Source organism: Rhodococcus globerulus NBRC 14531, from assembly GCF_001894805.1.
Taxonomy (GTDB): domain Bacteria; phylum Actinomycetota; class Actinomycetes; order Mycobacteriales; family Mycobacteriaceae; genus Rhodococcus_F; species Rhodococcus_F globerula.
The window spans coordinates 401,802-452,625 of record NZ_BCWX01000005.1; the positions used below are offsets into that span (position 1 = coordinate 401,802).

Consider the following 50,824-nt stretch of genomic DNA (forward strand, 5'->3'; position numbering starts at 1 on the left):
CGGCGGTCGGTTCGTCCGATCAGTGCAGCACACAGGCGTTCGGGCGGGCCGCCCCAGCCGTCGACGACCAATCCGCCCGCCGAAGTTTCGCGGACTGTACGCATCGGGGATCGTTCAGGATTGCCGACGGCAGGACGACGCCGCGAGTTGCGGCGGCTCCTGTTCGTTCGTTCGGCACCTGACACCCCATCGATACTAGTTGGCATCGTCTGGTTGGCCGGTAACCCGCGCAAACCGGGTGCTCGCGTTGATATGCGCGTTCTGCTATTTGCGCACCTTAAGTAAGCTCAATCGACGTGACTGCCCCTACCCCCGATGCCGATCGCCGTGCACGGCTCCTTGCCGACGCTTCCGACACATTGCGCACGCTCTCCGATGTGTTGACCCCGCTGGGTGAGCGCTTCGCAGCGGCCGGCCACGAGCTGTACCTGGTAGGTGGCAGCGTGCGCGACACAATCCTTGGCCGGTTCAGCGGTGATCTGGATTTCACGACGGACGCGCGTCCCGAGAAGGTGCAGGCTCTGCTCAAGGGCTGGGTCGACAAGCAGTGGGATACCGGGATCGATTTCGGCACGATCAGCGCCATCAAGGACGGCCAGGAGATCGAGATCACGACGTTCCGGGCCGATGCCTACGATCGTGTGTCGCGTAATCCGGTAGTCCAGTACGGCGAGAATCTTGCCGACGATCTGGTGCGTCGTGATTTCACGGTCAACGCGATGGCCATGGCGATAGGCGCCGACGGTTCGTTCACGTTTGTCGATCCGCTGAACGGCATGGACGCTCTGCTCGCCGGGGAACTCGATACGCCGTCGGCTCCCGAGAACTCGTTCAACGACGATCCGCTGCGGATGCTGCGCGCGGCACGGTTCGTATCTCAGCTTGGTTTCACGTTGAACAATCGCGTTTTCGACGCCATCAAGGACATGGCTTCGCAGATCGAGCGGATCACGGCCGAACGTGTGCAGACCGAACTCAACAAGCTCATGCTCGGCATGTACCCGTTGGACGGCATCAACGTCATGGTCGATTCCGGTTTGGCGGATTACGTGCTGCCCGAGATCCCGCAGATGAAGCTCGAGATCGACGAGCATCACCAGCACAAGGACGTCTACCAGCACTCTCTGACGGTGCTTCAGCAGGCCATCGACCTCGAGGATGGCGACCCGGACCTCGTATTACGTTGGGCTGCACTGCTTCACGACATCGGTAAGCCGGACACCAAGCGCAACGAGCCCGGCGGCGGCGTCAGCTTCCATCACCACGAGGTTGTCGGTGCCAAGCTCGTGCGCAAGCGTTTGCGTGCCCTCAAGTTCTCCAAGCAGATGGTGGACGACATCTCGCAGCTCGTGTTCCTGCACTTGCGTTTTCACGGTTACGGCAAGGGGCAGTGGACGGACTCTGCCGTGCGGCGGTACGTCACAGATGCCGGTGAACTACTCCCCCGCTTGCACAAGTTGGTGCGCGCCGACTGCACCACCCGCAACAAGCGTCGGGCCGCGCAGTTGCAGGCCACCTACGACGATATCGAAGAGCGGATCGCCCGTATCGCCGAGCAGGAAGACCTCGCTCGGGTGCGTCCGGACCTCGACGGCAACGCCATCATGGAATTGTTGAACATTCCTGCCGGTCCCCAGGTGGGTAAGGCGTGGACCTTCCTCAAGGAGTTGCGTCTCGATCGTGGTCCCCTCGACCGCGACGAGGCCGAGGCCGAACTGTTGAAGTGGTGGGCTGCCCAGCAGTCCTAGCCTTCTCGCTTTTTGCGGTTGATCAACACCGCCGACAATCCGGCGGCGTAGACGCCCGCACCGGCAAGGGCTAATCCGACGCTCTTACCGTCGGGTGCGATCACCGTCGACGCGGCGGCGATCGCACCGATGAACGCGACGTTGAACACGGTGTCCTGCAAGGAGAAAACCTGGCCACGACGGTTGTCGTCGATGTCGATCTGCATCGCCGCGTCGCCGGCCAGTTTCACGGTTTGACCGGCAACGCCGAGAAGGAACGCGGCGATCAGGAGTGATCCCTGCGTCAGTGTGGTGACAAAAACGAGTTGGATGATCACCGCGGCCGTCAGTGCGGAGGTGACGGTTCGCGAGCGACCGAGCCGCGGAATCACAAACGGAGTGATCAGTGCGGCGATCAGCATGCCGATGGCCGTAGCGCCAACGGCAACACCGAATCCCGCCATCCCACCAGGGAGCGCCGAGCCGTTGGACGTGTCCCGAAGCACCAGCACCATGATCAGTGTGTTGATGCCGAAACAGATTCTGTGCGCGCCGATTCCGATCATCGTGGTAGTGACGCCGGGAGCCTCCCAGACGGCAGTGGCTCCGGTCTTCAGGCCCGTCAGAACGGAATGAAGAGCGCCCGTGTTGGTTCTTTCCGAGGAGGTGGGGCCAAGTGATCTGGCGGTGAACCGTGCTGCCGCCACAGCCGCGACGGCCGATCCGACAGCAGCGCACGCAACGGCGATTGCGGACGCCCGATCACCGGCACCCACAATCCCGATAATGCTCACCGCCGCGGTTGCGCCCAGGGCCGACACCACTGAACCTGCGGTTGTGAGAACGGAATTGGTGGCCACCAACCAGGATTGCCGAACCACTTTCGGTAGTGCAGCCGAGACTCCGGCGCCAACAAATCGGCTGACCCCGATAGCCGCCAATGCGCACAACAGCAGCGGCGTGTCCCCTCCCCCGCTGGCGAGCAGAACAGCGGTCGTGAGGATCAGCAGACCGCGCAGAACACTTGCCCACAGCAGGACGAGGCGCCGGTCGAGGCGATCGAGTAGCGCACCCGCAAAGGGTCCGATGATCGAATAGGGCAGCAGCAGTACGGCAAACCCCGCCGCAATCGCCACGGGATCTGTCTCGCGTTCCGGGTTGAACAGGATCGCGCCGCCCAGCGCGGCCTGAAACAACCCGTCGCCGAACTGGCTCGAGAAGCGGACAAGCGCCAACCGTCCGAGGCCCGGGGATTCCCGCACGGTGTGGAGCGTCCTGGACCAGGCCTCGCGCCGGTTCGAGGCTGGGGTCATGTAGTGAAACTCTAGCGGGAACCGAACTATCGACCGTCGAACCGGTCCCGCAATGCATCGAGGCCAACCAGGTACACGTTGTCGCCGAAGGCGTTCTCCACGACGGGGATGATCTCGTCGCCTCCGTCGTAAGTGGCGGTCCACCTGACTTCACAGCCGTCAGGCGTCGGAACTACTTCGATGCGCGCAATGTAGTTCTTGACCGGAAGCGGTTGGTCGAGTACCTCGTAGCTGTAGGTTCGGCCGCTGTTGTCATGCTCGATCAACTCTTCACGTGCTACGACATTGCCGTCGACGATGAATCGGCGTACAGCACCTGGCGTGGTCGGGTCTGCGCTTTCTTCCATTTCGGAAGGGGGGACGCGCGGGTGCCACGAGGCGAGTTCGTCGAATCCTTTGATCACAGACCAGATCTGGTCCGGCTCGACGGGCAGAGTGGTTGTTCGTAGAAGCGTGGGCATAAGTACCTCTCTAGTGCTTCGCTCGGTGTGACGTGGACACTAGGGAGCTCGTGGGCCGGGTGGGAACGCAAATCCCATTCATTGGAAAGGTGCGTGCTCTTCAGGCTGCCGCGGTGCGGGCCTGTTCTGCTCGCCACCAGCCGACAGTTTCGCGCGCTGCCTGATCGAGTGGCGTCGGCGACAGCCCGAGGAGGGCTTCGCTGGCAGTCGAATCCATCACGAAGGGCTTGGTGAACTGGTAGTTCATCTCTGCGAGTTCGCGGGTATCGGTGTGTACCTTGCCGACGGTATCGAGAACCCAGGCCGGGAGTACGCCCACCTTGGCGGCGGGGGCTCCTGCGGCGTCGGCAAACGCCTCGGCAATGGTGCGTTGGGTGAGCGCGGGTCCGGTGGGTGCGTGCAGGACGGAGTTCCACAGTTCCGGGTTGTGTGCCGCGGCGATCATCGCTGCCGCAAGATCGGGTACGTACGTGAAGGAGTGTGGCTGATCTGCCGATCCGATTACCCGAATCTTCTTTCCTGCCATCACTTTCGGAGCCATGCGTTCGCCGGCGTGAGCTGTGCGCACGTAGGGGCCGAAGAAGTCCGACGCCACCACGCTGACGGTGGGTGTGGCAGAGGCTTCGCGGGCGCGCAGTAGCATCGCGCGCACTCCGCGCTTACCGCCGGTGACGTTGCGGGGGTCGGATTCCGTCATCACGGTGTCGGAGTTGTAGGCGTAGAGGCTTTCGGGGAACACCACAACGGCATTCAACGAGGCTGCGACGTCGAGGATGACTTTTTCTGCCGCGGGGAGTTCACGTTCCCAGTCCGCGGCGTTGTAGGCGGCATGAATGCAGTGGTAGATCGCGGTGGCGCCGTCGGCGGCGGCGCGCAGTGCGTCTCGATCCGACACATCGACGCGTCGACGCTCGATCCGTGGGTGCTGCGGTCCGCTTCCGGATCTGGTCAGGAGGCGGACGTCGATCCCCTGTTCGGCGAGTTGTAGCGCCACGGTGGATCCGACTGGTCCTGCGCCGGTGACGATTTCGAGGTTCGACATGGTGTCTCCTACCTGAGGTTCGTGGTTTAGAGAGCACTGCTCTCGATTTCTAGGATGCGCCACGTGGATGGCTATGTCAAGAGCACTGCTCTCTTTTATCGACACTGCTCTCGTTTGTTGGCTCTGCTCTCGGAATTGAGGCAAGCTGTTCCCATGGCCGGTACCCCCCGCGAGCGCGCGCGTGAACAGACCTTGCAAGACATCACCCGGATCGGCCGCGAGCATCTGGCAGCGGTCGGCGCTGCGGCTCTGTCGCTACGCGCGGTGGCGCGAGATCTGGGCGTCGTATCCTCGGCGGTCTACCGGTATGTGGCCAGCCGCGACGAACTGCTCACCCTTCTTGTCGTGGATGCTTACACCGAGCTGGGCGCCGAAGTGGATGCTGCAGTGGATGCTGTTGCGGCAGAAGATTATCGGGGGCAGTTTTTGGCGTTGGGCCGAGCCGTGCGGGCCTGGGCGATACGCGAACCCGCTAGATACGGACTGCTGTTCGGCAGTCCGGTGCCCGGCTACAACGCACCGGGTGAGCAAACCACCGGGCCGGGCACGCGGGTGGTCACCAGGCTGATCGCAATAGTCGACAGCGCGCATCGGGCGGGTGCCCTCACATCGTTCCCCGACGCAGCAGTCGGTGAACCCTTGAAGGCGGATCTGGAACGTGTGCGCGCGGAGATGGGCGTCGAATTGCGGCCCGAGGCAATCACCCGCGGAACCTTGGTGTGGGTGTCGCTGTTCGGTTCTGTGAACTTCGAGGTGTTCGGGCAGTATGGATCGGACACCTTCACCGAACCGGCCGAGCTTTTCGAGCGGCACCTCGCCTTGTTCGCGGGAATGGCGGGCTTGGAGTGAGATGATGTAGGTGTGTCGCACGCAGAAGAACCCGAAGACCGTATGGCCTGGATCGAACCCGAGGTTGGGCCAGGCAGCTTGTTGGTGTCGTCCACCGACCTCGTTGAACCTGCGTTCCGCCGCACCGTCATCTACATGATCGAACACAACGACGCGGGAAGTCTTGGGGTCGTGATCAATCGGCCGAGCGAGACGACTGTGCAGAACGTCCTTCCGCAGTGGGCGCCACTGGCCGCCAATCCGTCGGCCCTCTACGTCGGCGGGCCGGTGAAACGCGATTCCGCACTGTGTCTCGGCACCGCGCGCAACGGGGCAATCATCGACGGTGTCGCGGGTTTGCGGCGCGTCGACGGCAAGGTGGTGATGGTGGATCTGGATTCCGATCCCAACGTGATTGCTCCGCTGGTCGAGGGAATTCGTATCTTCGCCGGGTATTCGGGTTGGACTGTTGGGCAGCTTGATTCGGAACTCGAGCGCGACGACTGGATGGTGACCGCTTCCTTGCCGTCGGACGTTGTGACGCCGTCGCGTATCGATGTGTGGGCCCGGGTGCTACGACGCCAACCCTTGCCGCTGGCCATGTTGGCCACTCATCCCATCGAGGTTGAGCGGAACTGATCTAACCAACTCTGATGGGATCCCGGTTCGCGAAGCGTTGCGCCAGCGCGGCACACACGATCAGCTGGATTTGATGGAAGATCATCAGCGGCAACACGATCAGGCCGACAGGTTGACCCGCGAACAGGACAGCCGCCATCGGCAGGCCCGTCGCCAAGGATTTCTTCGATCCGCAGAAGATGATGACGATCTGATCGGCTAGATCGAAGCCGAGCCTGCGCCCCGCGAAGGTTGTCACCGCAAGCACCACCGCGAGGATCACGCAGCACACCGCCACCAGGATCAGGATCTGCCAGATCGTGATGGTGCTCCAGATGCCTTCCTTCATGCTCTCACTGAAGGCGGCAAAGACAACCAGAAGGATGGACCCGCGGTCGACGAACTTTGTTGGCTCTGCGTACTTTTGAAGCCAGCCGATTACCAGTGGCCGGATCAGCTGGCCAATGATGAACGGGATCAGCAACTGCACGACGATGTCGAGGATCGCCGAGAAATCGACGGTTGCCTCGCCGGTGGTATTCATCAGGAGAACCACCAACAGCGGGGTGATGAAGACGCCGATCAGGTTGGAGAACGACGCACTGACGATCGCGCCCGCAACGTTTCCCTTGGCAATTGACGTGAAGGCGATCGACGACTGAACCGTCGACGGAACCAGGCACATGTAGAGGATGCCGGTGTACAGCTCGTCGCTGATCAGCGTCGGCGACAGGAATCGCAGTGCCAGGCCGATCAAGGGGAACAAGATAAACGTCGACGCCAACACGACGCTGTGCAGCCGCCAGTGTTTGACGCCCTTCCAGGCTTCCTGCGGCGAGAGGCGGGCGCCGTAGAGCAGGAACAGGAAGCCGATGGCGATCTTGGTGGCCCAGTCGAGCACTGTCTCAGCGGTGCCCGATACCGGGAACACACTTCCGAGCACTGCGGCGATGATGATGCCGAGGATGAACCCGTCGATGTAGAACCTGCTGAGAAACTTCACCTGGCTAAGGATAACGACGTGCTGCGCGGGCGTTGAAGGTCATCATGACCAGGCACAAGACTGCTCCGATGATCGACAGTTCGATTATCGCGGTCTGCATCCCTTGGACGGTGATGGCGATGCCCGCGAGAATGGACGGTATCGCCAACCCCGCGTAACTGACGGTAAAGAACGCCGCGAGAATCGCGCCGTGGCTTTCGCGGGCGTGTGCTCGCGCCGCGGCGTTGACTCGTTTCATGCCGCCGGCAAACACCAATCCGTGCCCGGCGCCGACCACAATGGTGACAACGCTCAGCAGTGCGAGGCTCGGAACGATATCGACGACAAGCAACCCGATCATCCCGAGAGCCAGAATTCCGAGACCGACGATCGTGGACGTGCGGGGGTCCATCCGGCTGCCACCGAGTTGAGCGATCACGGAGCAGATCATGACCAGTGCGGCAGCGCCGCCGGCAAGTAGAAGATTGTTGATCCCGAGCAAGCTGGTCATCCAGGACGGGACTACGGATTGGAACAGGCCGACCGCTCCCCAGGAGAGTGCGACAGCAAGTGAACTGAGCCAGAACGTTTGCTGGATTACCGCGGGAACGCGGGGAATCTGGAACAGGCTCTTCGGGCGAGCGGTCCTTGTGCCGCGCGGTAGCAGCAACAGAACGATGAGGGCGGGAACAAACGCGACAAGGAAAATCAGGTACGGCAGGCGCAGCGGTTGGGGCAGGTATTGCGCAATTGCGCCCGAGACCAGCGGTCCCAGCGCGCCCCCGAGCGCACCCGTCACAGTGGAGACGAGAGCTGCGCGACGGTGATCGAACGTCGGCTCCTGTTCAACGAGCGCAGCGCTACCGGCGGCGCTGACTGCGCCCACCGCAATTCCTTGTGCGATCCGACCGAGAAACAGCCAGACGGTGGCGTCGGCAAAAGCGAGGACAAGCGTTCCGGCGACGCTCAAAGCCAGTGACATCAGGAGCACGGCGCGTCGGCCGAGAAAGTCGGAGAGTGGGCCGAAGAACAGCAGCGCCGGCACCAACCCAGCGACGTAGACGCCGTAGATGAGCGTCTGGATTGTGGGCGTGAATCCGAACTCGCTGCGGTAGAGCCCGTAGACGGAGGTGGGCATGTTCGCGCCGAGCAGGATCACGGTGAGGACATAGCCGACACCGTAGAAGTGTCGATTGGTCCGGCGGGTTGCGGTTTGCGCGGCGAGTGCTGTCGTGGACGTGGGAAACCCCCTCCTCAAATACATGGGTCGTCCTACGTATCGTAAGGGAGTGGAACGAATGGCGCGAACGGCGCGAATGCTGTGAGGATGGTCAGATGACTGTGGTTCGCAAGGAATCGGCGTACGAACAATCCCTCGAGTGGATGCGTGCGCAGATCGCGGACGGTTCGTGGACCGTCGGTAATCGCATCCCGACGGAGCCGGAACTGATGAGTGTCCTGGGCGTCGGGCGGAACACTGTCCGAGAGGCAATCAAGACCCTGACATCCACCGGGGTGCTCGAGATCAGGCGGGGATCGGGCACCTTTGTCCGGGCGCGGACGGATATCGGCGGTCTGCTGGGCCGCCACGCCGCGGTCGAAGAGATGACGTACGTCTTCGAGGTGCGTCGGGCGCTCGAGGTCGAGGCGGTCCGATTGGCGTGCGAGCGGCGCACGGACGAGGACGTCCGGATTCTGCATGAGCTGGCGGAGAAGCGAGACCACGCCGGGGACGATTTTGTCGAGGTCGATCTCGGCTTCCACATCGCGGTTGTCGAGGCCGCACACAATCCGGTTCTGAAGGAATTGTTTGCCGGCATCCTCGAAACCGTTCGAGCCACCTACAACGTGACGGAAGGTGTGCACCCGCCGTCATTGACGTCGCTGCATCACCGAGGAGTCGCGGCAGCCATCGCGGACCGAGATGTCAACAGAGCCCGCAGCGCCGCGTGTGGCTATCTCGAGAAGACGAAGGAAGCGATCGGGTCGAGCGCGATCGATTAACTGCTCCGGGCGTCGGCGAGGCTGTTCAATGCGCCGGCGATGTCGTCGGCTTTCGGGGTGGTGACGGTGAGCTTGTCGCCGCCCGCAAAAGTAATGACGACCGCGGGGCCGGTGCGTGTGACGATGCCGTAGTTGCGACGCCCCTTGCTCTTGAGTCCCCAGCCGCCGAAATCCGCAAATGGTTTGATCTCCGCGACCTTGGCACCGACAACCTCGTCGACGCCGTAAGTCATCGCAGGCATGCCCATGTTGAACACCTTGATCTCGGTGGTGTCGACAACAACGCGGAAGCGAACGAGGGTCACGCAGAACACGGCAAGCACGAGGAACAGTGCCAAGAACCAGACGGAGCTGACCAAGCCGAGGATGATTCCGGGCGCCGCCATGATCAGTCCGAAGATCACGGAACCCTTGGTGGAGAACCCGACGTCGTCGGTGATGGGCAGTGCAGCGTCGCTACGGGGCAGAGCGCGGTTCGGAGCTTCCGTCGCCGCGGTGCGCTGGCGATAGTCGCGTAGCAACGACGCTCCGAGCAGGCCGACGACGCATCCTCCGAGCGCTCCGGCCGCGAGGGCTCCGATGGGCGCGGGAACGGCCGACGGGTCGACCACGTCGAGTTGAGCGTGGAGCGATGCGACCTGGCCACCGGTGATGATGCCCACCACGATCAGGCCGAGGACGATCATGAATCGACGCATCATCAGCATCGCGGGCGCGAGAGCTGCGATTGCCGAGAGTCCGGCGCCGAACAGAATGGTCAGCAGAGCAAATGTCCACGCGCTGGTCGTGGGTGTCGCAAAGCCGTCGGCCGATGTCATGGACCAGTGCGTGGCGATCTTGTCGGGGAGCCGGGGGTCCCACAGTGTTGTGAGTACAACGCCGCCGAGCGCGCACAGCACGGGGACAAGGAGACCGAAGAATGCCCCGGCGGGATCGATTACACGATGTTTCACGTGAATCAATGAGTCGGCTGGCAAGCATCCTTGAGCGAACAGGCACCGCAGGAGCCGGTGCCGCAGTCGGCGGCATTTGCCTTGGTTTCGGGGGTTTCGGCCGCGGGTTCTTCGGTGTGTCCGCAGTTGCAGTCGTTGCCGCAACCGCTCTGCTCGGGCAGGGCTGCGGCCGCTCGGGCGCCGATGCTGCCGCCGAAACCAGCGGTGAACACTGCGCCCACCACGGCGACAAGAGCGATGCCGAGGCCCATGGCGGTGCTCATCGTCAACGCGCCGATGCCACCGAGAACGAGGAGGCCTGCCGCAGCGGCCATCGTCGGGCCTGCCACCTTGTTGGCGAGCGCAAACGATTCTTCGCTTCGCAACGTATCCGGGGTCCGGATACCCGCCCAGCGGTTACGCGGAAGCTTGCCGATCAGTCCGGCAACAGCGACTCCACCAACGGCAAGAGCGAGCACGAACAGCACTACAGCAACAACGATCACCCATACAGGATAGGCGCGAGTGGAGTTGATGGTATGCCCGGGTGGCGCAGGCTCTACCCTGGTTAACGGTATTCAACGGCAGCCAAGTAGATAGCGACCACAGTGACCGAGTCTCCGCAGTCCCCCGATTCACCAGTCGACGCCACCCCGCAACACCGCTACACCGCGGAGCTTGCCGGCCAGATCGAGCAGCGCTGGCAGGACCGCTGGAGCGAGGAGGGCACGTTCAACGCGCCCAATCCGGTCGGTCCGCTCTCCTCCCCCGACGGCGTGCCCGCCGACAAGCTGTTCGTTCAGGACATGTTCCCGTACCCCTCGGGTTCGGGTCTGCACGTCGGCCACCCGCTCGGCTACATCGCCACCGACGTCTTTGCGCGCTTCCATCGCATGCACGGCCGCAACGTCCTGCACACCCTCGGCTACGACGCCTTCGGTCTGCCGGCCGAGCAGTACGCCGTGCAGACGGGTACCCACCCGCGCACGACCACCGAAGCGAACATCGCCAACATGAAGCGTCAGCTCCGACGCCTGGGCCTGGGCCATGACGAGCGTCGTAGCCTGGCGACGACGGATGTCGACTTCTATCACTGGACGCAGTGGATCTTCCTGCAGATCCACGGCGCGTGGTACGACAAGGCGGCCGGCAAGGCCCGTCGTATCTCGGAGCTGGAAGCCGAGTTCGAGTCCGGTGAGCGCGCTGTCGACGACGGCCGCGACTGGGCTTCTCTGACCGTGGCCGAGAAGGCCAAGGTTGTGGACTCGTACCGCCTTGTCTACCAGTCCGATTCGATGGTGAACTGGTGCCCCGGTCTGGGTACCGTTCTGGCCAACGAAGAGGTCACTGCCGACGGTCGTAGCGACCGCGGCAACTTCCCCGTCTTCCGCAAGCACCTCCAGCAGTGGATGATGCGCATCACCGCGTACTCCGACCGCCTGGTCGACGATCTCGAATACCTGGATTGGCCGGACAAGGTCAAGGCCATGCAGCGCAACTGGATCGGCCGCTCGTACGGCGCCGAAGTTACCTTTGCGGCAGGTGAATACGGCATCGACGTGTTCACGACGCGTCCCGACACGTTGTTCGGTGCCACGTACGTGACGCTGGCTCCCGAGCACGATCTCGTCGACAAGCTTGTTGCCGACGAATGGCCGGAAGGCGTCGACGCACGCTGGACCGGTGGCGCCACCACTCCTGCGGAAGCTGTTGCGGCATACCGTAAGTCGATCGCTGCCAAGACGGACCTGGAGCGTCAGGAAAACAAGGAGAAGACCGGCGTCTTCCTCGGTTCCTACGCGATCAACCCCGTCAACGGCCACAAGGTTCCGGTCTTCATCGCCGATTACGTTCTGACCGGCTACGGTACCGGCGCGATCATGGCTGTTCCGGGACACGATCACCGTGACTGGGAGTTCGCCAACGCTTTCGGTCTCGATATTCTCGAAGTTATTGCCGGCGGCGATGTTTCGGAGGCCGCGTACTCCGGTGACGGCGCTCTGGTGAATTCCGACTACCTTGACGGTCTGGACGTGGCTGAGGCCAAGGCCACCGTCATCAGCAAGCTCGAGGAGTCCGGTCACGGCAAGGGCACCATCCAGTACAAGCTGCGCGACTGGCTCTTCGCGCGTCAGCGTTACTGGGGCGAGCCTTTCCCGATCGTGTACGACGCTGCCGGAAACGCGCATGCTCTACCGGATTCGGCTCTGCCGGTGGTTCTTCCGGAGGTCGAGGACTACGCACCCGTGTCCTTCGATCCGGACGACGCCAACTCAGAGCCCTCTCCCCCGCTGAACAAGGCAACCGACTGGGTCAACGTCGAACTCGACCTCGGCGACGGCCTGCAGACCTACCACCGCGACACCAACGTCATGCCGCAGTGGGCCGGTAGCTCGTGGTACCAGCTGCGCTACATCGACCCCACCAACCAGGACACATTCTGCGATCCGCAGAACGAGGCCTACTGGACGGGCCCGCGTCCGGAGCTGCACGGCCCCAACGATCCCGGTGGAGTCGACCTCTACGTCGGCGGCGTCGAGCACGCGGTGCTGCACCTGCTGTACTCGCGGTTCTGGCACAAGGTGCTCTTCGACCTGGGCTATGTGTCCTCGAGCGAGCCGTACCGTCGCCTGTACAACCAGGGCTACATCCAGGCCTTCGCGTACACCGATGCCCGTGGCGTCTACGTGCCCGCCGAAGAGGTCGTCGAGAAGGACGGCAAGTACTTCTACGACGGCGCCGAGGTCAACCGTGAGTACGGCAAGATGGGCAAGAGCCTGAAGAATGCCGTTGCGCCGGACGAGATTTGCGCCGAATTCGGTGCGGACACGCTCCGTGTGTACGAGATGTCGATGGGTCCGCTGGACACCTCGCGTCCCTGGGCGACCAAGGACGTCGTCGGTGCTGCACGCTTCCTGCAGCGCGTGTGGCGCGTTGTCATCGACGAGGAGACCGGAAAGCCCCGCGTCACCGACGAGGCCCCGGGTGAAGAGACGCTTCGTGCACTCAACAAGGCAATCGCCGGTGTCAGCGAGGATTACACCGCGCTGCGCGACAACACTGCGGCCGCCAAGCTGATCGAGTACAACAACCACCTCACCAAGGCCTTCCCCGGCGGCGCTCCGCGCTCCGCCGTCGAACCGCTGGTGCTGATGCTCGCTCCCCTGGCACCGCACCTGGCAGAAGAGCTGTGGTCACGCCTCGGTCACACGGAATCCCTTGCGCACGGGCCCTTCCCGGCTGTCGAGGAGAAGTGGCTCGTCGAGGACACCGTCGAGTACCCGATCCAGGTCAACGGCAAGGTGCGTAGCCGCATCAGCGTCCCGGCGGATGCCGATCGCAAGGCTGTCGAGGAGATCGCCCTGGCCGACGAGAAGATCGTTGCCCTGCTCGAGGGCAATGCGCCCCGCAAGGTGATCGTCGTGCCCGGCAAGATGGTGAACATCGTCCTCTAGGGCCTTCGGCCCCGTGCGCCCTTTTGGTAGTTCCGGCTACCAGAAGGGCGCACTTTTTTGTCTTGAATCCGACGACACGATCGGGATGGCCGCTGAGCGTCATCGTCAAGTACTGGGTGGTCGGTATTCCATTAGCCAAGACCGCCGAATACTTCGGCATCCAGTTCGACCTGGAAATCGTTGCCTTGGCTCACAATTCAGTCACTGCCAGGCTCGCGATTGAGGCTGCCGTTCAGTCGTTGTCCTGATTGTCCCGCTCCGCGGAACATGACGTAGCGCGCGTTCGACGCGAGGGCTGTGATGCAGGTAACACGTTACCGAGATCGGTAGCTGTCGTTCACCGCACTTCCCAGCAAGGCCCCCGGTTGGCTGTATTCGACAGGGGGTCAATCGAATTCGCAGATTTCCCGAAAGGATCTCCAGCCATGGCGTCTGATGTCCACAGCTCCGGTTCGTCTCCCAGTCTGTCCGAACCGACATCGATACCGGAGCGGTGGACTCCGCGACTGGTGTTCTCGCTGGCGTCAATCGTTCTACTCCTGGAAATGCTCGCAGTGAGCTACATGATGATTTCCACGGCGTTGCCCGCAATTTCGGTGCACTATCAAACGACGCAGGGAGCCTGGCTGCTGACGTCTTTCCTGCTGCTGGGTGCGGTTGCGTCGCCACTGCTCGGCAAGCTGGCAGACATGTACGGCAAGCGAAAAATCCTGCTCCTTGCGGTTGCGGGTGCAGCAGTCGGATCCTTCATCTCGGCGATCGCGCCGAGCTATGCCGTCCTGATTCTGGGCCGGGCGCTGACGGGTCTGCTCGTTCCGTGCTTGTTCTTGAGCTACTCCCTTATTCGAGATGTGTTTCCGCCGAAAACTGTTGCGCTGGCAGTCAGTATCGCAACTTCCGGTATGGGTCTGATCGCTATTCCGGCGCCGTTCCTCACGGGTTGGTTGATCGACAACCACGGTTTCCGGAGCATCTTCTGGTTCTTCTTCGTCGGGTTGATCATCCTTGGCGGCATGATCTTCGCTTCGACGGCGGAATCTGCTGTGCGACTACGCTCGTCGGTCGATCTGATCGGTGCGGCGCTCCTCGGATCGGGTATCGCAGGAATTCTGATCGGCGTCAGCTTCGGTCCGACCTGGGGCTGGAAGAGTGGTTCGACGCTGGCTTATCTGATCGGCGGCGTCGCGCTACTGATCGCGTGGGTGGCCTCTGCTCGCGCCATCCGTGAGCCGCTGATCGACCTGCGCTACTTCGGTAAGCGTTCGGTGATGCTCACTGCCGTCGGCGCAGGGTTCTGCTACGGCGCTTCGGGCGTATTCACGATTCTGCTACCGATGATGGTGATGACCCCAGCAGTCCTCGGGTTGGGATACGGATTCGGCGTCACGGCAGAAGGATTCGCGATCTTCCAGGCGCCTCTGGGCGGCATGGTAGTGGTCGGTGGCTTGATCGTCGGCTTCCTCGTTGGCCGCAACATCCGACCTCGTCTGCTGATGATCATCGGCATGACCCTCATGGCGGTCGGGTTCACCTTGACAGCGACCATCCACGACAACAAGCCGCTGCTCATCATCTTTGCCGGAATCTTCGGCGTCGGTATGGGTATGGGCTATGCATCGATTCCGAACCTGCTCATCGAAGCAGTGCCGCCGCAGTTGCAGGCAAGCACGGCGAGCATGGTCGCGGTCTTCCAGAGCATCTTCCCCGCGGTCCTTCCCGTCATCGCCTTCACGGTCTTGAACTCGCACATCGCGATGGCGATGGAGGGCGCTGTGTTCTACACCGACGAGGGCATGCGTATCGCGTTCCTGATCGGCGCTGCTGCAGCAGTTCTCGGCGCGATCGCAGCTGTGTTCCTGCCGCGAAACATCGTCCAGATCGGCGCAGAAGACGGCGCGGCGCAGGAGACGTCCCTCCTCCCTGCTCACTGAGCGGACACGCTGCGCGTGTAGATCCGGGCTGACAGGATTGGGTGTACCGACGAAAGGACTCCCATGACGTTCGCGGATCTGGACGGCGATGAACTGTGGAGTTATCTGCAGGAGCGTTCAGGATTGCCCGGCCCGCGCGCGAACCTCGCGCTCATGCTCGAGTTCGCGCGCGGCGCCGACAGCGACGACATCCTGCAGGCGGTGGAGTCCGAAGACGAATACATCCGCTGCTGTGGGATCGTCGGGCTCGGATTCATCCTTGTTCGTTCGCGCGACGAGGCTGTCCTGGACAGTCTGACGGAGGCAACCACCAGTGCTTCGTGGCGTGCACGTGAAGGCGCCGCGATGGCTGTTCAGGCGATAGGTGACACGGATCCGGAATTGTTGCGGGCGATCATCGAGCAGTGGGCACGTTCCGCCCATCCATTGACGCTGCGCGCAGCGGCTGCCGGGATCTGCGAGCCGCGGCTGCTGAAGGACAAGACCAACACTGTGCTGGCCGTCCGGGTGTGCCGAGACGCTACCGAGTGGATCGTCTCGCAACCAGCTGATTCCCGTCGTGACGCCGACACACGTACTCTCCGGCAGGCGCTCGGATAATGCTGGAGCGTCGCGGTCGCGGCGGATCCGGAGAACGCCCTGCCGGCATTCGTCTCCCTGGAGGCGTCGGACGACACCGATGTCGTCTGGATCGTCCGGGAGAACCGGAAGAAGGCTCGCCTGCGCAAGGTGCTCGAAACCTGACCCGTGGATCAGAGACGTAGGTTATCCTCAGAATTAGAACCTGTTCTAACTACGAGGGGTAGACCATGGCACCGTCCGCAGAGGTAATCCGCAAGACCGTCGACGCCTACATCGAGACAGTCGCCACGGGCACTGCCGCCCAGGTTGTGGCCCTGTATGCCGAGGGTGCAACGGTCGAAGACCCGGTTGGTTCCGACGTGCGCACCACCCGCGAGTCCATTCTCGAGTTCTACTCCGTGATCGAGAACTTCGACCAGGAAGCTCACCTGCACACCCTCCGCATTGCCGGAAACGAAGCGGCCTTCCACTTCTCGCTGATCACCAAGCTCGGTGAGCAGACGCTGACCATCGCGCCCATCGACGTCATGACCTTCGACGACGACGGAAAGATCCTGTCGATGCGCGCATTCTGGAACCAGGAAGACATGATCAGCGCCTGACATGACGGTGAAGACGATCGATGTCGACGGATTCCGTTGGCAGATGGACGATTCCGGTTCAGGGACAGCTGTGGTTCTGTGTCACGGCTTCCCTGGCCTCGGCTACAGCTATCGACATCAGTCGACGGCCTTGGCAGACGCGGGTTTTCGGGCGATCGCCCTCGACATGCCCGGTTACGGCGGCACTACACGCCCCGATGCGATCGACGAATACACCAACGACGCGGTCGCCGCCCGGATGATCGCGCTTCTCGACGCTCTCGGAATCGACAAAGCCGTCTTTGTCGGTCACGATTTTGGCGCACCGGCTGCGTGGACCACCGCTCTGCGCTACCCGGATCGTGTTGCGGGACTGGTCTCCTTGGCGGTTCCCTATGCGCCGGACCGCTTTCCGGCCAGGCCGTCCACAATCTACGCCGCCATGGCGCGCAAGCACTTTCTGCACATCCACTACTTCCAAGAACCAGGTGTGGCGGAGCGGGAACTCGACGCCCAGCCGCGTGAATTCCTGCAGCGACTCTTCCACGCTTTGTCCGGTGCCTATCGATACCTCGATGTGTGGGATCACCCCTCCGAGGGAAACGGCTACCTGGACGTACTCCCCGAGGCGCCCGCGTTGCCTTGGTCGTGGCTCACGGAAGAGGACTTCGATGTCTACGTAAAGACTTTTACTGCAACAGGATTCACTGGAGGATTGAGCTGGTACCGAGCCTACGACGCAAACTGGGAACGCAATGAGGATCTCGACGGCGCTCACATCAACGTCCCGACGCTCTTCGTCGCGGGCGCCGAGGATCCGGTCATCGCGATGAGCGGCCCCAAGGCATTGGACCGCATGAAGGACACCGTCCCCGAGTTGCGAGGTGTGCACCTTCTCGGCGGCGCGGGGCACTTCGTACAACAAGAACGTGCTACCGAGGTCAATGAACTTTTGATCTCTTTCCTTCGGTCTCTCTAGGCGAAATCGGGCCGAAGGTCTAGCGTTGCGCAGATGCGCACCAGGATCTTCGATCGCGGTATTCGAGTGGGTATCACCGGTGCTCTTGTTGCCGGTTCGCTTCTGGCTCTGGGTGTGTCCGGTGCCGCCGCCGCTCCGCCCTGCCCTGGATCGTCCCCCGCGATCCTCAGCGCCCAGATTCCGGGCGCGGCCCTCGAGGGTGTCACCGTGGACGGGCAGGGTCGCCTGTACGCGACAGACCTGGTGAGCGGGCGCATCTTTCGGATCGACGCGCCGGGTGCGGCAGCAGTCCCGATCGCGACGGTTCCCGGCGGTGCGGGCGCACTCGCGTGGAGCCCGGACGGTTCACTGCTGGTGGGAACCGGAGCCAACGCTGGCGTGCTGATCGGCGATCTGACGCGGGCTGCGTCGGTCGCGCGGGTGGACGTGAACTCGGGTGTCGTGACGCCGATCGCCGGTGGTCTGAGCGCTGCAAATGGTCTTGCCGTGGCACATGACGGAACGATCTATGCCACCAACGATTTTGGTTCGCTGATCGGAAAGGTCAGCCCCAACGGCGCCGTAGACCCGGCGTGGGCGAGCCTCCCGAGTGCTAACGGGGCCGCATTGAGTGCCGACAATCGCTGGCTTTACGTGTCGCGCACGTTTGCCAATCCGGGGGTCAGCCGCATCTCCGTCGACAATCCGGGCTATTCGGAGTCGCTGGTTGATCTCAGTGGTCTCGAAATATTCTCAGCCCCAGATGGTTTGACGTTGGATTCGCATGACCGCGCGATCGTCCCCACGGACATCAGCGGTGAGGTGTGGCGTATCGACGGCCCCGGTCAGTACTGCGCGCTCACCAGCGGACTTCAGGCGTCGAGTGTGTTGACCTACGGTCGTGGCAACTCCGGATTTGCAGCCGGACACCTCTACCGGGCCGGGTTCGACGGAAAGATTTTCGAGATTCCGGCGGGATTCGACGCGGGTGCTCAGGCGGCGACACCGTAAGTCGGACTTCTCGACTACTGCTGCCGGGAGTGTCCAAATCGGCCATACTGGTCTGCATGGCGGAAACGAGTGCGATCGACGAGGCCGAGAGAGCTGGGACAAGCCTGCCCGCGGTACCCCAGCCACTGCTGACGCCGCTCACGGAGGCTGCGATCTTCCTGGTTTTCACCATCGACGAGGGTGGTGAGCAGGCAGTTCACGACGTTCTGGCTGATATCTCGGGGCTGCAGCGATCCATCGGATTCCGGGTTCCCGCAGGTGGCTTGGCCACCGTGGTCGGCATCGGTTCGGATGCCTGGGACCGATTGTTCGAGGGCCCGCGACCTGCGGAACTGCATCCGTTTGTCGAGCTGACGGGTGACAAACACCACGCTCCCCGCACGCCGGGTGACCTGCTGTTCCACATCCGGGCCCGTCAGATGGATCTGTGCTTCGAGTTCGCTTCGGTTGTGACGACGAGGTTGGCCGGGGCGGCTTCCGTGGTCGACGAGGTGCACGGATTCAAGTATTTCGAGCAGCGCGATCTGATGGGGTTCGTGGACGGCACCGAGAACCCGTCCGGGCAAGCGGCATATGTCGCGGTCACTGTCGGCGACGAGGATCCGGAGTTCGCGGGCAGCAGCTACGTCATCGTCCAGAAGTATCTCCACGACATGTCGGAGTGGAATGCTCTGCCCGTCGAGGAGCAGGAGAACGTCATCGGACGCTCCAAGCTCGAAGACCTCGAGATGGACGACGACACCAAGCCCTCAAACGCTCACACCGCACTCACCGTCATCGAGGACGAATCTGGCGAGCAGATCCAGATTCTGCGTGACAACATGCCGTTCGGCCATGTCGGCTCGGCGGAGATGGGCACCTACTTCATCGGTTACTCGGCATCGCCGACGGTCACCGAGCAGATGCTCCGCAACATGTTCATCGGGAATCCCGTCGGCAACTACGACCGCATTCTCGATTTCTCGACCGCCGTCACCGGTATCAATTTCTTCGTTCCGACGGCGGATTTTCTCGATGATCCCCCGGACGTGCCGGCCAGGCTCGTCCCCGAAGCGACGTTCACAAAGCCCATCTCTGACGGTTCTCTCGGAATCGGCAGTCTCAAAAGGAGTGCCCAGCAATGACAAACCTGCACCGCGACCTAGCACCCATATCGGCAGCAGCGTGGGCCGAGATCGAAGAAGAGGCCAGCCGCACCTTCAAGCGTCACGTTGCCGGCCGCCGGGTTGTCGACGTCGAGGGTCCGTCGGGCGACGATCTTGCCTGTGTTGCGTTGGGGCATCAGGTTCCGATCAGTTCACTCGCGGACGGGGTGATCGCACACGCTCGTCAGTCGCAGCCGATCATCGAACTGAGGGTGCCGTTCACCGTCAGCCGCCAGGCAATCGACGACGTCGAGCGCGGCGCAAAGGATTCCGATTGGCAGCCGGTCAAGGACGCGGCTCAGAAGATCGCCTTTGCCGAGGATCGTGCCGTGTTCGAGGGATACCCGGCGGCAAATATCACGGGTGTGCGCGCGAGTGGTTCCAACCCTGAACTGAAGCTGCCTGCCGACGCCAAGGATTACCCCGAGGCCATCAGCCAGGCTCTCACGGCGTTGCGTCTGGCCGGTGTCAACGGCCCGTATTCGTTGCTGCTCAACGCAGATGCGTTCACTCAGATCAACGAAACCTCCGACCACGGCTACCCGATTCGCGAGCACATCAGGCGGGTGCTCGACGGCGACATCATCTGGGCTCCGGCTATCGACGGTGCGTTCCTGATGTCGACGCGCGGTGGCGATTACGAGTTGCACATCGGGCAGGATCTGTCGATCGGCTATCTGTCACACGATGCCGAATCGGTGGAACTGTACTTCCAGGAGTCGATGACATTCCTCATGTACACCAGTGAAGCCGTTGTCTCACTGACGTAACCGTCGATACTGAACTGGTAACCGTCGATACCAGGGCCGGCGTGGCAGTTCGCCGCTGTCCTGCAGGTGGGCGACAAACGCTTGGGCGTCGGCATGTGACGACGTCTTCGGTCGCCCGACGGCCCAGGCCGTGAACAACTCGAGATATCGATCGCCAAGGGTGTGGCGCACCATCGGAAGGTGGTGCGCCACTTCTCCGGCGCGCTTGCGAATCAGGGCCACCGACGCGACAGCGGTGTCCTCTGCATTGAATCCCGGCGGTAATTCACCGTCCGCGACCAACGCCCGTATCAGGGCCTCTTGACGTGCTCCGAGGCTGCTCATGTGCGTGACCACTCGGTATTCGCGGTGATACGACGCAGTCCTGCAGCATCGGCTATGGAATCGAGTTCGCCCAGAAGTTCGTGCGCTGGTGGGTAATTACCGTCCCGCTCGAGCATGATCGCGGGATGGTGCCCCGCCGCGGTGAATTGCTCGAGCAGTTCCACGACCTGCCGGGGAACGGGATCGGTGTGGGTGTCGTGGTACTTGCCGTCGTGCACGCTGCCACCGGCGATATGGCAATACGCAATGTGTTCCAGGGGTAGTCGGCACAATTCGGTCCATGCATCCAGGCCACGGTTGAGCGAATTCGCGTAGACATTCGCGATGTCGAGTACCAACCGAACCTCGGTGCGTTCGATCAGTTCCGACAGAAACTCGGCCTCGGTGAGTTCGTCGTCCGGCCAGTCGAAGAGAGCCGCGATGTTCTCCACCGCGAGTGGTACGGGGAGATTCTCCTGGGCGTGGGTGATGTTGCGCGTCAGGACATCCAGAGCCTCGTACGTCCGGGGAACCGGCAACAGGTGCCCCGCTTCGATGCCGCCGGCGCGGACAAACGCGATGTGTTCGCTGACCATCGGCACGCCGCGCAGCCCGGCTACCTGGGCCAGGTGCTCGACGCGCCGAGGATCTAGCGGGTCCGCGCCACCCAGCGACAGGGAAATGCCGTGTGGGATAACCGGAACGGCTAGCCGTTCCAGTTCGGGCGGCAGTGAACTGCCGAGGGATTCCGCAATCACCTCACAGAACGCGAGGCCGTCCAGCTGAGCGATGATTCCCGAGATTTCGGGGCGCCAGCCGATTCCGAGGCCGTGGAGAGTCATCCCCCGCACCCTCCGCCGCCGCCACCACATCCGCCGCCGCCACCGCCACAACTACTTCCGCTGCCGTCGCCGCCTCCACTGCTTCCTCCGTCGGCGCCGATTCCCGCTGCGGATGCCAGCGCCGGATTGATCATCAGGAATGCCGATCCGGCGAAGAGAGCCGCGGACATGCCGGCCAATCGTGGTCCGTAGGCGGAGAACGCGGGGTTGTTGCGTGGAGCGAGGTAGTCGTGAGATTTCGTCAACGCAGACCGCGCCGCGTTGCCTGATGCTGTGCGATCGAACGTCAATCCGAGGACGGGGATCATGAAGCCGGTGGCGATCACAGCGAGAAGCAGGAACTCGAAGGGCTTGTCGCCCACCACCCCGAACACGATTCTCACGACTCCGACTGCCACCAGGATTTTCAGGGGAAGAGTGGCGAACCAGATCGACCGCCGCGTACTAGGTGCCGTCAGATATCCCTTGTCCACCAGTGAGTTCCGCAGCTGAGTCGATTCCACGGTCATTCGCTCGGCGAGTTGGCGTCGACGGTGGGGTGAGGCTTGCTCAGCCAACTTGTCGTAGACCGTGCGGGTGTACCAATCGAGTGTCGCGTCACCTGGTCCCAGCGGCCGGAGAACCGCGCCGTCGATCGTGATCAGACCGGCGCCGCGCAGGATTGCCAACGATGCTGCGATAGCGCGGGCCTCACCCGTGAGCATGCCGACTTCGGGTGGGGTGAGCTGATCGATGAACTCGACGGGGACCTGGCGTGCTCGAAGCGTCAAGCGCCACAAGACGGTCAGAATAACCAGCGTAATAGCGACAATGATGTAGCCGTACAGGAATTCTCGGCTGGGGATTCCCCAGGTGTCGGCGGCGTAGGCGTTCATCCTCCGCACCCCCCGCCTCCACAACTGCTGCTGCTACCGCCACCATCCGAACCCGAGAACGAGCCGCAACTGTGGGAACTCGAGCCTCCACCGCCGGGGCTGTACGCCGCGCCGGCAGCCACAGCTCCTGCCAGGGCCGGATCAACCAGAACCAGTGCGCCGGAACCGAACAGGGCTGCCGACAACCCGGCGAGAGATGGCCCGTAGCTGGTGAACGACGGCCGCAGTTTGGGCGAGAGGTACGAGTTCTCATGCTTGAGTCGACGCAGTTCGCTTTCACCTAACGCAGTGCGTCGACGATTGATGCGTAGCAACGGAATCAACGCTGCCAACACGATGATCGTCAGAAGCAGGAATCCGACGGGCTTGCCGCCGGCCACGCCGAAGATCAACCGGACCACGCCGAGGCCGATGACTGCGACCAGAGGGGTGGTTCGCAGTAGTGCGTCGACGCCCTGCTGCGGGCGCTGAAGGTAGCCCCCGTCGATCAGTCCAGTACGGAGTTGGGCTAGCGCGACATTCATCCGCCCGAGCAGGCGCACTTGACGTAGCGGTACTGTGCCGCTGCCGAGCCGCTTGTGGAGAGTGCGGGTGAACCAGTCCAGGCGGCCCTTGTCCTCCTTGGTCAGGACTCGTGCGGCTTTCCCGGCGGTGGTGATGAGATCGGCGCTGCGCAGTATTGCCATCGAGGCGAGGATGGCCTGGTAGTCGCTCGTCAGGGCACCGACTTCGGGGGGCGTCAGTGGCCGTCGAACCGCGTCGACAACTGTTGGTGACCGGCGTGCTGCCATTCGGCTGTAGAGAGACAGTCCAACAGCGACTGCAGCGGCTACGAGGTACCACTGCAGGAAGGTCTGGCTGGGAATTCCCCAGGTGTCGGCTGCGTAGGTGCTCATCCTCCCCACCCCCCGCTGTCGGTCAGGATGCCCATTTCAGCAGGCGTCAGGGGGCGGGCGATCGCCAACGCGCCGTGGGTGGCGGCGACGTATCGCGCGCGGCAAGGTTCAGTGGAAAATTCCCACTTGTCCGTATGATTATTCATTGCGCTCCACCTTTCAACGTCCTTGTCCTACAACTGATGTCAGTATCGGGGCGCGTTGCGAGAAAGCGATATCCAGGGGTCGATCGTCACCATTCTGTTACCGTCGAACAGGAGTTTTACCGGCCGGTAGGTCGGAGAACTACCTCCGTCGGATGGGCGTCGGCGGGAGTTTCGACGGCAGTGCGCACCGCACGTGCCACAGTGGAGGCCTTCAGGAAGCTGCTCGGTTCGTAGTTTCCGCCCTCCCCGGCAACAATCTCGCGCTGCATATCGGTGTCGATTCTGCCCGGGTGGATGGACGTCACGCGCAACGACGGTTCCTCGAGCCGCAATGCGTCGCCAAACGCCCGGAGTGCAAACTTGCTGGCTGCGTACGATCCCCAGCCGGCATTGGCGCGCAGTCCGGCGCCGGAGTTGATCAGCACGACGTGACCGCCGCCGGCACGGAGAGCGGGAAGGAGTACGCGAGTCAGTTCGGCTACGGCGATGACATTGGCCTCGAATGTGCGCCGCCACTGATCGACCGAGGATTCCTCGATGGTCCCGAGATCCGCGATGCCGGCATTGTGCACCAGGACATTCAGCTTGTTGACGGGAACGGATGCGGTGACGGCGTCGTAATCGGTGAGGTCGACGGGCCACGATGTGGAACCGGGCAGTTCGGCGGTGATCGCCTCGAGGGAAGCCGCGGAACGGGCGCCGAGCACCAGGTCGTGGGTCGGTGCGAGTTCGCGCGCTATCGCAGCTCCGAGGCCGCGGCTGGAACCAGTGATCAAGGCAGTAGGACGCATGGGCTGAGCTTAACGACCCATGATTGTTCGGCTACCCGAACTTGTGTATTTGATAGCCCTGACATTAGAGTTTTACTATGACGACTCGCGACGCGAAAAACTACCGCCGCCTGGGGATTGTTGCTCTGGCGGCAGTGTTCCTCGTTGGATGCTCTGCGGTGAACTCCGCCGACGATGACCGCCCGGTAGTACTGACGACGTTCACCGTCCTCTCGGACATCGCGCAGAACGTCGCGGGCGACAATCTTCGCGTCGAGTCGATCACCAAGGCCGGAGCCGAGATCCACGGATACGAACCGACTCCCGGTGACATTCGTCGTGCCAACGAGGCCGATTTGATCCTCGACAACGGCATGAATCTCGAAGCGTGGTTCGCCAAGTTCGTCGACGGCCTCGACGTGCCGCACGTCGTGGTGAGTGAGGGCGTCGAGGGTATTCCCATCGCTGGTGACGCCTATGCGGGCAAGCCCAATCCGCATGCGTGGATGTCGCCGTTGAACACACAGATCTACGTCGACAACATGGTGGCCGCGTTCAGCGATCTTGATCCGGATAATGCAGCAGCATTTGCCGAGAACGGGGCGAAGTACAAGGCGGAACTCCAATCGGTGCAGGATCGGCTGGTCAGCGGCCTGGCAACGCTGCCTGCCGGTCAACGCGCGCTGGTGAGCTGTGAGGGTGCGTTCTCCTACCTCACCCGAGATGCCGGGCTCAGTGAGGCGTACATCTGGCCCGTCAACGCCGAGCAGCAAGCCACCCCGCAACAGATCATTGCGGCCATCGACTTCGTCCGGGCCAACGCCGTTCCCGCGGTGTTCTGCGAGTCGACGGTCTCGGATGCCCCGATGCAGCAGGTTGTCGGCGCAACGGGAGCGAAATTCGGTGGCACTCTGTACGTCGACTCGTTGTCCGAAGCAGACGGCCCCGTGCCCACGTACCTGGACATGATTCGTCACGACACCGACGTCATCCTCGGCGGACTCACCGGAGGGACATCATGAGCGAAGCGATCCGCGTCGAGAACGTCAGCGTCCACTACGGCGACGTGCATGCGCTCGAGCACGTCGACCTGACGCTGAACTCGGGCAGCGTGTGCGGCCTGATCGGGATGAACGGCTCGGGAAAGTCGACGTTGTTCAAGGTGATCATGGGAATGATCAAGCCGGACAGCGGGTCTGTGCGTATCGCCGGCATCGAGGCGGTGGTGGCCCGCAAGAAGGGGTACGTCGGATACGTTCCGCAGAGCGAGGACGTCGACTGGAGTTTTCCGATCAGTGTTCGCGACGTGGTGATGATGGGCCGGTACGGGCACATGGGGTTCACCCGGCGTCCACGACGCGCTGATCGAGATGCTGTTGCCCATGCTCTGGAGCGAGTGCAACTGACAGAATTCGCGGACCGCCAGATCGGGCAGCTGTCCGGTGGTCAGAAGAAGCGCGCGTTTGTTGCGCGCGGCATTGCGCAGGACGCGTCGATCCTGTTGCTCGACGAGCCTTTTGCGGGCGTCGACAAGCGTTCCGAGGCAACTATTTCCACACTTCTTCGGGAATTGGCGGCCGACGGACGGTCGATTCTGGTCTCGACGCATGACCTCCACGCGGTTCCGAAACTGTGTGACGAAGCGGTACTTCTCATGCGGAAGGTACTGGTCCATTCCGACCCCGATACCGTGCTTCGGCCGGAGAACCTTGCCCTCGCCTTCGGCCTCGACGTGATGGACAGGACCTGATCGATGAACATCGTGGAACTACTTCTCGATCCGCTCGAATACGGATTCATGGTGCGCGCCTTGACTGTTGCCGTGGTCGCCGCGGTGGTGTGCGGCGTGCTCAGCTGCTGGTTGGTGCTCATCGGGTGGTCGCTCATGGGTGATGCCGTGTCCCACGCTGTCCTGCCGGGAGTGGTGCTGGCTTACGTCGTCGGAGCACCGTTTGCTATCGGCGCTCTGATCTTCGGGCTGATCGCCGTCGCGTTGATCGGATTGATACGCAACACGAGTCGCGTCAAGGAGGACGCCGCGATCGGGATCGTCTTCACCACACTCTTTGCCTTCGGGTTGGTGTTGATCTCGGTCACGCCGAGCCAGACCGACCTCAATCACATCATCTTCGGTAACTTGCTCGGCGTGAGTTCGTCGGATCTTCTGCAGGTGGCAGTGCTCGGTGCTGTGGCCCTTGGCGTACTACTGGTCAAGCGCCGCGATCTCACGCTGTTTGCCTTCGATCCCGTCCACGCCAACGCAATCGGGCTCTCCCCCAAGCGGCTCAGTGCGTTGCTGTTGGGAGTTCTCGCGCTCACCGCCGTGGTCGCGCTGCAGGCCGTCGGGGTCGTGCTGGTGGTTGCCATGCTGATCATTCCCGGTGCAACGGCTTACCTTCTGACCGACAGGTTTTCGCGGATGTTGATGATCGCGCCCGCCATATCGGCAGCGTGCGCGATCACCGGCATCTACATCAGTTACTACCTCGACACCGCGTCCGGCGGCATGGTGGTGATGACGCAAGGGATCGTCTTCACTCTGGTCTATCTGTTCAGCCCCAGCCACGGGGTTCTGGCCAAGTGGATTGTGCAGCGGCGCAGACGATCGCTCAGTGCGCCTGCAGGCGCCCGTCAATCATCTCCAGAACTCGATCGCAGTGACGAAGCACTTCGTGATCGTGGGTGACCATGACGGTGGCGACGCCGCTCGAGTGAGTTTCGCGGGCAAGTAGTTCGACGATGTCGTGGCTGCGTTGCCGGTCGAGCGCTGCGGTGGGCTCGTCCACCAGCAGTACGGAAGGATCGCTGATCAGAGCGCGCGCAATGCCCACTCGTTGACGCTCACCACCGGACAGTTGACCCGGTCGTCTGCTGGCGCGGTGGGTCATCCCGACGGCCTCGAGCAATTCTGCCGGCGTTTTCGATCCCTTTCGGCCGGTGATCTTCTCGACCAGACGTAACTGATCGGTCGCGCTCAACGCCGGAATGAGATTGCCGGACTGGAACACGAATCCGATGTTGTCGCGACGAAACTCGGCCAGTTTCTTCTTGGACAGGCCGGTAATGGTGGTGCCGTTCACGGTCACGGTGCCGCCCGTCGGGGTTGTCAGTCCACCGGCAACGGCAAGCAGACTGGATTTTCCGGCACCGGACGGGCCGACGACGGCTACGATCTCGCCGGGCAACACACTCAGGTCGACATTGTCGAGTGCGGTGACGTTGTTGTCGCCGTCGCCGAAACAGAGCTGCGCCGCAGCAAGATTCAATCCGAGCGTGGTAGTTGTAACGGTCATCGGTTTTCTCCTAGCGCGGCAAGGGGGTCCACAGACGAGATGCGGGCGATGGCAACAACGGCTCCGGCAAGACCGAGGACGGTGAGCAGTGCTGCACCGCTGACGACGGGGCCCGCCTCGAGAGCAAACGGCATCCCGGATCCGGTGAGCAGGCTACCGAGACCCAAACCTACGGCCACACCGGTCAATACGGATGCAACGAGGACGATCACAGCCTGCATCAGACCGTCGCGCAGCAGAAATCCGGTGGACGCTCCCATGGCGCGCATGACTGCGATTTCACGGCTGCGCTGCACCGTCCAGATGGTGAAGAACGCACCGACCACCAAGGCTGATATTGCGTACAGGAAGGCCTTGATCATCGTCATCGTCATCATCTCGGCGCTGTAACCCGGTGAGGATTCGAAAGATTCAGTCAACGTCTTCGATGCGGTTCCGGCAGCAGCGTCGCCGGCACTCAGATCGGGAAGTACACCGTCGACGCCTTGGATGGCGATAACACTGCCCTCGTTGTAGGCGTCGGCGCGCGGTGCCTCACCGGCCTTGGTGCCGGCATGGATCTGTTGCCAGGTGCTCAGCGGAACATACGCAACGTCGACGTGGCCGAAAGTTCTTTGGTCACTGGTGAATCCGACAACTGTTAGATCCGTTCCGAGGCGGTCGACGGTGACTGTATCGCCGAGATTCACACCCTCGTCGCGGGCGGTGTTGCTGACGATGACGGTGTTCTCGCCGCTCAGCGCGGTACCTTCTGCGGCCGCAGGTTCGAGGAACGAGCCAGGCTCGATCCCGAAAAGTGTGAGGTCGACGGGGGTGCCGTTCTGGGTTTTTGCATTCACGATCATGTTTCCGAACAGGGCTGCATTGGCTACGTCGGGACGCTCACGCCAGGCTTGGGCCTGCTCTTCGGTGACCACCGAACGGCTGAATGCGGAATCGGATTTGGTGCCTTCGGCAAAAGCAAAGGCTTGTGCCGGTGTGCGTTGCAGGCCCGATACGCCGTCGTTGACGAGGCCGGAAGACAGTCCGGCCATGATCACCATCAGGATCGAGATGAGGGCGATCACGGCGCCCATCAGCAAAAATCGAGTTCGCGCGAACACGAGTTCGCGCACGGCCAGAAACATGATGCCTCCGAAGTGTGTCGGCGACCTGGCCGACGGTTGTACGACAATTACGACGCTGTAGCTATTACGACACTGTGTCGTAATCATACCGACGCCCTGTCGGGAACATGTCGACAGGGTGTCGGTAAGTGTCGTTATCTACGTCAGATCAGCGCATACACCGTCGCCGGCGACCCGGAACCGCCACGATTGACAGTGCCTCCCACAAGCACATGCGCACCCGTGGTGGGGAGGGCACTCAGGTTGGCAAGATTCTCCAGACTGATGCGATGGGCGCCGTACAGCAGGGTGGAGACGGCGTAGCTGTCGTCGCTCCCGGCGTCGGGTCCGAAGGTGTCGGTACCCAGGGCGCCTCGTCGGCCCAACCGTCCGGAATCGAGGAGCCACCGAACTGCGTCGACGCCGAAGCCCGGCTGATGAATACCGGAGGCGTCGATGTTCGCGTACAGATCTGTGCCCCAACGGGATTCCCAGCCGGTCCACAAGATCACCGCAGCGCCGTCCGGTATCCGCCCGTGCCTCGATTCCCAGTCGACCAGATCGTCGACCCTGAGAATGTAGTCGGAATTCAGGGCAGACTTCTCCCGGATGTCGATTTTCACTGCGGGTAAGTACAGGTCGGCAGGATCCAATTGATCCGCGGTCAGGCCGCCGAGTTCAAAATGTGCCGGTGCGCCCCAATGGGTTCCGGTGTGTTCACCCTGCTTGACGTACTGCAGGTAATAGCCGTCAGCTTCGACGGTGGTGGCCGTCTCGAGGGCGAACTCCGGGTCGCCGGGAAAGATCGGCGTGGATGCGGGGTCGTTGACATGTGAGAGCGAGACGATGCGATGCGGTGTGCCAAAGCTGTTGCTTTGCAGCGATTCCCACGAAGACCAGCGGACATTGCGTACCGCGATCACCTGCCCGTTCGGGCGGGTGTCAACGTATTGAGGATATTTCGAAGCCAGGGCGTCGATCGCGCTCTCCGCCTCGTCGGTTCCCGGCTCCAGAATTTCGGCATCACCGTCCGCCCGTACCCACCACAGCTGCGACCAGTCGTCGTCGTAGCGATCGACCAGCAGGCTGACGTGGCCCGTCGCGGCTATGTTCTTCAGCCGGCGAAGTGCGGTTGTGGTTTTCGGTTTGTGGTCGACACACGAGTAGACGGTGTTGCCGACAACAACAAACACGAGCGGCACGATGTGGGGAACACTGTTGGTATCGGCGGTCGCCAGTCGTGCTACTCGTGCTGTGGAGAATCGTGCTTTCGGATCGTCCATATCCACAGCGTAAGTGGATCAGGGGTTGCCGCGAGCGCCTGCTGACGGAACAGTGGACCCATGGAACCGGATGAAGCGCTTCGGGAGATCGCCTACTGGCTCGAACGATCGCGGGCCGAGACGCACCGAGTGAAGGCCTACCGGCGTGCCGCTGAGGTCTTCGCAGGGCTGTCGGACGACGAGAAGGAATCGCGTCGCAAAGCCGACAGTTGGAAAGCCCTCACCGGCATCGGACCCAAAACAGCGACGATCATTGCCCAGTCGTACGACGGTGTTCCCGAGTACCTCGCCGAGTTGCGGGGACAGGCGCAACCTATCGGCGACGGCCCGCTGCGGCAGGCTTTGCGCGGCGATCTGCACACGCACTCCGATTGGTCCGACGGCGGCAGCCCCATCGAGGAAATGATGCGACGGGCTGCCGCGTTGGGCCATGACTACTGCGCGCTCACCGACCACTCACCGCGTCTGACCGTCGCCAACGGGCTGTCCGCGGATCGCCTGCGAGCTCAACTCGACGTCATTGCCGCATTGAATGCGGAACTGGCCCCGTTCCGGATCCTTACAGGTATCGAGGTCGACATCCTCGAAGACGGTTCCCTCGATCAGGACCCGGATCTGCTCGACGAACTCGACATCGTGGTGGCGAGTGTGCATTCCAAACTGCGATCCGAACGCGAGGCCATGACTCGCAGAATGCTTGCCGCGGTGCGTAATCCGCGGGTAGACATTCTCGGCCACTGCACCGGCCGGCTTGTCGAGGGTGGTCGCGGTACTCGTCCCGAATCGCAGTTCGACGCCGAGAAAGTGTTCGAGGCCTGCCGCGAATCCGGTACTGCTGTGGAGATCAATTCCCGGCCCGAACGTCGTGATCCGCCGTCGCGGTTGATCGAGTTGGCCCTCGATCTCGACTGCATGTTCTCCATCGACACCGACGCTCATGCTCCCGGCCAATTGGCATGGCAGGGCTACGGGTGCGAGCGCGCCGAAAAGTGCGGCGTCGACGCCGATCGGGTGATCAACACGTGGACGGCCGACGCGCTCCTCGAATGGGCTGGCAACTGAGAGGGCTGGAAGGCAGCGGTGGTCCGCTGCGACCGCGCCGAAGACCGAGGGCTCTTACTGCTTTCCATGTTGATTACGACGGCTGATCTCAATCAACTCGGGTCAGGTAGCGGTGGCCGATAAATGAAACGGCGATAGTGATGCACGCAGCGATCAACAACGCGAGCGCAACGTGCAGCAACAGAAGTAGTGCTCCGACAATTGCGCCGACGAAAATGGTGACGATCGCGCCGACGCGCCGATTCCACAACGCGGATCCCGTTCCGAAGAACGTCTCACTTGCAAGCGAGGTCAGGGTCGAAGTGACCACGACCGTGGTCATATCCTTGACCGCGAGAGCCCTTGCTACCGCTGCCTGCTCGCCCATGACCAGTGCAATAACCGCTGCGAAGACGATCTGTTGGACTGCCGACATGGTGTCGCCGACCACGAACATCGATACGGCTAAGCCGAGGAGAACTATTCCACCTGTCGCGAATAGTGCTGTGGTCCGTGTGTGCCATCCTGCAGGCGACCCGCGAAGCAGCAGCCCGCACGTACACGCCCCAAAGGTAAAGGCAATCAGTGCGATTGCTGGCCCCAGTACGGGAAGCTCGTCGGCGCCGGCAACGGCCATACCCAGTATGACGATGTTGCCGGTCATGTTGCCGGTGAACACCCGGTCGAGGCCGAGGTATCCGACCGCATCGACTAGTCCGGTCACGAAGGTCAGGGCCATCATCGTTGCAACGCCGATGCTTTCGTGGTTGAAACTTGCGCTTGCGGTGGTGCCATCGGTGTTTTGCTTGTACGAGATTGTCATGAAGTTTCCTGAGAATACAGCTGAGACCGGGGAGTGTTGTCTCCCCGGCAACAGGAGACGGGTTCAGAATATGAGAACCGAAACAATGGTCATCAGCACGAGTCCTGAACAGACAGGGATGAAGCATTTACGGGCGAGATCGAGGACTGACACTCTGGCGAAACCTGCAACCGCGATAAGTGATGACCAGGCAACGAGAGTTCCCCCGCCAGACCAGATATTGCCCATCTGGCCGATTGCTGCGAGGGTTGCCGGATCCATTCCTACTGCCGGGCCGAGGGCTCCGGCCAATGACCCGGTAAGTGGCAGGCCGCTGAAGCCTGATCCTTCGAGTCCCGCGATCATTCCGATGATCAGGATCGCGAACGATGTGACAAACGGATTCTGCGGTAGATGGGACTGGCCTGCATTCACGAGATCGAAGAGTAGCGTCGGGCCTGCTGTATCGGCTGGTAGAGCAAGTATCTGGGCAGAGAAGTCGCCGTTCCCGATGAAAAAGAATCCTGCGATGGGAAGCACTATCCCCATCGCCTTGAAGGCGAAAACGAGACCGTCGATCAGATGCTCGGAGGTCGTCTCGAAGAATCCTTGCTTGTCATTAGTGGCCGCGGCCGCGAACAGAATGAGCGCGGCGATACCACCGACCATGGCCGCGGCGTCGCCACCCTTGAGGTCCGGGACGATGTCAGTGAATTTGCCGATGAGTAGGTACACAATGAATGCAAGGTAGGCGAGCGGCACCAGAACTGCGAATGTACGTGCGGCCCTGATGCTTTTGAATACGTGGTCGACGGTTGCCTTCATCGACGAGTCATCGGTGTCGACGCGTTCGGCCACCGACACACCGACATTCGCTCCGGCCGTCACCAGAACTTTCGACCCGCCCGCCGCTCCGGTACCAGGCAGGGTTCCGCTCGGTACCGGAGTGCCGCCGGCGGAGTCGCCGTCAGCCTGGGTCGAGCGGCCGTTCTCGTGCTCGGCTCGCGATTCCCATTCCGTGAGAAGTTCGGGCGATGGTGCTCGCATATTGCGGCGCTGCGTCAGCCACGTGATGATCAATGCGGTGAGTCCCACGATCAGTGACATGACAAGAGCGCGGTCGGCAACTACATCTGGATCGACACCGGCGGCAGTTGCGGACAGGCCAGGCGCAACCTTGATGATGTAATCGGCCGAGAGCGCCATTCCCTGCCCACAGATGGCGATCGACATACCGACTGCCATAGGCGAGAGACCCGCGCGGATCGCGACCGGAATCAAGACCGCCCCGATGAGCGGAACCGCCGGTGTGGGCCAGAAGAACAGCGAGATCATGTACGTCACGGCGGCAAGAACGAGAAAACTACTTGTGCCACCGCGCATAACTTTCCGGAACGGCGCAACCATGAGTCGATCGGCGCCCATCTGACGCAACGCTCCGAGCATCGCAGTTACCAGAGCGATGATCAGGAAGATGTTGAACAGTTCTTTGGCGGCGACGAGACTTGCGTTGAAGATTGATGCGAGTCCAGTGACAAGGCTGTCGGAAAAGACGAATGCAGTCAGAAATGTACCCAGTACCGCCGGCACGACTATGTTCTTTCTGAGCATCATTGTGGCCAGGATGACGAGTATGCCCGCGAGGTACACCCAGTGTGCGGCAGTTAGATTTACTTCCACGTTGCGCCCCTTATGAGTTCGTGCCAAAGTCGCGATAACTGATTGAGTGATAGTGCGCGGGGCGGTTTCCAGGGTCAACGGCTAGTCTGCACACTCGAGTCCGATCCTAGATGTGCAGGATGTCCCATATTGCGCAAAACTGCGCGGCGATATGACCGTTGAGTTAAGAATTGTTGCGCGACTGCGCTTTTCGATGACATTCTGGTCATAAAATGTGGGTACCCTAACCTTAGCTGGGCACGTGGTTCCTCTGTGCCTTGCCTTCAAACCGCAATGGAACGGATAGCATGATGAGTGCAACTACGGGCGTGACCGCATCGAGGATGAATGCGGGAGTTGACGGGGGCACATCACCCGCACTTGCCGCACTGCTGGTGGGAACTTTCGTCGGGACGGTCAGCAACAACATCGTCAACGTCCCACTCACGGCCATACTCGACGATTTCGAAGCTCCATTGAGTAGTGGAATTTTTGTTGTCGTCGCATTCTTGTTGACCTTCGCAGCGGCGATGCCCCTGGCAGGCTGGATTGGTGATCGGTTCGGGCGCAGGCGGGTTTACTGCGCAGCGTTGATCGGCACTGCGATTTGCTCGCTGGGCGCGGCATTGGCACCGTCACTCCCGGTGCTGGTGATGTGGCGCTCGTTCGGAGGTGTTGCGGCGGCCGCGTTCGCGCCCGCCGTCATGGGTCTCATTGCCTGGCTGTTCGGCCCGGCGCGGCGGGCCAGAGCAGTCGGGGCTTGGGCTGCAGTCAACGGAATCGGGCAGGCCATGGGACCTTCACTGGGCGGTGTGGTGAGCGACTTGATGGGCTGGCGGTGGGTATTCGTTCCACTCATCCCAGCGGCGCTCATCGGCTACTTCGCCACCATGAAGTTCATTCCGCGTTACCCCGCGAAGAAGATGCAGCTGGACTGGGTGGGTGCGATCACGCTGACCAGTGGCGCCGGTTCCATCGTCCTCGGGATCAGTCTCGCTTCGCAAGGGAGCCGAAGTGCTTGGCTGAGTGGAATTCTCGTTGTTGCCGGAATCGCGCTGGTTTCTGTGTTCGTTGCCTGGTGCCTACGGGCGAAGGACCCGTTCGTTCCGATAGATCTGGTCCTCGAATCACGTTTCCTGCGAAGCGCACTCGCGGCTTTTGCTCAGATGTTCGCGCTGGGAGCCACGTTGCTTGCGTTACCGCTCTACCTGACTTCAGGCGGCAGCTCCACGACCTCGGCTGGACTTGTTCTCTTTGTACTGCCGCTATCGATGACCGTTTCAGCGCCGGTAGTCGGACGCTACGTGGACAGGCTCGGCGGCCGAATGACGATGCGCTGCGGTTTGTCGATCTTAATCGTCGGATTATGCGTTCTTGCAACGATTCTTCAGCTCGACGTCCGGAACATGTGGTCCTTGAGCGCGGTGCTGATTGTTGTCGGAGTCGGAGTCGCGATGGTGCAAACGCCTGCTGCAGCAGGCTCGACCCGTTCACCTGCCGGCGCAGTAGGTACGGGGCTCGGTCTGTTCAATCTGATCCGTTTCGGCGGGTCTGCAGTGGGCGCCGCGTGGGTCGGAATCGCCGTTAACGTGGCAGACAGTCCGTTTGCCCTCCTATTCGGGATCACCTCGGCTGTTGTTGCCGTCGGGTTCGCGGCAACCTTTGTCGGCGAGGATCCAATCGCGGCGTGATTTCAGGTGTTCCGCGTCTCTCGGTCAACCCCCGCCCGCACCGTGGCCAAAAGATCCAACCTCAATGCCAACCAGATCGTGAATTGATTTTCGGCTTGCTTGATATCGAGACCCATCGACCGAGAGATCCGATCAAGCTTGGAGATCATCGTATTTCGATGCAAGCCAAGTTTGCGGGCCGCAGCGTTGATGTTTCCGGCTTCGGCGAGATAAGCAAACAGGATTTTCTCGAAGTCCGGTGGTCCGCCGGGGCCTCGTAAGGGCCCAAGTATGTCGTCGATCAACCGACGGCTTTCGTCTGACTCGGCCGCAACTGCAAGCACCCCGAATCCGCGGAGATCTCGGTACGAGACCGAACCCGACAGTTCGAGTCGCGCTGCGATACCGAGTGCAATTCGAGCGTCACGGTAGCTTGCGGCGATATTCTTCGCTCCGTGCGATCGTCGGCCATGAGTCACCGGAATACGCTGTCCCAGACGCATTTCCAGATCAAAGGACATGGCATTGGCATAGTCGTCGATCTCGTCCTGACTCTCGCTTCGCAGTGACCTGACGACAATGAGAAAATCGCCGATCACGGTTACGTGGGAGGCGACATCCACCTGGGGCAGTACGCCTGCCGCGTACCGGGCGAGACGCACCATACTTGCGCCCGGATGCGGGCCCGTCCGGTCGACCAATCCAGGTGCGACGAAGACGATGTAGTCGAGGTCGAGATCAATTTCGTGGAGTTCGGCGCGAGTTTTCAGGTCGAGGTCACTGGCGAAGTTTCCGTGGACAAGGGCTTGAACGAAGTCGCCCTTGGCACGCTCTTCAGCTTCGTCGACGCTTCGCTGCCGTAGCATCTCGGCACCGATAATCGAGCCGGCTTGCTCCACGACTACCTTGTACTGAGCGATGTCGTGCCGCCGTGGTTTTCCTGCGAGCGTAAGGACGACAACCCATCCCTCATGCCGACCGGCGAGATGCATGGCAGAGGCAACTGCTGTCACGGAAACTGAATTCGAATGCGCCGGAGGAAGCTCGAGAACATGCACTTCATGTGCGTGGAGAACTTCTTCTTCCGTCCTGCTCGGAAGGGCTGCCGTCAGGGACTGCACCAGCGCCGCAGTCGCTTCGCTGTCTTCGGCGGGTAGTCCGGACTGGACGATCAACCTTCCCCGGACGTCGAGGGCGAGGGCGGGGCGAGAGGTGAGAGAGCTTACTTCGCGAACGAGCATCGGTACGCCGGCGCCACGGTGAAGTAAGGCAGCAAGAGACTGATGAACCATCACCCCGTACCGCATCACATGAGCTTCCTGAGTGAGTGCGCGCTCGGCGAGGAGCTTGTTCAGCACGGTAAATCCAACGGGGAAAGCCAATTCCACCGCCGGTAGTGCCTTCGGCCAGACTGTGCTGGAAGGAGCCGTCCCGTCGACGATCACAGCACTGGCACCACGCGCGAGTAGCGATTTCAATGCCAGGGCGGCGCCCGAAAGAGCATCCGGACGGGTGTAGACAACGACGCCTACCAGCGAATCCGGCCTGCTCAACACCTCGTCCCACGGTAGGCACCACGTAACCGGGGAGTCCATCTGGTCGTAACCTGACAGCACGTGCGCCTTGTCGAAGATCGGTTCCTCGAGGAGACCCCGTAGCGATAATCGTTCGGCTTCGAATTGCTCCGAGTCCGTCATGTTCTCGGTCTGTCGATGGTTCATGACTGCGCTCCTCGCGGTGGATCAAGTGTGCAGTATGACCTACGGAACCAGCCCATGTCATGTGCAGTATGACTATCACAGTGCTGCTCGTCCGGGTTCTTTTGACCATCGTGCGGAGGGATCAGGGCTGGTAGAAATCCATCTATCAGCCCAACCAACACGACGGAGACGATATGCACCAAGTTCACCGGATCACACTCGACGATGCTCTACCGCTGCTTGCCGCCGGACGTGCGAAGGCAGAAGAGATCGGCGTCAAGCAGACACTGTGTGTTGTCGACGACGGGGGCAATGTGCTTGCACTGCACAGGTTGCCAGGTGCACGTTTGACCGGAGTCGACATCTCGATCGCCAAAGCCTTCACCGCCGCAGGACATGAGCGTGCAACGCACTTGTTCAACGAGGCCCCGGATGGTCCAGCCCTTCCCGGCAACGAAGCATTCGGCATCAGCCACATGCTCCCCGGTAAGTTCGCCGTATTCGTCGGCGGATTCCCCTTGCTGTACAACGGTCAGATTGTCGGGGGAGTGGGTATCAGCGGCGGAAATGGCAAGCAGGACAAAGCAGTAGGCGCCGCCATGCTTGCGGAGTTCGAGGCGCTCACGTCTGCCAACGTCTGACAAACTCGTTCGAAAAGTGCACAGTGCACTCGAAAGACGTTGATATTCGGATCTTTTGACCATAGTGAACCGCCGCAACGCCTATTACCGTCGGCAACGAATCATCTTCTAACATCAAGAAAGAACGAGGCAGATCATGACCGAACTCTTGAACCGCGAAGATTTCCGCGCAGCTCTCGAAGGGGCGCTGGTTGGCCGCGAGGCCGCAAACGCTTCCTTCAGCAAGGCATGGGCAGATGGAAAGCTCGAGAAGCGCCACTTCGCGCGCTGGGCCGAAAACCACTACCACTACGTCGGACCGTTCGCCGACTACCTCGCGAACATCTACTCGAATACTCCCGACACGTTCACCAATGCCAAGGACTTCACTCTCCAGAACATGTATGAGGAGGAACTGGCAGATATTCGCCATACCGATCTGTTGATCAAGTTCGGTGAGGCATGCGGCACCACTCGTGAGCAGATCGAGAATCCGTCCAATATGAGTGCCATAACTCGCGGACTACAGTCCTGGTGCTACGCCGTTTCCCAGCGTGAACACTTTGTTGTCGCGACGGCAGCGCTGGTTGTCGGGCTGGAATCACAGGTCCCGAGTATCTACAAGAAGCAGATAATTCCGCTTCGAGAAGTATACGGATTCACCGAGGACGAGATCGAATTCTTCGAACTGCACATCACATCCGATGTCGTGCACGGTGAGCGCGGCTACCAGATCGTGCTCGACCACGCAGACACCCCGGACTTGCAGGCCCGCTGCTTGCAGCTGGTCAAGTGGGGTGCGGAAATGCGCTTCAGCTACACCAAGGGACTCTACGACACCTATGTGGCGTCTGACCTCGAACTCATCACTGCCTGAAGCTGATTGATTGCCCCGGCGGGTGGCGGAACGGTAACTCCGCCATCTGCCGAGTCGATCGAATTCTCGAGTTGTCGAAGGGAAGACATGGATACGAACTGGACCGCCGTCGCGGCCCTGCGCGACCTCGGAAGGCGCACCAAGTTGCGCGTCGAGGTGGGCGCGACCGCGATCGCACTCTTTCAAGCCAACGGGCGTATCTATGCGTTCCGTGACCTGTGCATACACGCCGATCGCTCCCTCACAAAGGGCACGATTCTGCATGGGCGGGTGATCTGCCCAGGACACCAATGGGCTTTCGACCTCGAGTCCGGCTACGAAGAAGACCAAGACCTCTGCCAACCGACCTATCCCGTAACCGTCGCAGACGACGTCATCTACGTGGATTTGACACCGCGCACCGTTGTGGCGTCCGAACGAGAACAGGCCTTGTCATGACCGCAACCCTCGACACCATCGTCTCCATCGGTGCGGGACAGACTGCCGCAGTTGCAGCACGTACGCTGCGCCGCAGGGGATTTGACGGCCGTATCGTGTTGATCGGCGACGAGAACCATGCGCCGTATCAACGGCCACCTCTGTCAAAGGAATTTCTTGCCGGTACGGAGTCGCTCGACTCCCTCATGCTGCTGCCGCCGTCCTGGCGTGAAAAGAACCACGTGGAATTGTTGACCGGCACTGCGGCGAGTCGCATCGACACAGGCGCGGGCGTCGTCGAGTTGGCTGACGGCCGTACGATCGCGGCGGACGCGGTGCTCATCGCAACCGGTGGTCGGCCACGTACGATGGCCGTCACCGGACCTGCCCCGGAACGCACGCACTATCTCCGCACTATCGACGATGCACAGCGCTTGTCGACCCACCTTCGTCCGGGAACGCACGTAGCGCTCATCGGCGGCGGGTTCGTGGGTCTCGAAATTGCCTCGACAGCAAGAAGTCTGGGGTGCGAGGTTACGGTCATCGAACGAGCGCCGATCCCGCTCGCTCATATCGTCGGCGCAGAAATGGGCGCCGTCTGCACCCGATTGCAGCGCGACAATGGAGTGCACGTCGTTACCGGCGTCGACGTCACGGCGGTCCACACCGAACAGTCGGAGGTTCGCATCTCGCTGAGTTCGGGTGAGATCGTGAGCGCCGATGTTGTTGTCATCGGAATCGGAATCGAACCGAATGTGGAGATCGCACGTGCATCGGGACTGGCCGTCGACAATGGAATAGTTGTTGACGTGCAAGGACGTACAGCAACGCCCAACGTTTTCGCAGCCGGGGATGTCGCTTCACGCTATTCCGACAGGGCGGGACGCCATATGCGGGTCGAGCACTTCGACAACGCCAGCAGGCAGGGTGCAGCGACGGCAAACCTGATGCTGGGTCGCGAAGGTGTCAACGATGCACCGCACTGGTTCTGGTCCGACCAGTTCGGCGTCAATCTTCAATTCACCGGCCGCGCCCAACATACCGAGATCGTCACGAGAGGCAACGTGAACGACGGAGAGTTCACAGCATTCTATCTCGATGACGGAATTGTGCGTGGGGCATTCGCGCTCGACCGCGGCGACGACATCGGGGCAGCGCGTGAGCTGATCGGCAAACAGTGTAGCGCAGACCGGTTGCGAGACATCGATATTGACCTTTTTGATCTGCTGGATGACGAAGAATTGGCGGCGAGCAACTGATGGGCCTGAACTATATCGACGGTAGATGGGTCGCTGCACAGTCCGGCGCGACGTTCGAGCGTCGTAATCCGGCTGATCGATCCGACGTAATTGGCACATTCCCGGACTCCGGACACGATGACGTCGAAATTGCCGTCTCCGCATTGATCAAAGCAGCCCCGGCGTGGGCTGCGACCGCACCCGAACGTCGTGCAGAAATTCTGGAAGCTGCTGCGGCGAAACTTGAATCGAATGCGGCGGCTCTCGTCGACGAACTCGTTCGAGAAGAAGGCAAGACTCGCGCAGAAGCGACCATGGAAGTCGGGCGTACCCCGATGAACTTGCGCTTCTATGCGGCCGAGGCTGTTCGCACTACCGGAACCACATACCCGTCGCCGGGAGAAGGTCTCGTGTTCACCGTCCGTGAACCGGTCGGCGTTGTCGGGGCGATCACGCCGTGGAACTTCCCGCTGAACATACCGTCACGAAAGATCGGACCGGCACTTGCCGCCGGAAACGTGCTGCTACTCAAGCCATCCGAGTTGACTCCCTTGATGGGGCAGCGTCTTGTCGAGGCACTACTTGCCGGTGGATTGCCTCCCGGGGTTATCGCGTTGGTACAAGGATCAGGAAAGGCAGGCGCAGCCGTGGTTGCAGACAGCCGCGTCGATGCCATCACCTTCACGGGGTCCACCCAGACCGGACGGGCGATCCACGCCGCCGTCGGTCCGGAACGCCGCAGTCAGCTCGAGATGGGCGGTAAGAATCCGGTTGTAGTGCTGGAAGGTGCCGATCTCGACAAGGCAGCCTCATTGATTGTGAAGGGCGCCTTCGGGTTATCTGGCCAAGCCTGCACCGGAACAAGCCGCGTTGTTGCGGTTGATGCCATCCATGATGACCTACTCAGCAGAGTTGTTGTACTGGCACAGAAGTTGGTCGTCGGGGCCGGCGGCGACGAGGGCGTCACGATGGGTGCGTTGGCAAGCGCAGGACAATACCGAAAGTTCTTGGACTATGTTCAGGTAGGTCTGGACGATGGAGCTGAATTGATCTGCGGTGGAACGCCGCACGATGACAATGCTGATGGTTTCTTTGTTACCCCAACGGTTTTTTCTGGCGGAACACCCGAAATGCGCATCGTAACCGAAGAAGTATTCGGTCCACTATTGGTCTTCTTGCGCACCGAAAACTTCGACAGTGCAGTCGACCTCGCAAACAATACCGAATACGGCTTGAGCTCTTCGGTCGTAACCAACGACATTGCAACAGCGTTGGCTTTTGCCGCTCGGACGAAGACGGGACTGGTGAAGATCAATCAACCCACGACAGGCATGAGCATGAACGCGCCGTTCGGTGGATTCAAGGCGTCGAGCACGCAGACCAACAAAGAGCAGGCCGGCGAATCGATGATGGGTTTCTACCAGTGCGAGAAGACGATTTACCTGAGCGGGCTCGCATGAGCGCCGCCGACCACAGCACAATCGGAGAGGGGACCGTCATGGAACCAGAGAAGACCGCAGCAGATAATGTCGAGTTCGTCCGCGTAGCTCGGTCGGGTCAGGTGACGGAAGGACTTGTCCGTCGATTCTTTTCGGGCGAGCACGAATTCGCCGTCGCCCGACTCGACGGTAAGGCGTACGCGACGTCCAACTACTGCACACATCTTGACTGTCTCCTGTCTTCCGGCAAACTCGTAGAGGACGGCATAGGTTGTTCATGTCACGGCAGTGTGTTCGATCTCGAGACGGGTGAGCCGGTATATCCGCCGGCCACGGTGGCTATCAAGACATACGCCGTCGAAGAACGAGAGGGAGAGATTTTCGTCGGGTTCGACCCATCGGACACGACATCAGCTCCCCGCCGACGTGCAACCCGCGGCCTGACATGACCACAAGGCCACCAACCCTCTCGACCAGGGGCATGGTCTCTTCCAGTCATCCGGCAGCCAGCACGATCGGTGTGCAGGTTCTCGCCGACGGCGGCAATGCGATCGACGCGACACTCGCCATGGCGGCGATGACATGGCTGGCACTGCCAGGACAATGCGGAATCGGTGGAGACGCCTTCGCTGTAGTGCGTGAGCCCGACGGACGAGTCTGGACGGTCGGAGGAAGTGGATTCGGGCCAGACGGTGGAGAGACGGATTTCTACACAGATCAAGGTTTGACCTCGATTCCCTTGGACGGACCCCTTGGTGTTGCCGTACCGGGCGCCCCTGCGGCCCTGGCAGCACTTCATGCCAATGGGGCGACACGTTCTCTGTCTGACTTGTGGGAACCGGCGGCAGGTAGCGCCGAACGAGGTTTACCGTGTTCAGCCAAGACCCTCCAAGACATCCGGGAAGCCCATCTGGCGATTGCGCTGGATCCCGGCCTCGCCGCTGTCTATCTTCCCGGCGGCGGGTTACCTCATGTGGGGCAACAACTCCCCCAAATTGATCTAGCTCGAACGATTCGCTCACTTGCGTCCGATCCCGCGGACTTCTATCTCGGATCCTTCGCTCAGAAAGCTGTGTCGACACTGCGTGAACGTGGGGCGCCTTTCAGCGGTAACGAGTGGGCGTATGGATTCAAGGTCGACCCGGAACCCGCCATAGCCGGCACGTACGCGGGTGCGGTGGTATATCAGACGGCGATGCCGACGCCAGGCTGGATGGTTCTTCAGCAAGCCGCTCTGTGCGACCGTGTAGTCGGGTACTCGCCATGGATGGCGGCACCCGCGATCGACCGATTGGCATCGGCGGCCCGCCTCGCCTTCGAGGATCGCTTTGCACTGTGCGGTAGTGACAATGACGAATGGAGAACACTGCTGCTACCCGACACCGTGGCCCGATCGAGAGCATCATTGGATGCGAAGTCGAGGCGACGGGAGTTCAGTGTGGCCGGCGGGGACACCACGTCGATCGTCGCCGTCGACTCCGACGGAAGAGCGGTCAGCTTCATTCATTCCCTTGCCTTCACTTTCGGTTCCAAGATCACGGTCCCGGGTACGGGGGTAGTACTCAACAACAGGTTCGGTCGTGGTGCGTATCTGATTCCAGGGCATCCAAATTCGGCTTCGCCGCGACGTAAACCGGTGCATACTCTCAATGCTTGGATAGCAGCAGACACCGCGGGGGCACTGCTTCACGTGGGTAACACCCCGGGTGGAGACGGGCAGGTCCAGTGGAACATGCAATTGCTGTCCCATTTGCTCGACCACGGACTCGACCCGGCAGAGGCTGTGGCGGCACCGCGATTCACGGTTTACCCGGGCAGTGATTCAGACGTGATCGGTCAGCCCGCTGAGCTTCGGTGCGAATCAAGGATAGGAAAGTCCACGTTGTCCGAATTACGTAGTCGAGGACACGATGTGACGCTTCAGGGAGCATGGGATGGTGGTGGCAGCGCTCAGGTGATTTCACTCGATCGTGAGCGTGGGCTACTCAGCGGCGCAGCCGATCCTCGACAGGAAGGGATAGCTCTAGGTGTCTGATATTTCGTTTGTGCGAGGGCCCGTGCCGCAGGGACAGTACATGGCGGCAACAGTTCACGACTCGATTGCTTACAGTGCGGGGATGACACCGCGGATCGACGGAGTCCTCCAAGTGTCCGGAGTTGTCGGCGATGCGGTAGACATTGCGGATGCGGCTACCGCTGCGGGGATGTGCGCGCGGAATGCGCTCACCGCAATTGCTTCGGTCGCAGGAGGGATGGATCGAGTCGAGCGCTGTCTGCGCATGACGGTGTATGTGGCTTGCGCAGACAACTTCTTCGATCTGTCGGCAGTAGCCGACGGTGCGTCGGCGGTGATCGCTGAAATACTCGGTCGGGAAGCACTTCCCGTTCGTGCCGCGATTGGCGTCAAGAACCTTCCGTCAGGTGCTCCGGTGGAAGTCGACATCACGGCCGTGGTCGATATGAAGCCTCACGCATAGTCTGTTTGGCTCCGTGAGACCTCGCATCGAGCGAAATATGATAGGTCTACAGCATCAAGGCAGGATCTGTGGTCAGTTCGATGTTGAGCCATGGTTCGTACGGCAGATCGGCGAGGTGTTTGGCGAATGTGCGTCGTACCGCATCTTCGTCGTCGATCTCCCACGTATGGGGAGGGACCATGAACATGGCTTCGATGTACAGCTTGCGGCCAACCTTGCTCATCGTCAGGGCTGGTTCATCCAAATCGAATTCATCGCGAACAGCTGCGATCGCGTCGTGGACATGCGCCTGAACCTGTTGACTGGGAGCGCCTTCGAGCAGTTCCACCAGAGCAGTTCGCAACAGAGCCAAGGGTTGTGGGACCAGCATCGCACAGCCGATCAGGACGAGCACGGAGTCGACGTATCGATCGGCATCGGAGAAATCGGTGCGTCCCAGGATCATTGCGACAACGGCGCCTACGGCAACCAGCGCGCTGAAGGCGGCCGAGGCTCCCCACTGCCTGGCCTCGGCCACCAGGAGATCGGATGTGCGGTCGACCTTTCCGACGTAGCGCCAGATCAGTACGGACACTGCTGCACTGATCGCGCCGTAAGCTGCGAGCGACCCGGCCGTCACATCGGCTCCGCCGGCCAGGATGACCCGTACGGCCTCTACGGCGGCGTACGCGAGAGTCGCCAACAATGCCATGCCCTGAATGGCGATCACCACCGGAATCAGAGCTTCCTTGCCGAACGGGAAGCGCGCCGTCGGGCCTGAATCTGCGATCCGGGAGACGCGCAGCGACATCCAGGTCAAAACCATGCCAATCAGTGCGTACACACCGTCGAGCAGGATTACCTGAGACTGCGAGATCCACCCCCACACCGCGGCCAGGACTGCCAAGGCTGTCGCAACCATCAGCGAGTACCGCAGGGTCTTGCGCTCGCGCTCCGCTGACTCTTCTTTGATGCCCATGACCCGCAACCGCCTTGTCGGTTTAGTAACTTCTTCCCGTAGGAATACCAGCAAAGTGGTTCCGAGAAAGACTCACCGCGCCACTCCGATGAGCGCAGAAGCCGTACTCGACGCAAAATAGACTTCTATGGCCGACCGTGGATTCACCCCGACACAGCTCGCTGCCCGAGCCGCCTATCTGCTGCGCGGTAATGATCTGGGCACGATGACTAGCGCTGCTCCCAAGCTTTATCCACATATGTGGAGTTGGGACGCGGCGTTTGTTGCTGTCGGATTGGCTCCGTTGAGTGTGGAACGAGCCGTTGTAGAACTCGATACCTTGCTCGACGCGCAGTGGAAGAACGGAATGATCCCGCACATCGTTTTTGCAAACGGCGTCGACGGCTATTTTCCCGGTCCGACGCGGTGGGACGTCAATGCGTTGGCTGCGCATGCGCCGATAGGCACGGCGACATCCGGGATTACCCAACCGCCGGTACATGCGATTGCCGTGCAACGAATCCTCGATCATTCACGTCGTCACGGCCGTACGACGCGAGCGGTTGCCGAGGAGTTCTTGGATCGGCGGTGGAATGATCTGGTTCGGTGGCATCGTTGGCTTGCCGAGGCACGAGATCTCGACGGTAATGGTCGGATAGCGCTCTATCACGGCTGGGAATCGGGGATGGACAACTCTCCACGTTGGGATGCGGCGTACGGGAATGTTGTTGCGGGACAGGTTCCTGCGTACCAGCGAGCCGACCTTGCTGTTGTAACGGACCTGACGCAACGTCCCAAGGATCACGAATACGATCGCTATCTGTGGCTGCTCGAAGAAATGAAATCGGTGCGCTACGACGACCAACAGCTTTCTACCGCAATGAGTTTTGCAGTCGAGGACGTATTTGTCTCAGCCGTCTTCTCTATGGCCTGCGATGTCCTGGCGACCATCGGCGAGGAACATTCGCGGCCGAACTCCGATGTGCGAGATCTGCGCGGTTGGGCAGACCGATTCCGTCGAGGTGTCATAGCCACGACGGACGAAAGAAGCGGCGCGGCAAAGGATTTTGATCTCCGTACGGGACGCTGGGTGAATACCGAGACCATCGCGATGTTTGCGCCATTGTTGTGTAGTGGACTTAGTCGCGATGCTGAACGTTCGCTGTTACGAACGTTCGAGGGGCCGAAGTTCTGCGGGCATCCGGACATGAGATTTGCCGTCCCGCCGTCCACTTCCCCGGTGTCCGGCGATTTCCGTCCGCGTGAGTATTGGCGTGGACCTGTCTGGCCGGTGATCACCTGGCTGTTCTCATGGGCGTTTGCGCGTCGTGGATGGGCTGAACGATCGTATGTTCTCCGGGCGGAGGGACTCAGGCAGGCCAGTGACGGCAGTTTTGCCGAGTATTACGAACCCTTTACGGGTGAACCGTTGGGCAGCATGCAGCAATCCTGGACGGCGGCAGCGGTTCTCGATTGGTTGGGATGACCAGCGTCTGAATAGTTCGTGAAACAACAGACAAATCAGGCAGCAGTCCCTACGCTCGGGGAATGGCCGAGCGACGCACCGTCAGGACCTTAGGCAGACTAACCCCGATCGCGATGGCTGCGGCCGTTGCATTGACGGCCCCGGGTCTCGCTGCGGCGGATGCTCCCCGCGGGCCGGACGTTTCGTCTTGGCAGCATGTGGATGGAACCGGTATCGACTGGTTCCAGGTGCGGGCGTCGGGGCATGAGTTCGCGATGGTCAAAGCGACAGAGTCGCTGAACTACGTGAATCCGTATTTCGTCCAGGATTGCCTTCGCATGCGCGTTGCGGGCGTTGCGCGCGGCGCCTACCACTACGCAGACGTGCGAGCGTCGCCGGAAGCGCAAGCTGCGTTCTATGCGGCAATGGTCCTCGGTATCAACGGTCCTGGAGATTTGCCTCCCGTCCTCGATCTCGAAGACGCAAAAGGCCTGCCGGCATCACAGGTGATCGACTGGACTCACCGGTACCTGAACACCGTCCAGGCGTTGACGGGACGGCAGCCGATCATCTACACGTATCCCAACTTCTGGTACACGCAGATGGCGAACACAACCGAGTTCAACCACTACCCGCTCTGGATTGCTGACTACAACGGTCAGAGCGCTCCGGGACCCTTGCCTGGTGGGTGGTCGAATTGGACCTTCTGGCAGTACACGAGCACAGGACGCATACCGGGGATTGTCGGTAACACCGATATCAATGTCTACAGCGGAGCCCAGGGTGACTTCGGCCGTTACTCCAACAGCGTGGGGCTCGGCAGCAGCTAGGCGTGTGCGACTGCTTGCGCTCTTGCAGTTTCCTTTTCGGGCCCTCTGGCCCTATTCAGGACCTGGAAAGTTGTTTGCTGTGTCCCGTGATGCGTGACCGATTGGTCCGCATGTAGCTCTGTGGTTACGAGAAATTCAGCGGAGCGGTAGCCAAAATCGGGGAACACTTTGCTAGCTACGTGGGCTCAGATGATAGCTATGGTGGGAAATTGGCTGAAATCCCCCGTGGAAATTTTCACAAAACGGACTTGAAGTTTGGTCTTACCGGGTGGTTACAGGCACGTACCAGTGGCGTTTTGAGCCCCCTGCCATCCGTCTATCGGGGCTTCCCCTCACTTCGTTACCTACGGCCCTGAATGAATTGATCGCGATCGTTCATTCGATTTCGGCGCGTTCGGGCTGCCGACGGAACCATCGTCGGTTGTAAGTGTTCTGGGTCGAAGTTCATACGCTGTGGTGCATCCAACAGCGGTTATGCGCACTGGTCATTTGTCTAGATCTGCCAGGACACCCCATTATTCCAGCGACCCGGCGTATCCAGCCAAAACGCCGTTTCGAGTCGTGTGTGACCCAGCGACGGCCAATTTTGTCAGATTGTCCGGTTGACCAAAGCTGCCCAGCGGACCTTGTTCGATCAACGAAGGAAAGCGACTATCAGTCTGCTTTGTCCATCTTTCGGTGGGCAAGCTCCCGGTTATCTGTTATCTTGATCGAGATAACTGGAAGATTGCTCTTGATTTGCATGGATTTCGAGGGCCAAAGTCCTGCACAGGACGGCTCTTCCAACACGCAGGTGTTACCCGAAGAGGAGCTCGAATGGCAGGACCGGCAGCAGCGTCCGGTGCGAGGTCGATCAGCCGAAATCCGGCGCACCGACCCGAACCAACCGATCAAACGGGAGTTCGCGCCATCGCTCTCGCATCTCCGTCCACCGAATATCGATCAGGCACATCCTGGGGAGCTAGAAATGCCTAACGACTTACCGCCGACAAGGTCGGCAATGTTCACCGCAGGGCTACCGCCCTGGGTGCGAGCGTGGACGGTGGTGTGGACCACCATCGCGTTGATTCTCGGTATCTCCGGCGCGACGGCAGTAGCTGCATCAGCGCAGCCGGCCGCGACGCTCGGCGGTCCCGTTCAGGCTCAGACGCCGGCTCGCGCCGCTGTGCTGCCGGATGAACAGCCCGCAAAGGGCTGTGCCTTCAGCGCCCCTAACACTGGCCCTTTCTCGCAGAACATCTGTTGGATCGACATGTCGGCGCTCAACGAAGCCGCGGCTACATCCGCGGCCGGGCAGTCGATGGAAATCCAGCTCACCGAGGGCTACAAGATCAACTTCAAGGCTTTCCTCACCGACTCGGTAGCAGGAAAGACGCATCAGGGGGTCGAAGCGAAGGCACTCCCCACGTTGAGTTACTCAGCGCTGGGAACGTCCGCCTACACGGGTGTGCCGTCGACGATCAAGCCCGCGATCTACCAGAAGTCCTCCGTGAATGGACAATCCGGCGGGACGGTGTCGCTCAAGAACATCGTGATGACCGGGCCCAATGGCACGGTGTACAACTACGGTCTCGTAGCAGCCGATGCGGAGTCGACTGACGCAAACACGTCAACCGACAAAGAGTTCCTCGCCTTCAATTCGGACAAGCCGCTGCGACAAATCGCGCGCACAGTCGGTGTTGACGAACCTGGCTACCCTGGAATTCGCGCTTGTGACGGTGGGCTGACGGCTATGCCCGCCACCACCGTCCGATGTGATTCTTGGAACCTGGTCAACAACCAGGAGTATTCGCCGGGCACTTTGGTTGTTGCATCGACCGCTCCGACCAACTTCGCGGCGACGTTCGGTAATACCGTTCTGGCCACCTCTCGTCAGGGTCTGGCTTTCGGTGTCCTGCTCTCGAAGGTCAAGATCGACAAGGACCTCACGCGCGTCACCCCCGGTGACGATTTCACTATCGGCATGAGCACCGGCCACCACGCAAACGCGGGTGCTGCTGCAGCGACCGAGATCAAGAGCACCACGACCGGCGCTACAGATACAACGGCATCGACTGGCTGGCGTACGCTCCTCGCAGATACGACCCCTACTCCTGTCACGTTCTGGGAGAAGCCCACTACCTCGGCGACCAAGACCGCGAACTACGCGACATCATGGGATTGCCAGGTAAATGGTGTGACCCAGACACTCAGGGTCGGTGACGTTGCGCAGGCAGCACTCACACCGGGTGACAATGTTTACTGCAAGGTCAAGAACACGCCGGTTCTCGTGAAGAAGTCGTCGTCACCACCTACCGGTGAGACGGTTAATATCGGCCAAACAATCACCTACACACTCAATTTCGAGAACCCGGGTACTGCCCCGGCGACGATTGACTACACCGACTACCTCGCTGACGTCATCGATGACGGAACGGTTGCGGTCGGTGCTGCTACAGGCGGACTCACCGCTGCATTGGATGGCGCCGACAAAATCAAAGTCGGCGGCACGTTGCCAGCCGGCGGCAAAGGGACAGTCACCTACACCGTCACGGTCAAAGACGGTGGTAACAAAGTCCTGAACAACTACCTCGTTCCGGGGACAACAACTCCTCCCACAACATGTGATCCTGCAACCAATCTCTGCACGACGCATCCCATGCCCGGGTTCACAGTCGCGAAGACCGCTGTGCCCGCGACAGGTTCGACGGTTCAGGCCGGCGATACAATTACGTACACGGTCACCGGTGCTAACACCGGCAAGACGGCCCTAACTCCCGCGACGATCAAAGACGATCTGAGTGCGGTTCTCAACAATGCTGCTATCGTTCCGGGCTCGCTGAAGGCGACCGTCGACGGTGCTGCTGTCGCTGCTCCGACCCTGTCGGGCAGCATTTTGTCGTGGTCCGCCAATCTCCAGGCTGGTAAGTCTGTTGTTCTGACCTACCAGGTGAAGGTCAATGCCGGCGTTGCCGCGGGCACGGTTCTGAACAACAAGGTCACGGGTACTGCGAAGCCGCCGACCGGTCCGGACATCACTCCTCCTACGGTGGAGACGAATCACTCGGTTCCCGGCTTCAAACTGGAGAAGACTGCTGATCCGATTTCCGGTTCGACGGTTCAGGCCGGCGAGTCGATCAAGTACACCGTCACCGGAACCAACACCGGCAAGACGAACCTTGATCCGGTAAAGATCAACGATGATCTGGGTGCGGTTCTCAACAATGCTGCTGTCGTTCCCGGTTCGCTGAAGGCGACCGTCGACGGTGCTCCTGTCGCCGCCCCGACGCTGTCGGGCACCACGCTTTCCTGGACCGGACTTCTCGAAGCCGGTAAGTCCGTTGTTCTGACCTATGAGGTGAAGGTCAACGACGGCGTTGCCGCGGGCACAGTCTTGAACAACAAGGTCACCGGTACTGCGAAGCCGCCGACCGGTCCAGAGATCACTCCTCCTTCGGTGGAGACGAATCACTCGGTTCCTGGGTTCACGGTCGCGAAGACAGCGGATCCAGCGCCGGGTACCGGCGTCAATGCTGGTCAGACGATCACGTACACGGTGACGGGTGCGAACACCGGTAAGACGACGCTCAATCCGGTGGTGTTGACCGATGATCTGTCGAAGGTTCTCGACAACGCGACGCTCGTGGCCGGTTCGCTGAAGGCGACGGTCGATGGTGCTCCTGCCGCTGTTCCGACTCTGTCGGGGACCATGCTCTCGTGGACCGGTGCACTCGAAGCGGGTAAGTCGGTTGTTCTGACCTACCAGGTGAAGGTCAACGACGGTGTTGCCGGCGGCGTTCTGATCAACAACAAGGTCAC

50 protein-coding genes and 1 pseudogene (1 of these 51 running past the window's edge) are annotated in these 50,824 nt (G+C 61.2%); 29 read left to right on the forward strand and 22 right to left on the reverse strand.

Translation table 11 applies throughout. The features are described from left to right. On the reverse strand, positions 1 to 104 hold the beginning of the coding sequence (locus RG2_RS25590; protein ID WP_080711774.1) for an NUDIX hydrolase. Its footprint begins 376 nt before the window's first position; the window shows 104 of its 480 coding nt (coding positions 1-104); it begins with the start codon at positions 102 to 104; its stop codon lies beyond the left edge, outside the window. A gap of 192 nt (positions 105 to 296) precedes the next feature. On the opposite strand from RG2_RS25590, the gene RG2_RS25595 reads away from it, so the two are divergent. Further along, entirely contained in the window at positions 297 to 1,748 is a 1,452-nt protein-coding gene (locus tag RG2_RS25595; protein ID WP_033235287.1) for a CCA tRNA nucleotidyltransferase, read from the forward strand. On the opposite strand, the gene RG2_RS25600 is transcribed toward RG2_RS25595, so the two are convergent. The 3 genes from RG2_RS25600 to RG2_RS25610 form a co-directional block, all read right to left on the reverse strand. After that, positions 1,745 to 3,040 carry an MFS transporter gene (locus RG2_RS25600; RefSeq protein WP_033235286.1) on the reverse strand — a complete coding sequence of 432 codons (1,296 nt, stop codon included), beginning with the start codon at positions 3,038 to 3,040 and terminating at the stop codon, positions 1,745 to 1,747. The two genes, RG2_RS25595 and RG2_RS25600, sit on opposite strands and share 4 nt — an antisense overlap. Before the next feature lie 26 nt (positions 3,041 to 3,066). Continuing rightward, complete coding sequence (locus tag RG2_RS25605) at positions 3,067 to 3,501, reverse strand: SRPBCC family protein (protein ID WP_033235285.1); 435 nt, start codon at positions 3,499 to 3,501, stop codon at positions 3,067 to 3,069. 100 nt (positions 3,502 to 3,601) lie between these two features. Continuing rightward, positions 3,602 to 4,543 (reverse strand): NAD-dependent epimerase/dehydratase family protein, encoded by a 942-nt coding sequence (locus RG2_RS25610; protein WP_033235284.1) that lies wholly within the window; start codon positions 4,541 to 4,543, stop codon positions 3,602 to 3,604. 153 nt (positions 4,544 to 4,696) lie between these two features. Between RG2_RS25610 and RG2_RS25615 the strand changes: the two genes are divergently transcribed. Further along, entirely contained in the window at positions 4,697 to 5,392 is a 696-nt protein-coding gene (locus tag RG2_RS25615) for a TetR/AcrR family transcriptional regulator (RefSeq protein WP_033235283.1), read from the forward strand. 12 nt (positions 5,393 to 5,404) lie between these two features. Beyond that, positions 5,405 to 6,010: a YqgE/AlgH family protein gene (locus tag RG2_RS25620; protein ID WP_033235282.1), complete on the forward strand. Its 606-nt coding sequence runs from the start codon at positions 5,405 to 5,407 to the stop codon at positions 6,008 to 6,010. Between the two features lies 1 nt (position 6,011). Here RG2_RS25620 and RG2_RS25625 read toward each other — a convergent pair whose 3' ends face one another. Beyond that, positions 6,012 to 6,992 (reverse strand): bile acid:sodium symporter family protein, encoded by a 981-nt coding sequence (locus RG2_RS25625; RefSeq protein ID WP_033235281.1) that lies wholly within the window; start codon positions 6,990 to 6,992, stop codon positions 6,012 to 6,014. A 4-nt stretch (positions 6,993 to 6,996) separates the two neighbouring features. Beyond that, on the reverse strand, positions 6,997 to 8,235 hold the full coding sequence (locus RG2_RS25630) for an MFS transporter (RefSeq protein ID WP_051730598.1): 1,239 nt from the start codon (positions 8,233 to 8,235) through the stop codon (positions 6,997 to 6,999). A 71-nt stretch (positions 8,236 to 8,306) separates the two neighbouring features. Between RG2_RS25630 and RG2_RS25635 the strand changes: the two genes are divergently transcribed. Continuing rightward, the gene (locus RG2_RS25635) at positions 8,307 to 8,975 is read left to right on the forward strand and encodes a FadR/GntR family transcriptional regulator (RefSeq protein ID WP_033235280.1); all 669 of its coding nucleotides are present in this window, start codon (positions 8,307 to 8,309) and stop codon (positions 8,973 to 8,975) included. Here RG2_RS25635 and RG2_RS25640 read toward each other — a convergent pair. Further along, on the reverse strand, positions 8,972 to 9,928 hold the full coding sequence (locus RG2_RS25640; protein WP_033235279.1) for an SdpI family protein: 957 nt from the start codon (positions 9,926 to 9,928) through the stop codon (positions 8,972 to 8,974). The two genes, RG2_RS25635 and RG2_RS25640, sit on opposite strands and share 4 nt — an antisense overlap. Positions 9,929 to 9,933: 5 nt before the next feature. Then, positions 9,934 to 10,413 carry an SdpI family protein gene (locus RG2_RS25645; protein WP_033235278.1) on the reverse strand — a complete coding sequence of 160 codons (480 nt, stop codon included), beginning with the start codon at positions 10,411 to 10,413 and terminating at the stop codon, positions 9,934 to 9,936. Positions 10,414 to 10,515: 102 nt separating this feature from the next. Between RG2_RS25645 and leuS the strand changes: the two genes are divergently transcribed. The 9 genes from leuS to RG2_RS25690 all read left to right on the forward strand — a co-directional run bounded on the left by leuS (position 10,516) and on the right by RG2_RS25690 (position 20,340). Beyond that, positions 10,516 to 13,362, forward strand: a complete 2,847-nt coding sequence (leuS, locus tag RG2_RS25650) for a leucine--tRNA ligase (RefSeq protein WP_033235277.1) — start codon at positions 10,516 to 10,518, stop codon at positions 13,360 to 13,362. 62 nt (positions 13,363 to 13,424) lie between these two features. Beyond that, positions 13,425 to 13,610 (forward strand): hypothetical protein, encoded by a 186-nt coding sequence (locus tag RG2_RS25655; protein WP_033235276.1) that lies wholly within the window; start codon positions 13,425 to 13,427, stop codon positions 13,608 to 13,610. Between the two features lie 177 nt (positions 13,611 to 13,787). After that, positions 13,788 to 15,293, forward strand: coding sequence for an MFS transporter (locus RG2_RS25660; protein ID WP_033235275.1), 1,506 nt, complete (start codon positions 13,788 to 13,790; stop codon positions 15,291 to 15,293). A 63-nt stretch (positions 15,294 to 15,356) separates the two neighbouring features. Further along, positions 15,357 to 15,893 (forward strand): DNA alkylation repair protein, encoded by a 537-nt coding sequence (locus RG2_RS25665; protein WP_230590222.1) that lies wholly within the window; start codon positions 15,357 to 15,359, stop codon positions 15,891 to 15,893. 209 nt (positions 15,894 to 16,102) lie between these two features. Then, on the forward strand, positions 16,103 to 16,477 hold the full coding sequence (locus RG2_RS25670) for a nuclear transport factor 2 family protein (protein WP_033235274.1): 375 nt from the start codon (positions 16,103 to 16,105) through the stop codon (positions 16,475 to 16,477). Between the two features lies 1 nt (position 16,478). Further along, positions 16,479 to 17,435 (forward strand): alpha/beta fold hydrolase, encoded by a 957-nt coding sequence (locus RG2_RS25675; protein ID WP_033235273.1) that lies wholly within the window; start codon positions 16,479 to 16,481, stop codon positions 17,433 to 17,435. A gap of 33 nt (positions 17,436 to 17,468) precedes the next feature. Beyond that, positions 17,469 to 18,425: an SMP-30/gluconolactonase/LRE family protein gene (locus tag RG2_RS25680; protein ID WP_033235272.1), complete on the forward strand. Its 957-nt coding sequence runs from the start codon at positions 17,469 to 17,471 to the stop codon at positions 18,423 to 18,425. 56 nt (positions 18,426 to 18,481) lie between these two features. Beyond that, on the forward strand, positions 18,482 to 19,549 hold the full coding sequence (locus RG2_RS25685; protein ID WP_095888072.1) for a Dyp-type peroxidase: 1,068 nt from the start codon (positions 18,482 to 18,484) through the stop codon (positions 19,547 to 19,549). After that, positions 19,546 to 20,340: a family 1 encapsulin nanocompartment shell protein gene (locus tag RG2_RS25690; protein ID WP_033235271.1), complete on the forward strand. Its 795-nt coding sequence runs from the start codon at positions 19,546 to 19,548 to the stop codon at positions 20,338 to 20,340. Before RG2_RS25685 ends, RG2_RS25690 begins: the two co-directional genes overlap by 4 nt. On the opposite strand, the gene RG2_RS25695 is transcribed toward RG2_RS25690, so the two are convergent. The 6 genes from RG2_RS25695 to RG2_RS25715 all read right to left on the reverse strand — a co-directional run bounded on the left by RG2_RS25695 (position 20,329) and on the right by RG2_RS25715 (position 24,193). After that, on the reverse strand, positions 20,329 to 20,664 hold the full coding sequence (locus RG2_RS25695) for an SCO6045 C-terminal-like domain-containing protein (RefSeq protein ID WP_033235417.1): 336 nt from the start codon (positions 20,662 to 20,664) through the stop codon (positions 20,329 to 20,331). The two genes, RG2_RS25690 and RG2_RS25695, sit on opposite strands and share 12 nt — an antisense overlap. Further along, positions 20,661 to 21,485 carry an MbnB/TglH/ChrH family RiPP precursor modification enzyme gene (locus tag RG2_RS25700; RefSeq protein ID WP_033235270.1) on the reverse strand — a complete coding sequence of 275 codons (825 nt, stop codon included), beginning with the start codon at positions 21,483 to 21,485 and terminating at the stop codon, positions 20,661 to 20,663. Before RG2_RS25700 ends, RG2_RS25695 begins: the two co-directional genes overlap by 4 nt. Then, the gene (locus tag RG2_RS25705; protein WP_033235269.1) at positions 21,482 to 22,360 is read right to left on the reverse strand and encodes a TIGR04222 domain-containing membrane protein; all 879 of its coding nucleotides are present in this window, start codon (positions 22,358 to 22,360) and stop codon (positions 21,482 to 21,484) included. The genes RG2_RS25700 and RG2_RS25705 overlap by 4 nt, the downstream gene beginning before the upstream one ends. Further along, entirely contained in the window at positions 22,357 to 23,256 is a 900-nt protein-coding gene (locus tag RG2_RS25710) for a TIGR04222 domain-containing membrane protein (protein ID WP_033235268.1), read from the reverse strand. The genes RG2_RS25705 and RG2_RS25710 overlap by 4 nt, the downstream gene beginning before the upstream one ends. Further along, positions 23,253 to 23,402: a hypothetical protein gene (locus tag RG2_RS31915; protein ID WP_155276689.1), complete on the reverse strand. Its 150-nt coding sequence runs from the start codon at positions 23,400 to 23,402 to the stop codon at positions 23,253 to 23,255. Before RG2_RS31915 ends, RG2_RS25710 begins: the two co-directional genes overlap by 4 nt. A 116-nt stretch (positions 23,403 to 23,518) precedes the next feature. After that, entirely contained in the window at positions 23,519 to 24,193 is a 675-nt protein-coding gene (locus RG2_RS25715) for an SDR family oxidoreductase (RefSeq protein WP_033235267.1), read from the reverse strand. Positions 24,194 to 24,270: 77 nt separating this feature from the next. On the opposite strand from RG2_RS25715, the gene RG2_RS25720 reads away from it, so the two are divergent. From RG2_RS25720 to RG2_RS25730, 3 genes are read left to right on the forward strand one after another with little or no spacing between them, the layout of a single operon-like run. Continuing rightward, positions 24,271 to 25,194: a metal ABC transporter substrate-binding protein gene (locus tag RG2_RS25720; protein WP_033235266.1), complete on the forward strand. Its 924-nt coding sequence runs from the start codon at positions 24,271 to 24,273 to the stop codon at positions 25,192 to 25,194. Then, positions 25,191 to 25,922, forward strand: a complete 732-nt coding sequence (locus RG2_RS25725) for a metal ABC transporter ATP-binding protein (RefSeq protein ID WP_033235265.1) — start codon at positions 25,191 to 25,193, stop codon at positions 25,920 to 25,922. The genes RG2_RS25720 and RG2_RS25725 overlap by 4 nt, the downstream gene beginning before the upstream one ends. A gap of 3 nt (positions 25,923 to 25,925) precedes the next feature. Further along, positions 25,926 to 26,858, forward strand: a complete 933-nt coding sequence (locus tag RG2_RS25730; RefSeq protein ID WP_230590220.1) for a metal ABC transporter permease — start codon at positions 25,926 to 25,928, stop codon at positions 26,856 to 26,858. Here RG2_RS25730 and RG2_RS25735 read toward each other — a convergent pair. The 4 genes and pseudogenes from RG2_RS25735 to RG2_RS32040 form a co-directional block, all read right to left on the reverse strand. After that, positions 26,782 to 27,465, reverse strand: coding sequence for an ABC transporter ATP-binding protein (locus RG2_RS25735; RefSeq protein WP_033235264.1), 684 nt, complete (start codon positions 27,463 to 27,465; stop codon positions 26,782 to 26,784). The genes RG2_RS25730 and RG2_RS25735 overlap by 77 nt on opposite strands. Then, positions 27,462 to 28,592 carry an ABC transporter permease gene (locus RG2_RS25740; protein ID WP_033235263.1) on the reverse strand — a complete coding sequence of 377 codons (1,131 nt, stop codon included), beginning with the start codon at positions 28,590 to 28,592 and terminating at the stop codon, positions 27,462 to 27,464. Before RG2_RS25740 ends, RG2_RS25735 begins: the two co-directional genes overlap by 4 nt. 143 nt (positions 28,593 to 28,735) lie before the next feature. Then, positions 28,736 to 29,452, reverse strand: a complete 717-nt coding sequence (locus RG2_RS31585; RefSeq protein ID WP_033235415.1) for a cyclase family protein — start codon at positions 29,450 to 29,452, stop codon at positions 28,736 to 28,738. Continuing rightward, a pseudogene (locus RG2_RS32040) lies at positions 29,453 to 29,854 on the reverse strand (TIGR03668 family PPOX class F420-dependent oxidoreductase); the annotation flags it as partial. 60 nt (positions 29,855 to 29,914) lie between these two features. Here RG2_RS32040 and RG2_RS25750 point away from each other — a divergent pair. Next, a complete protein-coding gene (locus RG2_RS25750; RefSeq protein WP_033235262.1) occupies positions 29,915 to 30,916 on the forward strand; it encodes a PHP domain-containing protein in 1,002 nt (333 codons plus the stop codon). A gap of 88 nt (positions 30,917 to 31,004) precedes the next feature. Here RG2_RS25750 and RG2_RS25755 read toward each other — a convergent pair whose 3' ends face one another. Then, positions 31,005 to 31,718: a YoaK family protein gene (locus RG2_RS25755; protein ID WP_080711773.1), complete on the reverse strand. Its 714-nt coding sequence runs from the start codon at positions 31,716 to 31,718 to the stop codon at positions 31,005 to 31,007. A gap of 63 nt (positions 31,719 to 31,781) precedes the next feature. Further along, positions 31,782 to 33,377 carry a TRAP transporter large permease gene (locus tag RG2_RS25760; RefSeq protein WP_033235261.1) on the reverse strand — a complete coding sequence of 532 codons (1,596 nt, stop codon included), beginning with the start codon at positions 33,375 to 33,377 and terminating at the stop codon, positions 31,782 to 31,784. 287 nt (positions 33,378 to 33,664) lie between these two features. On the opposite strand from RG2_RS25760, the gene RG2_RS25765 reads away from it, so the two are divergent. Beyond that, entirely contained in the window at positions 33,665 to 35,047 is a 1,383-nt protein-coding gene (locus RG2_RS25765) for an MFS transporter (RefSeq protein WP_051730597.1), read from the forward strand. A 2-nt stretch (positions 35,048 to 35,049) separates the two neighbouring features. Here RG2_RS25765 and RG2_RS25770 read toward each other — a convergent pair whose 3' ends face one another. After that, the gene (locus tag RG2_RS25770; protein ID WP_230590218.1) at positions 35,050 to 36,747 is read right to left on the reverse strand and encodes a PucR family transcriptional regulator; all 1,698 of its coding nucleotides are present in this window, start codon (positions 36,745 to 36,747) and stop codon (positions 35,050 to 35,052) included. Between the two features lie 173 nt (positions 36,748 to 36,920). Between RG2_RS25770 and RG2_RS25775 the strand changes: the two genes are divergently transcribed. From RG2_RS25775 to RG2_RS25810, 8 genes are all read left to right on the forward strand, one after another. Continuing rightward, positions 36,921 to 37,367 carry a GlcG/HbpS family heme-binding protein gene (locus RG2_RS25775; protein ID WP_033235260.1) on the forward strand — a complete coding sequence of 149 codons (447 nt, stop codon included), beginning with the start codon at positions 36,921 to 36,923 and terminating at the stop codon, positions 37,365 to 37,367. A gap of 136 nt (positions 37,368 to 37,503) precedes the next feature. After that, entirely contained in the window at positions 37,504 to 38,223 is a 720-nt protein-coding gene (locus RG2_RS25780; protein ID WP_033235259.1) for an iron-containing redox enzyme family protein, read from the forward strand. Positions 38,224 to 38,310: 87 nt separating this feature from the next. Then, entirely contained in the window at positions 38,311 to 38,661 is a 351-nt protein-coding gene (locus tag RG2_RS25785) for a Rieske (2Fe-2S) protein (protein WP_033235258.1), read from the forward strand. Then, positions 38,658 to 39,899 carry an NAD(P)/FAD-dependent oxidoreductase gene (locus RG2_RS25790; protein WP_033235257.1) on the forward strand — a complete coding sequence of 414 codons (1,242 nt, stop codon included), beginning with the start codon at positions 38,658 to 38,660 and terminating at the stop codon, positions 39,897 to 39,899. Before RG2_RS25785 ends, RG2_RS25790 begins: the two co-directional genes overlap by 4 nt. Then, positions 39,899 to 41,338, forward strand: coding sequence for an aldehyde dehydrogenase family protein (locus RG2_RS25795; RefSeq protein WP_033235256.1), 1,440 nt, complete (start codon positions 39,899 to 39,901; stop codon positions 41,336 to 41,338). The genes RG2_RS25790 and RG2_RS25795 overlap by 1 nt, the downstream gene beginning before the upstream one ends. Before the next feature lie 38 nt (positions 41,339 to 41,376). Further along, entirely contained in the window at positions 41,377 to 41,766 is a 390-nt protein-coding gene (locus RG2_RS25800; RefSeq protein WP_033235411.1) for a Rieske (2Fe-2S) protein, read from the forward strand. Then, entirely contained in the window at positions 41,763 to 43,352 is a 1,590-nt protein-coding gene (locus tag RG2_RS25805) for a gamma-glutamyltransferase family protein (protein WP_033235255.1), read from the forward strand. Before RG2_RS25800 ends, RG2_RS25805 begins: the two co-directional genes overlap by 4 nt. Before the next feature lie 22 nt (positions 43,353 to 43,374). After that, positions 43,375 to 43,794, forward strand: coding sequence for a RidA family protein (locus RG2_RS25810; RefSeq protein WP_371851345.1), 420 nt, complete (start codon positions 43,375 to 43,377; stop codon positions 43,792 to 43,794). Between the two features lie 46 nt (positions 43,795 to 43,840). Here the strand turns inward: RG2_RS25810 and RG2_RS25815 are convergent, their stop codons facing one another. Further along, a complete protein-coding gene (locus RG2_RS25815) occupies positions 43,841 to 44,752 on the reverse strand; it encodes a cation efflux transmembrane domain-containing protein (protein ID WP_033235253.1) in 912 nt (303 codons plus the stop codon). A gap of 127 nt (positions 44,753 to 44,879) precedes the next feature. Between RG2_RS25815 and ggh the strand changes: the two genes are divergently transcribed. The 3 genes from ggh to RG2_RS25830 form a co-directional block, all read left to right on the forward strand. Beyond that, positions 44,880 to 46,217: a glucosylglycerate hydrolase gene (gene ggh, locus RG2_RS25820; RefSeq protein ID WP_033235252.1), complete on the forward strand. Its 1,338-nt coding sequence runs from the start codon at positions 44,880 to 44,882 to the stop codon at positions 46,215 to 46,217. Positions 46,218 to 46,279: 62 nt separating this feature from the next. Then, positions 46,280 to 47,026, forward strand: coding sequence for a glycoside hydrolase family 25 protein (locus RG2_RS25825; protein WP_033235251.1), 747 nt, complete (start codon positions 46,280 to 46,282; stop codon positions 47,024 to 47,026). Positions 47,027 to 47,993: 967 nt separating this feature from the next. Next, positions 47,994 to 50,824: DUF7927 domain-containing protein (locus RG2_RS25830; RefSeq protein WP_255285239.1), on the forward strand; the 2,831-nt coding region annotated here is incomplete at its 3' end.

Excerpts from the sequence above, each read along its gene's own strand:
- RG2_RS25600 (WP_033235286.1), bottom strand. The coding sequence starts at position 3,040 with ATGACCCCAGCCTCGAACCGGCGCGAGGCCTGGTCCAGGACGCTCCAC.
- RG2_RS25605 (WP_033235285.1), bottom strand. The coding sequence starts at position 3,501 with ATGCCCACGCTTCTACGAACAACCACTCTGCCCGTCGAGCCGGACCAG.
- RG2_RS25610 (WP_033235284.1), bottom strand. The coding sequence starts at position 4,543 with ATGTCGAACCTCGAAATCGTCACCGGCGCAGGACCAGTCGGATCCACC.
- RG2_RS25615 (WP_033235283.1), top strand. The coding sequence starts at position 4,697 with ATGGCCGGTACCCCCCGCGAGCGCGCGCGTGAACAGACCTTGCAAGAC.
- RG2_RS25630 (WP_051730598.1), bottom strand. The coding sequence starts at position 8,235 with ATGTATTTGAGGAGGGGGTTTCCCACGTCCACGACAGCACTCGCCGCG.
- RG2_RS25635 (WP_033235280.1), top strand. The coding sequence starts at position 8,307 with ATGACTGTGGTTCGCAAGGAATCGGCGTACGAACAATCCCTCGAGTGG.
- RG2_RS25660 (WP_033235275.1), top strand. The coding sequence starts at position 13,788 with ATGGCGTCTGATGTCCACAGCTCCGGTTCGTCTCCCAGTCTGTCCGAA.
- RG2_RS25665 (WP_230590222.1), top strand. The coding sequence starts at position 15,357 with ATGACGTTCGCGGATCTGGACGGCGATGAACTGTGGAGTTATCTGCAG.
- RG2_RS25670 (WP_033235274.1), top strand. The coding sequence starts at position 16,103 with ATGGCACCGTCCGCAGAGGTAATCCGCAAGACCGTCGACGCCTACATC.
- RG2_RS25675 (WP_033235273.1), top strand. The coding sequence starts at position 16,479 with ATGACGGTGAAGACGATCGATGTCGACGGATTCCGTTGGCAGATGGAC.
- RG2_RS25680 (WP_033235272.1), top strand. The coding sequence starts at position 17,469 with ATGCGCACCAGGATCTTCGATCGCGGTATTCGAGTGGGTATCACCGGT.
- RG2_RS25685 (WP_095888072.1), top strand. The coding sequence starts at position 18,482 with ATGGCGGAAACGAGTGCGATCGACGAGGCCGAGAGAGCTGGGACAAGC.
- RG2_RS25690 (WP_033235271.1), top strand. The coding sequence starts at position 19,546 with ATGACAAACCTGCACCGCGACCTAGCACCCATATCGGCAGCAGCGTGG.
- RG2_RS25695 (WP_033235417.1), bottom strand. The coding sequence starts at position 20,664 with ATGAGCAGCCTCGGAGCACGTCAAGAGGCCCTGATACGGGCGTTGGTC.
- RG2_RS25700 (WP_033235270.1), bottom strand. The coding sequence starts at position 21,485 with ATGACTCTCCACGGCCTCGGAATCGGCTGGCGCCCCGAAATCTCGGGA.
- RG2_RS25705 (WP_033235269.1), bottom strand. The coding sequence starts at position 22,360 with ATGAACGCCTACGCCGCCGACACCTGGGGAATCCCCAGCCGAGAATTC.
- RG2_RS25710 (WP_033235268.1), bottom strand. The coding sequence starts at position 23,256 with ATGAGCACCTACGCAGCCGACACCTGGGGAATTCCCAGCCAGACCTTC.
- RG2_RS31915 (WP_155276689.1), bottom strand. The coding sequence starts at position 23,402 with ATGAATAATCATACGGACAAGTGGGAATTTTCCACTGAACCTTGCCGC.
- RG2_RS25715 (WP_033235267.1), bottom strand. The coding sequence starts at position 24,193 with ATGCGTCCTACTGCCTTGATCACTGGTTCCAGCCGCGGCCTCGGAGCT.
- RG2_RS25720 (WP_033235266.1), top strand. The coding sequence starts at position 24,271 with ATGACGACTCGCGACGCGAAAAACTACCGCCGCCTGGGGATTGTTGCT.
- RG2_RS25725 (WP_033235265.1), top strand. The coding sequence starts at position 25,191 with ATGAGCGAAGCGATCCGCGTCGAGAACGTCAGCGTCCACTACGGCGAC.
- RG2_RS25730 (WP_230590220.1), top strand. The coding sequence starts at position 25,926 with ATGAACATCGTGGAACTACTTCTCGATCCGCTCGAATACGGATTCATG.
- RG2_RS25735 (WP_033235264.1), bottom strand. The coding sequence starts at position 27,465 with ATGACCGTTACAACTACCACGCTCGGATTGAATCTTGCTGCGGCGCAG.
- RG2_RS25740 (WP_033235263.1), bottom strand. The coding sequence starts at position 28,592 with ATGTTTCTGGCCGTGCGCGAACTCGTGTTCGCGCGAACTCGATTTTTG.
- RG2_RS25750 (WP_033235262.1), top strand. The coding sequence starts at position 29,915 with ATGGAACCGGATGAAGCGCTTCGGGAGATCGCCTACTGGCTCGAACGA.
- RG2_RS25755 (WP_080711773.1), bottom strand. The coding sequence starts at position 31,718 with ATGACAATCTCGTACAAGCAAAACACCGATGGCACCACCGCAAGCGCA.
- RG2_RS25765 (WP_051730597.1), top strand. The coding sequence starts at position 33,665 with ATGATGAGTGCAACTACGGGCGTGACCGCATCGAGGATGAATGCGGGA.
- RG2_RS25770 (WP_230590218.1), bottom strand. The coding sequence starts at position 36,747 with ATGAACCATCGACAGACCGAGAACATGACGGACTCGGAGCAATTCGAA.
- RG2_RS25775 (WP_033235260.1), top strand. The coding sequence starts at position 36,921 with ATGCACCAAGTTCACCGGATCACACTCGACGATGCTCTACCGCTGCTT.
- RG2_RS25780 (WP_033235259.1), top strand. The coding sequence starts at position 37,504 with ATGACCGAACTCTTGAACCGCGAAGATTTCCGCGCAGCTCTCGAAGGG.
- RG2_RS25785 (WP_033235258.1), top strand. The coding sequence starts at position 38,311 with ATGGATACGAACTGGACCGCCGTCGCGGCCCTGCGCGACCTCGGAAGG.
- RG2_RS25790 (WP_033235257.1), top strand. The coding sequence starts at position 38,658 with ATGACCGCAACCCTCGACACCATCGTCTCCATCGGTGCGGGACAGACT.
- RG2_RS25795 (WP_033235256.1), top strand. The coding sequence starts at position 39,899 with ATGGGCCTGAACTATATCGACGGTAGATGGGTCGCTGCACAGTCCGGC.
- RG2_RS25800 (WP_033235411.1), top strand. The coding sequence starts at position 41,377 with ATGGAACCAGAGAAGACCGCAGCAGATAATGTCGAGTTCGTCCGCGTA.
- RG2_RS25805 (WP_033235255.1), top strand. The coding sequence starts at position 41,763 with ATGACCACAAGGCCACCAACCCTCTCGACCAGGGGCATGGTCTCTTCC.
- RG2_RS25815 (WP_033235253.1), bottom strand. The coding sequence starts at position 44,752 with ATGGGCATCAAAGAAGAGTCAGCGGAGCGCGAGCGCAAGACCCTGCGG.
- ggh (WP_033235252.1), top strand. The coding sequence starts at position 44,880 with ATGGCCGACCGTGGATTCACCCCGACACAGCTCGCTGCCCGAGCCGCC.
- RG2_RS25825 (WP_033235251.1), top strand. The coding sequence starts at position 46,280 with ATGGCCGAGCGACGCACCGTCAGGACCTTAGGCAGACTAACCCCGATC.